Annotated in this window: 65 protein-coding genes and 2 tRNA genes (1 of these 67 only partly in view); 31 read left to right on the top strand and 36 right to left on the bottom strand. The window is 61.6% G+C overall.

Features of this window, described 5'->3' with window-relative positions:
* Positions 1 to 831, bottom strand: partial view of a GGDEF domain-containing protein gene (locus tag AC04SG_RS27630; protein ID WP_112567235.1) — the 5' portion only. It extends 240 nt beyond the left edge of the window; only the first 831 of its 1,071 coding nucleotides appear in the window; it begins with the start codon at positions 829 to 831; the stop codon falls past the left edge of the window.
* Between the two features lie 324 nt (positions 832 to 1,155).
* Here AC04SG_RS27630 and AC04SG_RS27625 point away from each other — a divergent pair, with 324 nt between their 5' ends.
* From AC04SG_RS27625 to AC04SG_RS27615, 3 genes are all read left to right on the top strand, one after another.
* Complete coding sequence (locus tag AC04SG_RS27625; RefSeq protein WP_436260152.1) at positions 1,156 to 1,575, top strand: GFA family protein; 420 nt, start codon at positions 1,156 to 1,158, stop codon at positions 1,573 to 1,575.
* Positions 1,576 to 1,655: 80 nt separating this feature from the next.
* Entirely contained in the window at positions 1,656 to 2,015 is a 360-nt protein-coding gene (locus AC04SG_RS27620; RefSeq protein ID WP_112392261.1) for a diacylglycerol kinase, read from the top strand.
* 102 nt (positions 2,016 to 2,117) lie between these two features.
* Complete coding sequence (locus tag AC04SG_RS27615; RefSeq protein WP_488553627.1) at positions 2,118 to 2,711, top strand: hemerythrin domain-containing protein; 594 nt, start codon at positions 2,118 to 2,120, stop codon at positions 2,709 to 2,711.
* Between the two features lie 3 nt (positions 2,712 to 2,714).
* On the opposite strand, the gene AC04SG_RS27610 is transcribed toward AC04SG_RS27615, so the two are convergent.
* Both AC04SG_RS27610 and AC04SG_RS27605 read right to left on the bottom strand, forming a co-directional pair.
* Positions 2,715 to 3,320: a DedA family protein gene (locus tag AC04SG_RS27610; RefSeq protein ID WP_488553626.1), complete on the bottom strand. Its 606-nt coding sequence runs from the start codon at positions 3,318 to 3,320 to the stop codon at positions 2,715 to 2,717.
* Positions 3,317 to 3,880: a DUF1003 domain-containing protein gene (locus AC04SG_RS27605; RefSeq protein ID WP_488553625.1), complete on the bottom strand. Its 564-nt coding sequence runs from the start codon at positions 3,878 to 3,880 to the stop codon at positions 3,317 to 3,319. The genes AC04SG_RS27610 and AC04SG_RS27605 overlap by 4 nt, the downstream gene beginning before the upstream one ends.
* 189 nt (positions 3,881 to 4,069) lie before the next feature.
* On the opposite strand from AC04SG_RS27605, the gene AC04SG_RS27600 reads away from it, so the two are divergent.
* The 3 genes from AC04SG_RS27600 (at position 4,070) to AC04SG_RS27590 (ending at position 8,930) form a co-directional block, all read left to right on the top strand.
* On the top strand, positions 4,070 to 4,783 hold the full coding sequence (locus tag AC04SG_RS27600; RefSeq protein WP_488553624.1) for a DNA-3-methyladenine glycosylase I: 714 nt from the start codon (positions 4,070 to 4,072) through the stop codon (positions 4,781 to 4,783).
* Between the two features lie 97 nt (positions 4,784 to 4,880).
* A complete protein-coding gene (locus tag AC04SG_RS27595; protein WP_488553623.1) occupies positions 4,881 to 6,596 on the top strand; it encodes an NAD+ synthase in 1,716 nt (571 codons plus the stop codon).
* A gap of 528 nt (positions 6,597 to 7,124) precedes the next feature.
* Entirely contained in the window at positions 7,125 to 8,930 is a 1,806-nt protein-coding gene (locus AC04SG_RS27590; protein WP_488553622.1) for an ABC transporter ATP-binding protein, read from the top strand.
* Between the two features lie 44 nt (positions 8,931 to 8,974).
* Here AC04SG_RS27590 and AC04SG_RS27585 read toward each other — a convergent pair whose 3' ends face one another.
* From AC04SG_RS27585 to AC04SG_RS27555, 7 genes are all read right to left on the bottom strand, one after another.
* Positions 8,975 to 9,388, bottom strand: coding sequence for a GFA family protein (locus AC04SG_RS27585; RefSeq protein WP_488553621.1), 414 nt, complete (start codon positions 9,386 to 9,388; stop codon positions 8,975 to 8,977).
* Between the two features lie 26 nt (positions 9,389 to 9,414).
* Complete coding sequence (locus AC04SG_RS27580) at positions 9,415 to 9,879, bottom strand: SRPBCC family protein (RefSeq protein ID WP_192251097.1); 465 nt, start codon at positions 9,877 to 9,879, stop codon at positions 9,415 to 9,417.
* Positions 9,876 to 10,196 carry an ArsR/SmtB family transcription factor gene (locus AC04SG_RS27575; protein WP_112567254.1) on the bottom strand — a complete coding sequence of 107 codons (321 nt, stop codon included), beginning with the start codon at positions 10,194 to 10,196 and terminating at the stop codon, positions 9,876 to 9,878. The genes AC04SG_RS27580 and AC04SG_RS27575 overlap by 4 nt, the downstream gene beginning before the upstream one ends.
* A gap of 206 nt (positions 10,197 to 10,402) precedes the next feature.
* Positions 10,403 to 10,900: an NUDIX hydrolase gene (locus tag AC04SG_RS27570; RefSeq protein ID WP_477351501.1), complete on the bottom strand. Its 498-nt coding sequence runs from the start codon at positions 10,898 to 10,900 to the stop codon at positions 10,403 to 10,405.
* 206 nt (positions 10,901 to 11,106) lie between these two features.
* Positions 11,107 to 11,607 (bottom strand): xanthine phosphoribosyltransferase, encoded by a 501-nt coding sequence (gene gpt, locus AC04SG_RS27565; RefSeq protein ID WP_112567259.1) that lies wholly within the window; start codon positions 11,605 to 11,607, stop codon positions 11,107 to 11,109.
* Between the two features lie 106 nt (positions 11,608 to 11,713).
* Complete coding sequence (locus AC04SG_RS27560; protein ID WP_488553620.1) at positions 11,714 to 12,547, bottom strand: universal stress protein; 834 nt, start codon at positions 12,545 to 12,547, stop codon at positions 11,714 to 11,716.
* A gap of 99 nt (positions 12,548 to 12,646) precedes the next feature.
* The gene (locus AC04SG_RS27555; protein WP_488553619.1) at positions 12,647 to 13,387 is read right to left on the bottom strand and encodes a competence/damage-inducible protein A; all 741 of its coding nucleotides are present in this window, start codon (positions 13,385 to 13,387) and stop codon (positions 12,647 to 12,649) included.
* 139 nt (positions 13,388 to 13,526) lie between these two features.
* On the opposite strand from AC04SG_RS27555, the gene AC04SG_RS27550 reads away from it, so the two are divergent.
* Positions 13,527 to 14,522, top strand: coding sequence for an alpha/beta fold hydrolase (locus tag AC04SG_RS27550; RefSeq protein ID WP_488553618.1), 996 nt, complete (start codon positions 13,527 to 13,529; stop codon positions 14,520 to 14,522).
* A gap of 97 nt (positions 14,523 to 14,619) precedes the next feature.
* On the top strand, positions 14,620 to 14,898 hold the full coding sequence (locus AC04SG_RS27545) for a hypothetical protein (protein ID WP_488553617.1): 279 nt from the start codon (positions 14,620 to 14,622) through the stop codon (positions 14,896 to 14,898).
* Between the two features lie 79 nt (positions 14,899 to 14,977).
* Here AC04SG_RS27545 and AC04SG_RS27540 read toward each other — a convergent pair whose 3' ends face one another.
* The 4 genes from AC04SG_RS27540 to AC04SG_RS27525 form a co-directional block, all read right to left on the bottom strand.
* Positions 14,978 to 15,217, bottom strand: a complete 240-nt coding sequence (locus AC04SG_RS27540) for a DUF2188 domain-containing protein (RefSeq protein WP_112567278.1) — start codon at positions 15,215 to 15,217, stop codon at positions 14,978 to 14,980.
* A gap of 42 nt (positions 15,218 to 15,259) precedes the next feature.
* Complete coding sequence (locus AC04SG_RS27535) at positions 15,260 to 15,538, bottom strand: DUF982 domain-containing protein (protein ID WP_032891817.1); 279 nt, start codon at positions 15,536 to 15,538, stop codon at positions 15,260 to 15,262.
* Positions 15,539 to 15,611: 73 nt separating this feature from the next.
* Positions 15,612 to 15,827, bottom strand: a complete 216-nt coding sequence (locus AC04SG_RS27530) for an SH3 domain-containing protein (RefSeq protein WP_488553616.1) — start codon at positions 15,825 to 15,827, stop codon at positions 15,612 to 15,614.
* A gap of 223 nt (positions 15,828 to 16,050) precedes the next feature.
* Positions 16,051 to 17,148, bottom strand: a complete 1,098-nt coding sequence (locus tag AC04SG_RS27525) for an NADH:flavin oxidoreductase/NADH oxidase (RefSeq protein WP_488553615.1) — start codon at positions 17,146 to 17,148, stop codon at positions 16,051 to 16,053.
* A 143-nt stretch (positions 17,149 to 17,291) separates the two neighbouring features.
* Here AC04SG_RS27525 and AC04SG_RS27520 point away from each other — a divergent pair, with 143 nt between their 5' ends.
* On the top strand, positions 17,292 to 17,870 hold the full coding sequence (locus AC04SG_RS27520) for an NUDIX domain-containing protein (protein WP_488553614.1): 579 nt from the start codon (positions 17,292 to 17,294) through the stop codon (positions 17,868 to 17,870).
* A gap of 21 nt (positions 17,871 to 17,891) precedes the next feature.
* Here AC04SG_RS27520 and AC04SG_RS27515 read toward each other — a convergent pair whose 3' ends face one another.
* The gene (locus AC04SG_RS27515) at positions 17,892 to 19,397 is read right to left on the bottom strand and encodes an HAL/PAL/TAL family ammonia-lyase (RefSeq protein WP_488553635.1); all 1,506 of its coding nucleotides are present in this window, start codon (positions 19,395 to 19,397) and stop codon (positions 17,892 to 17,894) included.
* A gap of 288 nt (positions 19,398 to 19,685) precedes the next feature.
* Between AC04SG_RS27515 and AC04SG_RS27510 the strand changes: the two genes are divergently transcribed.
* Positions 19,686 to 20,657, top strand: a complete 972-nt coding sequence (locus tag AC04SG_RS27510; RefSeq protein ID WP_488553613.1) for an ATP-grasp fold amidoligase family protein — start codon at positions 19,686 to 19,688, stop codon at positions 20,655 to 20,657.
* A gap of 203 nt (positions 20,658 to 20,860) precedes the next feature.
* On the opposite strand, the gene AC04SG_RS27505 is transcribed toward AC04SG_RS27510, so the two are convergent.
* Together AC04SG_RS27505 and AC04SG_RS27500 are read right to left on the bottom strand one after the other, a co-directional pair.
* Positions 20,861 to 21,067: a hypothetical protein gene (locus AC04SG_RS27505; protein ID WP_477306395.1), complete on the bottom strand. Its 207-nt coding sequence runs from the start codon at positions 21,065 to 21,067 to the stop codon at positions 20,861 to 20,863.
* A 134-nt stretch (positions 21,068 to 21,201) separates the two neighbouring features.
* Complete coding sequence (locus AC04SG_RS27500; protein WP_488553612.1) at positions 21,202 to 21,408, bottom strand: hypothetical protein; 207 nt, start codon at positions 21,406 to 21,408, stop codon at positions 21,202 to 21,204.
* 365 nt (positions 21,409 to 21,773) lie between these two features.
* Here AC04SG_RS27500 and AC04SG_RS27495 point away from each other — a divergent pair, with 365 nt between their 5' ends.
* The gene (locus tag AC04SG_RS27495; RefSeq protein WP_352560878.1) at positions 21,774 to 22,019 is read left to right on the top strand and encodes a hypothetical protein; all 246 of its coding nucleotides are present in this window, start codon (positions 21,774 to 21,776) and stop codon (positions 22,017 to 22,019) included.
* Between the two features lie 1,388 nt (positions 22,020 to 23,407).
* Here the strand turns inward: AC04SG_RS27495 and AC04SG_RS27490 are convergent.
* Positions 23,408 to 24,826 (bottom strand): coiled-coil domain-containing protein, encoded by a 1,419-nt coding sequence (locus AC04SG_RS27490; protein ID WP_488553611.1) that lies wholly within the window; start codon positions 24,824 to 24,826, stop codon positions 23,408 to 23,410.
* 318 nt (positions 24,827 to 25,144) lie between these two features.
* On the opposite strand from AC04SG_RS27490, the gene AC04SG_RS27485 reads away from it, so the two are divergent.
* Complete coding sequence (locus tag AC04SG_RS27485) at positions 25,145 to 25,366, top strand: hypothetical protein (RefSeq protein ID WP_488553610.1); 222 nt, start codon at positions 25,145 to 25,147, stop codon at positions 25,364 to 25,366.
* Between the two features lie 136 nt (positions 25,367 to 25,502).
* Here AC04SG_RS27485 and AC04SG_RS27480 read toward each other — a convergent pair whose 3' ends face one another.
* Together AC04SG_RS27480 and AC04SG_RS27475 are read right to left on the bottom strand one after the other, a co-directional pair.
* Complete coding sequence (locus AC04SG_RS27480) at positions 25,503 to 25,817, bottom strand: hypothetical protein (RefSeq protein ID WP_488553609.1); 315 nt, start codon at positions 25,815 to 25,817, stop codon at positions 25,503 to 25,505.
* A 120-nt stretch (positions 25,818 to 25,937) separates the two neighbouring features.
* Entirely contained in the window at positions 25,938 to 26,180 is a 243-nt protein-coding gene (locus tag AC04SG_RS27475) for a hypothetical protein (RefSeq protein WP_488553608.1), read from the bottom strand.
* A gap of 711 nt (positions 26,181 to 26,891) precedes the next feature.
* Here AC04SG_RS27475 and AC04SG_RS27470 point away from each other — a divergent pair.
* Positions 26,892 to 27,080: a hypothetical protein gene (locus tag AC04SG_RS27470; RefSeq protein WP_488553607.1), complete on the top strand. Its 189-nt coding sequence runs from the start codon at positions 26,892 to 26,894 to the stop codon at positions 27,078 to 27,080.
* A gap of 889 nt (positions 27,081 to 27,969) precedes the next feature.
* On the top strand, positions 27,970 to 28,140 hold the full coding sequence (locus AC04SG_RS27465; RefSeq protein WP_488553606.1) for a hypothetical protein: 171 nt from the start codon (positions 27,970 to 27,972) through the stop codon (positions 28,138 to 28,140).
* Positions 28,141 to 28,185: 45 nt separating this feature from the next.
* Here the strand turns inward: AC04SG_RS27465 and AC04SG_RS27460 are convergent.
* From AC04SG_RS27460 to AC04SG_RS27450, 3 genes are all read right to left on the bottom strand, one after another.
* Positions 28,186 to 28,271 (bottom strand) — tRNA-Leu (locus tag AC04SG_RS27460).
* 19 nt (positions 28,272 to 28,290) lie between these two features.
* Positions 28,291 to 28,578 (bottom strand): tyrosine-type recombinase/integrase, encoded by a 288-nt coding sequence (locus AC04SG_RS27455; RefSeq protein WP_488553605.1) that lies wholly within the window; start codon positions 28,576 to 28,578, stop codon positions 28,291 to 28,293.
* Between the two features lie 166 nt (positions 28,579 to 28,744).
* On the bottom strand, positions 28,745 to 29,038 hold the full coding sequence (locus tag AC04SG_RS27450) for a helix-turn-helix domain-containing protein (protein ID WP_488553604.1): 294 nt from the start codon (positions 29,036 to 29,038) through the stop codon (positions 28,745 to 28,747).
* A 189-nt stretch (positions 29,039 to 29,227) separates the two neighbouring features.
* On the opposite strand from AC04SG_RS27450, the gene AC04SG_RS27445 reads away from it, so the two are divergent.
* Positions 29,228 to 29,536 carry a hypothetical protein gene (locus AC04SG_RS27445; RefSeq protein WP_488553603.1) on the top strand — a complete coding sequence of 103 codons (309 nt, stop codon included), beginning with the start codon at positions 29,228 to 29,230 and terminating at the stop codon, positions 29,534 to 29,536.
* 204 nt (positions 29,537 to 29,740) lie between these two features.
* On the opposite strand, the gene AC04SG_RS27440 is transcribed toward AC04SG_RS27445, so the two are convergent.
* Positions 29,741 to 30,019: a hypothetical protein gene (locus AC04SG_RS27440; RefSeq protein WP_488553602.1), complete on the bottom strand. Its 279-nt coding sequence runs from the start codon at positions 30,017 to 30,019 to the stop codon at positions 29,741 to 29,743.
* A gap of 192 nt (positions 30,020 to 30,211) precedes the next feature.
* Between AC04SG_RS27440 and AC04SG_RS27435 the strand changes: the two genes are divergently transcribed.
* A complete protein-coding gene (locus AC04SG_RS27435; protein ID WP_488553601.1) occupies positions 30,212 to 30,847 on the top strand; it encodes a hypothetical protein in 636 nt (211 codons plus the stop codon).
* Positions 30,848 to 30,928: 81 nt separating this feature from the next.
* Here AC04SG_RS27435 and AC04SG_RS27430 read toward each other — a convergent pair.
* The 3 genes from AC04SG_RS27430 to AC04SG_RS27420 form a co-directional block, all read right to left on the bottom strand.
* A tRNA-Leu gene (locus tag AC04SG_RS27430) sits at positions 30,929 to 31,014 on the bottom strand.
* 134 nt (positions 31,015 to 31,148) lie between these two features.
* The gene (locus tag AC04SG_RS27425) at positions 31,149 to 31,811 is read right to left on the bottom strand and encodes an outer membrane protein (protein ID WP_488553600.1); all 663 of its coding nucleotides are present in this window, start codon (positions 31,809 to 31,811) and stop codon (positions 31,149 to 31,151) included.
* A 115-nt stretch (positions 31,812 to 31,926) separates the two neighbouring features.
* On the bottom strand, positions 31,927 to 32,778 hold the full coding sequence (locus tag AC04SG_RS27420; RefSeq protein ID WP_477352989.1) for an alpha/beta fold hydrolase: 852 nt from the start codon (positions 32,776 to 32,778) through the stop codon (positions 31,927 to 31,929).
* A 343-nt stretch (positions 32,779 to 33,121) separates the two neighbouring features.
* Between AC04SG_RS27420 and ade the strand changes: the two genes are divergently transcribed.
* Complete coding sequence (ade, locus tag AC04SG_RS27415; RefSeq protein WP_488553599.1) at positions 33,122 to 34,933, top strand: adenine deaminase; 1,812 nt, start codon at positions 33,122 to 33,124, stop codon at positions 34,931 to 34,933.
* Between the two features lie 12 nt (positions 34,934 to 34,945).
* Here ade and AC04SG_RS27410 read toward each other — a convergent pair whose 3' ends face one another.
* The 3 genes from AC04SG_RS27410 to AC04SG_RS27400 form a co-directional block, all read right to left on the bottom strand.
* Positions 34,946 to 36,103, bottom strand: coding sequence for an alpha/beta hydrolase (locus tag AC04SG_RS27410; RefSeq protein ID WP_488553598.1), 1,158 nt, complete (start codon positions 36,101 to 36,103; stop codon positions 34,946 to 34,948).
* A gap of 132 nt (positions 36,104 to 36,235) precedes the next feature.
* Complete coding sequence (locus AC04SG_RS27405; RefSeq protein ID WP_488553597.1) at positions 36,236 to 37,309, bottom strand: alpha/beta hydrolase; 1,074 nt, start codon at positions 37,307 to 37,309, stop codon at positions 36,236 to 36,238.
* 101 nt (positions 37,310 to 37,410) lie between these two features.
* Positions 37,411 to 38,814, bottom strand: coding sequence for an aminopeptidase P family N-terminal domain-containing protein (locus AC04SG_RS27400; RefSeq protein WP_488553596.1), 1,404 nt, complete (start codon positions 38,812 to 38,814; stop codon positions 37,411 to 37,413).
* A 116-nt stretch (positions 38,815 to 38,930) separates the two neighbouring features.
* Here AC04SG_RS27400 and ilvA point away from each other — a divergent pair, with 116 nt between their 5' ends.
* Together ilvA and AC04SG_RS27390 are read left to right on the top strand one after the other, a co-directional pair.
* Positions 38,931 to 40,187, top strand: coding sequence for a threonine ammonia-lyase IlvA (gene ilvA, locus AC04SG_RS27395; protein WP_488553595.1), 1,257 nt, complete (start codon positions 38,931 to 38,933; stop codon positions 40,185 to 40,187).
* Positions 40,184 to 40,738, top strand: coding sequence for a DUF1697 domain-containing protein (locus AC04SG_RS27390; RefSeq protein WP_488553594.1), 555 nt, complete (start codon positions 40,184 to 40,186; stop codon positions 40,736 to 40,738). Before ilvA ends, AC04SG_RS27390 begins: the two co-directional genes overlap by 4 nt.
* 2 nt (positions 40,739 to 40,740) lie before the next feature.
* On the opposite strand, the gene AC04SG_RS27385 is transcribed toward AC04SG_RS27390, so the two are convergent.
* Both AC04SG_RS27385 and AC04SG_RS27380 read right to left on the bottom strand, forming a co-directional pair.
* The gene (locus tag AC04SG_RS27385) at positions 40,741 to 41,031 is read right to left on the bottom strand and encodes a DUF2218 domain-containing protein (protein WP_192251546.1); all 291 of its coding nucleotides are present in this window, start codon (positions 41,029 to 41,031) and stop codon (positions 40,741 to 40,743) included.
* A gap of 132 nt (positions 41,032 to 41,163) precedes the next feature.
* Positions 41,164 to 41,604 (bottom strand): VOC family protein, encoded by a 441-nt coding sequence (locus AC04SG_RS27380; RefSeq protein WP_488553593.1) that lies wholly within the window; start codon positions 41,602 to 41,604, stop codon positions 41,164 to 41,166.
* A gap of 359 nt (positions 41,605 to 41,963) precedes the next feature.
* Between AC04SG_RS27380 and AC04SG_RS27375 the strand changes: the two genes are divergently transcribed.
* The 6 genes from AC04SG_RS27375 (at position 41,964) to AC04SG_RS27350 (ending at position 44,978) form a co-directional block, all read left to right on the top strand.
* Positions 41,964 to 42,560 (top strand): cold-shock protein, encoded by a 597-nt coding sequence (locus AC04SG_RS27375; RefSeq protein WP_352560906.1) that lies wholly within the window; start codon positions 41,964 to 41,966, stop codon positions 42,558 to 42,560.
* Positions 42,561 to 42,683: 123 nt separating this feature from the next.
* On the top strand, positions 42,684 to 43,259 hold the full coding sequence (locus AC04SG_RS27370) for a DUF192 domain-containing protein (RefSeq protein ID WP_488553592.1): 576 nt from the start codon (positions 42,684 to 42,686) through the stop codon (positions 43,257 to 43,259).
* A 9-nt stretch (positions 43,260 to 43,268) separates the two neighbouring features.
* Complete coding sequence (locus tag AC04SG_RS27365; protein WP_488553591.1) at positions 43,269 to 44,036, top strand: alpha/beta fold hydrolase; 768 nt, start codon at positions 43,269 to 43,271, stop codon at positions 44,034 to 44,036.
* Between the two features lie 66 nt (positions 44,037 to 44,102).
* Positions 44,103 to 44,429, top strand: coding sequence for a hypothetical protein (locus AC04SG_RS27360; protein ID WP_488553590.1), 327 nt, complete (start codon positions 44,103 to 44,105; stop codon positions 44,427 to 44,429).
* Positions 44,430 to 44,477: 48 nt separating this feature from the next.
* Complete coding sequence (locus AC04SG_RS27355) at positions 44,478 to 44,633, top strand: hypothetical protein (protein WP_488553589.1); 156 nt, start codon at positions 44,478 to 44,480, stop codon at positions 44,631 to 44,633.
* 15 nt (positions 44,634 to 44,648) lie between these two features.
* Positions 44,649 to 44,978, top strand: a complete 330-nt coding sequence (locus tag AC04SG_RS27350; RefSeq protein ID WP_488553588.1) for a GNAT family N-acetyltransferase — start codon at positions 44,649 to 44,651, stop codon at positions 44,976 to 44,978.
* 30 nt (positions 44,979 to 45,008) lie between these two features.
* Here AC04SG_RS27350 and AC04SG_RS27345 read toward each other — a convergent pair whose 3' ends face one another.
* Positions 45,009 to 45,617, bottom strand: coding sequence for an HD domain-containing protein (locus AC04SG_RS27345; protein ID WP_488553587.1), 609 nt, complete (start codon positions 45,615 to 45,617; stop codon positions 45,009 to 45,011).
* 111 nt (positions 45,618 to 45,728) lie between these two features.
* On the opposite strand from AC04SG_RS27345, the gene AC04SG_RS27340 reads away from it, so the two are divergent.
* The 3 genes from AC04SG_RS27340 (at position 45,729) to AC04SG_RS27330 (ending at position 47,753) form a co-directional block, all read left to right on the top strand.
* Entirely contained in the window at positions 45,729 to 46,355 is a 627-nt protein-coding gene (locus tag AC04SG_RS27340; protein ID WP_488553586.1) for a VOC family protein, read from the top strand.
* A 192-nt stretch (positions 46,356 to 46,547) separates the two neighbouring features.
* Positions 46,548 to 47,396, top strand: coding sequence for a serine O-acetyltransferase (gene cysE, locus AC04SG_RS27335; RefSeq protein ID WP_112563436.1), 849 nt, complete (start codon positions 46,548 to 46,550; stop codon positions 47,394 to 47,396).
* Between the two features lie 153 nt (positions 47,397 to 47,549).
* A complete protein-coding gene (locus AC04SG_RS27330; RefSeq protein ID WP_112563401.1) occupies positions 47,550 to 47,753 on the top strand; it encodes a DUF3126 family protein in 204 nt (67 codons plus the stop codon).
* 261 nt (positions 47,754 to 48,014) lie between these two features.
* On the opposite strand, the gene AC04SG_RS27325 is transcribed toward AC04SG_RS27330, so the two are convergent.
* Entirely contained in the window at positions 48,015 to 48,740 is a 726-nt protein-coding gene (locus AC04SG_RS27325) for a hypothetical protein (RefSeq protein WP_488553585.1), read from the bottom strand.
* Positions 48,741 to 48,858: 118 nt separating this feature from the next.
* Here AC04SG_RS27325 and AC04SG_RS27320 point away from each other — a divergent pair, with 118 nt between their 5' ends.
* Positions 48,859 to 49,227, top strand: a complete 369-nt coding sequence (locus tag AC04SG_RS27320) for a DUF6949 family protein (protein WP_488553584.1) — start codon at positions 48,859 to 48,861, stop codon at positions 49,225 to 49,227.
* 100 nt (positions 49,228 to 49,327) lie between these two features.
* Entirely contained in the window at positions 49,328 to 49,855 is a 528-nt protein-coding gene (locus tag AC04SG_RS27315; protein WP_488553583.1) for a gamma carbonic anhydrase family protein, read from the top strand.
* A gap of 45 nt (positions 49,856 to 49,900) precedes the next feature.
* Here AC04SG_RS27315 and AC04SG_RS27310 read toward each other — a convergent pair whose 3' ends face one another.
* Positions 49,901 to 50,491, bottom strand: coding sequence for an ankyrin repeat domain-containing protein (locus tag AC04SG_RS27310; protein WP_488553582.1), 591 nt, complete (start codon positions 50,489 to 50,491; stop codon positions 49,901 to 49,903).
* Entirely contained in the window at positions 50,488 to 50,856 is a 369-nt protein-coding gene (locus tag AC04SG_RS27305) for an HNH endonuclease (RefSeq protein WP_488553634.1), read from the bottom strand. The genes AC04SG_RS27310 and AC04SG_RS27305 overlap by 4 nt, the downstream gene beginning before the upstream one ends.
* A 384-nt stretch (positions 50,857 to 51,240) precedes the next feature.
* Here AC04SG_RS27305 and AC04SG_RS27300 point away from each other — a divergent pair, with 384 nt between their 5' ends.
* On the top strand, positions 51,241 to 51,891 hold the full coding sequence (locus AC04SG_RS27300; RefSeq protein WP_488553581.1) for a hypothetical protein: 651 nt from the start codon (positions 51,241 to 51,243) through the stop codon (positions 51,889 to 51,891).
* The last annotated feature ends 81 nt before the right edge of the window (positions 51,892 to 51,972 follow it).

Raw genomic sequence — 51,972 nt, 5'->3', positions numbered from 1 at the left:
GCGTTCGGCGATCTCGTAGGTGGTATCCTCGCTGGCGCCCTCGATGATCAGCGCGAATTCCTCGCCGCCGGTGCGGGCAACGAACATGTCTTCCCGGATGCTGGTCTGGAAGATTTCGGCGATGATCTGGATGATCTTGTCACCGACCGGGTGGCCGTAGCGGTCGTTGATGTCCTTGAAATGGTCGATGTCGGCAAGAATCAGCGCGTTGAACAGGATGCCCCTGTTGGAGGTGTAAATCCCGGTGATTTGCTTGTCGAAGGCGCGGCGGTTCCAGATATGGGTCAAGGGATCGGTGTCGGCGAGCCGCTTGTACTCCTCGAGCTTCGACTTGACGCTCTCCAGTTCCGCCGTCTTGTCGCTGAGCGTGGTGGCAACCTGCCTGCCATGGTCGAGGGTCGAATTGGTGGCGACCGCCATGGCGTTGGCGACCTTCTGCAGCAGATCCTGTGAAAGCAGGCTGCGGTTGGCGAGGCCGCTCGACGTCTCATCAAGGATCTTGCCGTATTTCTCGATATGACTGCGTTCGCTTCGCAGCAGCAAGGCGATATCCTCGAGTTCCCTGGCCAGCACATCGCGCGCCTGCTCGACAATGCCTGGACCATGGTGCTGGGCAAAGAAGGCACGGCCGATGCGGTCGAGATCGTCCTGCGTCGGCCGGTTGCCGAGCGCCACGACGGCAAGGCTGAGTTCGCGATTGGTGCCTTTCAGCGCTTCGTAGAAGATCTCGTAATTGCGCGGCAGACCAAGCACGCCGAGCTGGCGCATGGTCGTCACAACAGCTGTTGCAATGTCGCTGTTTCGGTCGGTCTGGGCGGCTGCCGGCTGCATGTTCTGTTCACTCTACCCCTGGGAACCATCGCAGACTTGCGCGTGCGAGATGTCGCCGACCGGGGGAGAACCAGCCGTATTTCGGATCATCTTACGAAGGACGCGTCCCCAATCGCGGCCTTCGCTTGGCAACGACCATAAATGCGCTGGCGCTAAAGTTTCCTTAATGTGCCGCTTGGTAACGCGACTATTCTACTTCAGGCTGCAGGGGAGAAGCGCGAACACGCCCATCTCGTGTCGCATTTGCTCGTACCTGGCCGCCGCAAAACTGAAATCCTCTCCGGTGGCGGTGAAGCCGTGAACGATGGCCGGTGGAGGGCAGGGATGAGTGATATCAGCAGCGGATCTTGCCTGTGCGGGGCGGTGCGTTTCCAGACGCGAGGGCCGCTGCGCGGCGTGATCTATTGCCACTGCTCGCAGTGCCGCAAGCAGAGCGGGCATTTTTACGCCGCAACCAACGTCGCCGATGACAACATCACCGTAACAGGGTCTGAGAATATCACCTGGTACGAAGCATCTTCGTTTGCCCGGCGCGGCTTTTGCAAGACATGTGGCTCGGTGCTGTTCTGGAAGCCGGGCCAGGATGCCTACGTCTCGGTTCTGGCCGGGTCGTTCGATGGGCCGACCGGGCTCGAGGGCGAATGCCATATCTTCGTCGGCGACAAGGGCGATTACTATACGATCGACGATGGGCTGCCGCAGTTCGAGAGGTCGACGCCGACCATCAAGGTTGCGGACGAATGATTTTTGGTATGGCTGCCTTATTCCCTTGATCCAGCCATTGCGATATCCCCTGCCGGTGATTCGAAGGGGATGCGCGGGCAATGCAGCGGCTGATCGATGCTTTCTTCAATTCGGTGCGGGCTTTTCGCAAGCTCGCCGCCAGCGAAAAGGCGTTCCAGCAGGAACTGATGCTGCTCGTGCTCGCCTTGCCGCTCGGCTGGTTCGTCTCAGTGTCGTGGCGGGGCTATGCGCTGCTGATCGGCGCCGTGCTGCTTTTGATCATGGTCGAGGTGCTGAACACCGGCATCGAAGCGGCCTGCGATGCCTTCAGCCGCGAGTTCAACGTCGACATCCAGCTTGCCAAGGATTGCGGCTCGCTGGCGGTGCTGATTTCGGTGATCATCGTCGCCGGCGTCTGGGGCATCGCCATCATCGAGCGCATCACGGGTCTACCGATCTGATCTAACCGTTCCCATATGTCGGTCACCCCGACCTGACCCTGACCATGATCTGTTCCGAAAACCGGTATCCACCTTTCGGGATCATGGTCTGAGGAGACCGACATGACCGCCCCCGCCAATTCTCTGCTGCTCGAGCGAGCCGGCCTGCCGGACGATTTGCGCTGGCTGGCGCAGAAATACCCGCGCGAAGACTGGCGGGGTCACACCAACGTCCATGGCCTCGCCAATATGTGGCTGCAGCGGCACGACATGTTTCGCGAGCTCGGCGGCATGCTCACCAACGGCATTGGCGACTATCGCGAGGGCAGGCTGACGGCGCCGGATTTCGCGCGCTGGTTCGCACCCCGGCTCAACCATTTCCTCGGCAATCTCGACGGCCACCACAATGTCGAGGACTATCAATATTTCCCGGCTTTCGCCAAGGCCGAGCCGCGCCTGAAGCGGGGCTTTGACATACTCGATGCCGATCACCACGCCATCCATGACGGGCTGGAGCGCAATGCCGAGACCGCGAACGCCTTCATCCGCACGCTCGAGGAGAGCGAGGACAAACAGCGCTTCGCCGCCGATGCCTATGCCGACGAGAACAGCCGGCTGATCGCCATGCTGAAACGGCATCTTGCCGACGAGGAGGATTTGATCATCCCGCTGATCCTCGACCGCGGCGACCGCGCTTTGGTCGAGGACGACGACTGAGCTTCAGCCGGCTTCGCTCTCGCGAGCGTCCTTGGCGCGCTCCTTGCCGGCGACGGTGCGGGCGATGAGCCAGGCAAGGATGGCGACGGCGAGCCCAATGCCGAGGGCGATCAGCAATCTTTCGTGATGGAGCAGCGCCTTGCCGACCATCTGCTCGGCGCCGAGGCCGAAGACATAGCCGATGCCGCAGAACAAGGCCGCCCAAACCAGCGACGAGATGGCGTTGAGGATGATGAAGCGCGGCACCGATATGCTGGCGAAGCCGGCCGCGATGCCGCCGACCAGGCGCAGGCCGTAGATGTAGCGGTTGGACAGCACGAAGATGTTGGGATGCGACGAGACGAGGCGATAGGCGTGGTTGAAGCCGGGACGCGCCTTCAGTTTCAGTACCCTGGGATGATCGGCGAAGCTGCGGCCGAGGACGAAGAAGAACGTGTCGCCGACGAAGGCGCCAATGGCGGCCGCGAGGAAAGCCTTCCAAGGGACGAAGACATGCTGGTGGGCGAAGAAGCCGCCAAGGATGGCCGCGCTTTCGCCTTCGGCGACACAGCCCAGGAAAACCGCGATAAGCCCGTATTGCTCGATGAGGTGATGGACGATCCCGGTCATTGAGACGTTTGCCGGTCCGATAGTTTTTCGTCGATGCGGCTCACCTGTTCGGCCAGGCGCGTCATGTCCTCGCGCATGCCGATGATCTGGCTGTGGCGCAGTTCGTCCAGTTTTTCATGCAGCGCCATGATCTCGATCTCGGCCTTGAGATTGACCTCGTAGTCGTGCGCGGCGTCGAGGCGATCGCGTGCGGCCTGGCGGTTCTGCGACATCATGATCACCGGCGCCTGCAGGGCGGCGATCATCGACAGCACGAGATTGAGGAAGATGAAGGGGTAGGGGTCGAACGAGTCTCGCCCCAGCAGCCACCAATTGGCGCCGATCCAGAGAACCAGGAAGGCGATGAAGGACAGGATGAACGTCCACGAGCCGCCGATGCGGGCAATGGCGTCGGCGATCCGGTCGCCGGCGCCCTGAAGACCAGTGAGGCTGTCGTTGATGTCCTGCGATATCGGCTTGCGGTCGACGGTGCTTTGCAAGACCCGCCGCTCAAGCTCGCTGAGGGCCTCAGGCGTTCGCCTCAGCCAGCGGTCGGCCAGTTCGGGCACGGTCTTATGCATGGTCGCCTCCATGATCAGCGTCTGGTCTAAAGCGCGTTCAAGCGACTCGCTTCAGGTCTTTGTTTTTATGCATGTCGCTCTCTCAAAACCGGGGCCACTATTGAGCGACATGCATTAGACCTAAAGGCTGCCGGCCCGAACGGGAAGTGGTAGATTGCCGCGTCTACCCGAAGTAAATCAGGGGAGCCAATGGCTGATTTCCACAGGATTCGTGCCCGTGCCGCAAAACGCAAAGGCGGCGACGCGGTGCTGACGGAGTTGCTCGGGCCTTTGCCCGACAACGCCGCCGTGGCCAAGATCACCGACGACCGCATCCTGTCGACGATGGCCGAGCGGGTGTTTGCCGCCGGCTTCGTCTGGCGCGTCATCGAGCAGAAATGGCCGGGTTTCGAGGAAGCGTTCCTGCATTTCGAGCCGAAGCGGCTGTTGTTCCAGCCCGACGATTTCTGGCACGATCTGACGGCCGACAAGCGCATCGTGCGCAACCCGCAGAAGATCAAGTCGGTGCGCGACAACGCCGCCTTCGTCGAGCGCGTGTCGAAGGAGCATGGCGGCTTCGGCAAGTTCCTGGCCGAGTGGCCTGCCGACGACCAGGTCGGGCTGATGGCATATCTCGGCAAGCACGGCAGCCGGCTCGGCGGCAACACCGGCCAATATTTCCTGCGCTGGCTGGAATGGGATGCTTTCGTCATCTCGGCCGATATGGCGGCCGCACTGCGTGACGCCGGCCTCGACATCGCCGAAAGCCCGACGTCGAAGAGGGATCTCGACAAGATCCAGGCGCAGATCAACCGATGGGCTGAAGAGACCGGCCTGCCGCGCCGGCACATTTCGCGCATCCTGGCGATGTCGATCGGCGAGAACCATTCACCGGAAGCGCTGCGCGAATATATGGGCGAGTAGGGCTGTCGCCCCTCAGGACACGATCGAACTCGATCGGTCTGGATTGGTCCAAACGAACGCCATTGCCGGGGCAATTTTGCCGCGCTAAACCGCAGGCATGACCAAGAAGACCGCTCCCGATATTCTGCGCATCGCTGTCGCCCAGCTCAACCCCACGGTCGGCGATGTCGCCGGCAATCTTGCCAAGGCGCGCGAGGCGAGGGCGGATGCGGCCCGCCAGGGCGCCGACATCGTGCTCTTCACCGAGCTTTTCCTTGCCGGTTATCCGCCCGAGGATCTGGTGCTGAAGCCGGCCTTCCTCAAGGTTTGCGAAAAGGCTGCGCAAGACTTCGCTGCGGACACCGCCGATGGCGGGCCGGGCGTCATTATCGGGACGCCGTTGAAGCGTAAGAGCGGCACCCACAATTCGATCATCTTCGCCGATGGCGGCAAGATCCTGGCCGAGCGCTACAAGCTCGATTTGCCCAACTATGGAGAGTTCGACGAGAAGCGCGTCTTCCAGGCCGGACCCGAGGCTCAGGGACCGGTCAACTTCCGTGGTGTGCGCATCGGAATTCCGATCTGCGAGGACATCTGGGGCGACGTCGGCATCTGTGAAACCCTGGCTGAAAGCGGAGCGGAAATCCTGCTGGTGCCGAACGGCTCGCCCTACTACCGCGCCAAGATGGACGTACGCCATCAGGTCGTTATCCGCCAGGTCATCGAAACCGGTTTGCCGATGATCTATGCCAATCAGATCGGCGGCCAGGATGAGTTGATCTTCGACGGCGCTTCTTTTGCGATCGGCGCCGACAAGACGCTGGCTTTCCAGATGAGTCAGTTTGAGGAGACTGTCGACGTCACCACTTGGAAGCGCAGCCGCGTCGCCGCAGGCGCGCAAAATGCAGATAACTCTGCCGGCTGGGTCTGCTCGGAAGGGCCGATGTCGAAGATCCCCGAGCGCGAGGAAGCGGACTACCGCGCCTGCATGCTGGGCCTGCGCGATTACGTCAACAAAAACGGCTTCAAGAACGTCGTCCTCGGCCTGTCCGGCGGTATCGATTCGGCAATCTGCGCCGCATTGGCCGTTGATGCGCTCGGCGAGGAGCGGCTACGCGCGGTGATGATGCCCTACCGCTATACCTCGAAGGATTCGCTGAAGGACGCCGAGGACTGCGCCCGCGCGCTTGGCTGCCGCTATGACATCGTGCCGATCTTCGAGCCGGTCGAAGGCTTTCTGCATGCGCTGACGCAGCTGTTCGAAGGCACCAAGGAAGGCATCACCGAAGAAAACCTGCAAAGCCGCGCGCGCGGCACCATCCTGATGGCGATCTCCAACAAGTTCGGCTCGATGGTGGTCACCACCGGCAACAAGAGCGAGATGTCGGTCGGCTATGCCACGCTCTATGGCGACATGAATGGCGGCTTCAATCCAATCAAGGACCTTTACAAGATGCAGGTCTATGCGCTGTCGCGCTGGCGCAACTCCCATGTGCCGCCGGGTGCGCTCGGGCCGTCCGGCGAAGTAATCCCGAAAAACATCATCGACAAGGCGCCGTCGGCGGAGCTGCGCGAGAACCAGACCGACCAGGATTCGCTGCCGCCCTATCCGGTGCTGGACGACATTCTGGAGTGCCTGGTCGAAAACGAGATGGGCGTCGACGACATTGTCGCGCGCGGCCACGACCGGGCGACGGTGACGCGCGTCGAACATTTGCTCTACATTGCCGAATACAAACGCCGGCAGGCGGCGCCGGGTGTGAAGATCACCCGGAAGAATTTTGGCCGCGACCGCCGTTATCCCATCACCAACCGTTTCAGGGATCGCGGCTAGAACTCTGATTTTGTTAGAGAACCCTGGGGGCGAGCAGGGGCGGCATCACTTCAGCGACCTGATGGAAGTCGATTTGGTCGACTTCTAATCCAGCACCGACGTTACGATCGCGACCGCCGACCAGAAGGCTTATTCGGTGGTGCCGTGACAGTCCTCCATATCTGTTGTTGCAAAATAACATCACTGGTTGGACCAGTTACGCTTTGGGCGTGCGCCCCGTCTTGGCGATCCGCCGGGGCGTCTCTATAAGGGCCGCTCCGCAATTGTCTTGCGGGAGGTCCGAATGGCAGTATTTCACATGGTAATGCGAGGCCGCGAAGCCTAGGTCTCACCCGGCGCCCGGCGAGGGTCAGTCCTTCGCGCCGATGCCGGGCCGAGTACAGGCTTCTGCCGATGCCGGTCGCCACCCGATATCCAGGGCGCGCCGCCACCTATGCCGAACCTCCGCAGCCCCCGGGCGAATTGCCCTGCGCGGTTTTCAATTTTCGACCTTACCGGGACCGGGCACGTTTGCGCCCGAATGACATCATGGCTCGTTTTCGAATCGATCTGCGCGCAAGCGCCTTTCGCAGTGTTCTTGGCTTCACGCTCAGCCACTGGCGGTGCCAGCCGTGGCGGCTTTCGCTGATCATGGGCGGCTTCCTGCTGTCGACTCTGGCCGACGTTTTGACGCCGCTCTATTCCGGCCGACTGGTCGATGCCGTCGCCAGCAGTGCGGCGGCCGACGATGTCGCGTGGAATGCCGCGATGGCAGCCTTCTTCGCGCTCATCGGCCTGGCGCTGACCGGCGTGGTGCTGCGCAACCTTGCTTTCATGGGCATTGTCGAGCTGACCCTCAAGATGATGGCCGACATCGCCGCCGACGCGTTCCATCGCGTGCAGCGCTTCTCCACCGACTGGCACGCCAACAGCTTTGCCGGATCGACGGTGCGCAAGATCACGCGCGGCATGTGGGCGCTCGACCTGCTCAACGACACGATCCTGATCGCGCTTTTGCCGTCTGTCGCCATGCTGATCGGCTCGACGCTGCTGCTTGGCTGGTTCTGGCCGCTGATGGGGTTGGTCGTAGCAGTCGGCTCGGTGCTGTTCATCATGGTGACGGCGCTGCTGTCGCTTGGCTATGTCGCGCCCGCGGCACGGCTCGCCAACACCTGGGACACACGCCTCGGTGGCTCGCTTGCCGATGCGGTGAGCTGCAACGCGGTGGTCAAGGGTTTTGGCGCCGAGACGCGCGAGGAAACGCGGCTTGCCAAGGTCGTTGCCAAATGGCGCGCGCGCACGCGCCGCACCTGGGTGCGCGGCACCATCAACGGCACCGCGCAAGGCGCCATGTTGCTGGTGCTGCGGACGGCGGTGATCGGTCTGTCCCTGATGCTGTGGACCTGGGGCCAGGCGAGCGCCGGCGATGTCGCCTTCGTGCTGACCTCGTTCTTCGTGCTGCAGGGGTATCTCAGGGATATCGGCACGCATATCCGCAATTTGCAGCGTTCGATCAACGACATGGAGGAACTGGTCGATTTCCAGTCGCAACCGCTTGGCATCGAGGACCGGCCGGGTGCCGGGGCGATCCGGATCACACAGGGGGCTATCGGCTTCGACAACGTCATCTTCCACTATGGCAGTCATCGGCTGCCGCTCTACCGCGACTTTTCGGTGGAGATCGCGGCCGGTGAACGCGTCGGGCTGGTCGGTCATTCGGGCTCCGGCAAGACGACCTTCGTCAAGCTGATCCAGCGCCTCTATGACGTCAGCGGCGGCAAGATCCTGATCGACGGCCAGGACATCTCTCAGGTGGCGCAGGCGTCGCTGCGCGCGCAGATCGCCATCGTCCAGCAGGAGCCGATCCTGTTCCACCGCTCGCTTGCCGAGAACATCGCCTATGCCCGGCCGAACGCCACGCAGGCCGAGATCGAGCATGCCGCGAAGCTCGCCAGCGCACATGACTTCATCACCAGCCTGCCGAAGGGGTACGGGACGCTGGTCGGTGAACGCGGCGTGAAACTGTCGGGCGGCGAGCGTCAGCGCGTGGCGATCGCGCGTGCCTTCCTGGCGGACGCACGCATCCTGATCCTGGACGAGGCGACATCGAGCCTCGATTCAGAATCGGAAGTGCTGATCCAGCAAGCGATGGAGAGGCTGATCGTCGGCCGCACGACGCTGGTCATCGCGCACCGGCTGTCGACGGTGCGAGCGTTGGACAGGCTGCTGGTGTTCGATCGCGGCAAGATCGTCGAGGAAGGCTCGCATGACGAGCTGATCCGGCTGAAGGGCGGCATCTACCGCCGCCTGTTCGAGCGCCAGGCACTGGAACTGACCAAGGGCTTGGTGGTCTGAGCTGAAAGCAGAGCCCTATCCGAGGGGATAGGGCTCTGCTTGGTTCATCCAGGCATTCTCTCGAATGGTTGGAGCACGGGATCGATCGTGTCCCAGGCGTGGCCCCGAACGGTGTAAGTGACGGCCTGCGGGTTGAACTGGCTGGGATCGTCGAGGCTGGTGGTGTTGATCGCCGTCACCTCCGGCATGGCGACGAAGGTCACGTATACCGGCGTCCCGCAGGTCGGGCAGAAGGCCTGGATCTTCTCGTTTCCGCTGTCGGCGATCATCCGCCAGGTGCTTGGCTCGCCCGTGACCTTTACGTCAGCGCGCCGGCCGAAGGTCACGTAGGAGCCATGGCCCGTGCCGCTGCGCTTCTGGCAGTCGAGGCATTGGCAGTGGTTCTGAAAGATCGGCTCGCCGTTCGCCTCGTAGCGGATCGCGCCGCAGGCGCAGCCGCCCGCAAAGTGTCTGGTCATTGTCGTTCTCCCACTGGAAGCTTGCTTCAGGCCGATTTCGGCTTGGCGAACAGGTCGATGCCGCTGCCGGTTTCGAGGAAGGACTTCATGCTGGACAGCACGGCCGGCCAGCCCTGGCTGATGCCCTTGGCCATGCCGCTGCCGGCTTCGAGCTCATCATGGGTGACGGTGAGCCGGACCATGGCGTCATATTCCTCGATGGCGAAGGTCACCCGGCTTTGTTTGGTCGGGTCATCGGCTTGGGACGCGTTGGCCCAGGTCATGACCAGACGGGTCGGCGGCGAGATCTCGACCACCTTGCCGACGAGTTCGACGGTGCGCTCGTCATTGGCGCGGATGTGTTCCCATTTCGAACCCGGCTTCCAGTCGGAGACGTTCTCGTGGGCCCAGTAGCGCTTGGCGATATCGGGCTTGGTGATGGCCTCGAACACCTTTTGCGGCGTCGAGCGGATGTAGGTCACATAGACAAAACTGGTGGTTTCCCGGGTCATTGGTTGTCTCCTTCGAGTTCCTGTTTCAAGTCGTGCAGCAGGCTCAGCCGCTGCCGTTCGAATTTGCGCACCCACCGCTCGTAGACTTCGTGCAGCGGCACGGGGTTGATGAAATGCAGCTTTTCGCGGCCACGCTTGACCGTGCTGATCAGATTGGCCGCCTCCAACAAGTCGATGTGCTGCGTCGCGGATTGCCTCGCCATGTCGAGGTTCTCGCAAAGCTGGCCCAGCGTCTGTCCGTTCTTCTCGCACAGAAGATCGAGCAGCTTCCTGCGTGTCGGGTCGCCCAGCGCTTTGAAAACCTTGTCGGCGTCCATCGGTCTCACTCATCTTGCAATCACAATATGCAGGTAAATACCTGCATGTCAACTCGCAACCAATCGTAACCCGGAAGGGGGGAGGGGATCTGTCGATGTCAGTTGGAGTCGGATCGGTGCCGCCACAGGCGAAACATCGAATGGAATCAATGGGCAAGATCCCATACTGGCGCATGGGAATACGGCACGGCCGCTGTGGAGTCGTGCTAGGTTTTAACGACGAATTTGTCCGGATCGGCACAGAAATGTGCGATGATCTGGCAAAGATCGGGCTCGTTGATCATGCGCACGGCCTCGGCCGCGTTGACCCATTTGCGGGTGCGCGCACGCTTTTCCTTCCAACGGTCGGAGACGCGCTCGACCTGCATTGGAAACACCAGCACTTCGCAAGGCACTTCCTCGCCGGACGCCAATGCCTTGGCGTAGAAGTAACGGCCAGCCTCGAAATGAGAGATCTTGCCGCGCAATCCGGCTTCCTCGCCGGCCTCGCGCGCGGCGGCCTCGCAGAGCGGTTCCCTGGCCTCGGGCCAGCCCTTGGGCAGCACCCAGCGGCCGGTGTCGCGGCTGGTGATCAGCATGATTTCGATGCCGTTTTCGGTGGTGCGCCAGGGTAGCGCGGCAACCTGAAGACGGCACGGCGCGGTGCCGAAGAGTCGCCGGACCCTTTCGGCCATATGGCTGTGCGTCGTTGGTCTCGTCAGCATCGGAGAAGCTACCCCAGCCCTCAGAATCGTTTGCCGTCACACGAGTCTTACGGCGAAGTGTAAGTCATAAAAGTAAAAAACGTCACACCAACCCGTCAAAATCCGCCAACAGGTGTCGATTCAACAGAATATTGTGTCTTGCGGCGCTAGTTTCCACAACAAACTGCGCGGGCCTTGCCACTTGGGCGGATAAAGGGTGCTGCGAATCAGCCGGCGTGATCGTCGGCGATCGGCTTCTGGTAGGTAAAACCCATATCCCAGGGAAAGTAGATCCAGGTGTCCTGGCTGACTTCGGTGACGAAGGTGTCGACCAAAGGCCGGCCTTTCGGCTTGGCATAAACCGTGGCGAAATGCGCCTTGGGCATCATGGCGCGCACGATGCCGGCCGTCTTGCCGGTGTCGGTGAGGTCATCGATGATCAGCACGCCCACGCCGTCATCGGTGAGGAGCGCCGGTGTGATCTCCTTCAGCACCTGCAACTGCCCCTGGCTGGTGTAGTCGTGATAGGAGGCCACGCAGACCGTCTCGATGACGCGGATGCCAAGTTCGCGCGAGATGATGGCCGCGGGAACAAGCCCGCCGCGGGTGATGCAGACAATGGCTTTCCACTGACCCTTGTTGGCGCCGGCTAGCCGCCAGGCGAGCGCCCGGGCATCACGATGGAACTGGTCCCAGGAGACCGGAAAGGCTTTTTCAGGAAGAGACATGGTCGCGCACTCCGCAGGGCGCGCAAGCCGCGCGCAGTCACGATGGAATGCGGGCGGAATTAGCTGGAAAGCCTTGGTCTTGGCAAGGGCCGCATCGATTGTAGGCTTAGCGCGACAGGAAAGCCGCCACCGGCACGGTGCGCAACACGGTTCGCGTGACGCCGCCGAACAAAAGCTGGCGCAGCCAGGAATGGCTGTAGGCGCCGAGCACCAGAAGGTCGGCGCCGGTTTCTGCGATCCGGGTCTGGATGACGTCATCGATCGAGGCATTGCCCGACTGCTGCACCGAAACACTGACGGTGGCGCCATGCCGGGAGAGCGCCGCGGCGATCTCCGCGCCGGCGGCCTCCGAATTGTCGTCCAGTGTATCCGGCGGATCGATAACCAGAATATCGGTCTTCTCGGCTTCGATGATGAAGGGCAGGGCGTCGAAGGCGGCGCGTGCCGCTTCCTTGCTGCCGTTCCAAGCCAGCAGCACATGCTTGAATGTGGTGACCAGCGGCCCCTCATGCGGCACCACCAGCACCGGCCGGCCGGCATCATAGACCAGCGTGTCGACATCGGCGCTCGGATCGCCGCCGGTCTCGCGCTGCGCGGCGATGATCAAATCGGCGGCGCGTACGCTGGAAATGCCGGTCAGCGCACTGTCGCCCGAAAAGCTCTCGAGGCTGCGCCATTCGAAGGAAAGGCCCGTTTTTTCGATCCGCCCGAGGAAAAGCGCCTGCAGTTTTTCGGCGCGCTCGCGATTCATGTCGGCGGAGACCTGCAGGAACTCGGTGTCGGGAAAGCCGGTGGCGGAAGTGTAGGGCACGGGCAGCGCTTCGGCATGAATGCCGATGAGATGGCTTTCAAACCGGTCGGCAAGCGGGATGGCGCAGTCGAGCACGCGCTCGGCATCCTGTTCGTTCTGCAATATGGCGACGATGGTCTTGAAGCGCATCGGAAATCCCTCAAATCTGCCGGCGCTTGCTGCGCCCCAGGGAAAACGTCAGAGTACGGCGCTTGGTTCCGGTTCGGCGATGGGCCGTGAAGCCCAAGTTCAATTGGCGGCAGTGAGGCCGGCCACCATCGCCTCGACATCGGCACGTGCCGAATCCAGCGCCTCCTGGCTGCGGGCGCGCACGACCAGCTCCGTCCAGAATTTGCCGTCGCCATATTTCGGGTAGGAACCGATGATCGTGTCAGGATGCGCCTTCTGGATGTCGCCCAAGGGACCGCCGATCAGGCCTTCGCCGAACGGGCAATGGACCGTGGCCGACAGCATTTTGGTGCCGGCCTTCAGCGTCGGCACGACATTGTCGAGCATGGCTTGGAAGATCGCCGGCACGCCGGCCATGACATGGACATTGCCGATGCGAAAGCCGGGCGCGACGGAGACCGGGTTGTCGATATGGTCGGCGCCGCGCGGCATGCGTGCCATGCGCTTGCGCGCCTCGGTGTATTCGATGCCGCGCGCGGCATAGCTCTCGCCCAGCATGGCATAGGCCTTGGCGTCGTATTCGCATGGAACACCAAAGGCCTTGGAGATCGAATCGGCGGTGATGTCGTCATGCGTCGGGCCGATCCCGCCGGTGGTGAAGACATAGGTGTATCGAGCGCGCACGGCATTCACCGCCGCGACAATCTCGTCCTCCTCGTCGGGGACGATGCGCACTTCCTTCAGGTCGATGCCGATGGCCGTCATGATGTCGGCGAGGTGGCCGATGTTCCTGTCCTTGGTGCGGCCGGACAGAATCTCGTCGCCGATGACGAGCATGGCGGCAGTGACGATTTCGGGCATGGAAGGCTCCGGTGGAAGGTGCCTCAGGGCAGACGGATCGCCTGGGCAGACAAGATCGCCTGAGATAGCGCGACATGGGACGGGCGGCAATGCCGTCAGAAGCCGGCAGGCTGCCTTGCCGTGCGTCCGGCGGTGGGTGATGGTACGCGCCGGTCCGCTCCCGGGTGAAACATGCTGGATTCTGCTGTGGCTGCTTGGCGGTTTGCTTCTGCTGGCTCTCGTCATCGTCGCCTGCCTGGTGGCGGCGACGCTCTGGATTGCGGCCAAGGCCGAAAGACTGGTGTCGGCCAGCGGACAGTTCGTCGAGATCGACGGCAACCGCATCCACTATGTCGAAACGGGCGAGGGGCGGCCGATCGTGTTCGTGCACGGACTTGGCGCGCAGCTCCACCAGTTCCGGCACACGCTGTTTAGCCGCTTTGGCCCCGGCTACCGGCTGATCGCGCTCGACCGGCCGGGATCGGGCTATTCGGTGCGGGCGAGAGGAGCCACCGGCCGATTGCCGGAACAGGCCGAGATCGTCAGGCGCTTCATCGAAACGCTCGGACTGGAAAGGCCGCTCGTGGTCGGCCATTCGCTGGGCGGCGCCGTCACGCTGACCCTGGCGGTGGAACATCCCGGGGCGATTTCCGGCATCGCCTTGCTGGCGCCGCTGACGCATCTGGAAGCCGGCGTGCGCGAGAAGGCGGGCCTGCTCTATATCCGCTCGCGGCTTTGGCGCCGGATCATGGCCTATACCGTCGCTGTACCGACGAGCCTCCGATATGCGCGGCAGACCCTGGAGTTCATCTTCGCGCCGCAGGCCGTTCCCGCCGACTACATGGCCAATGGCGGCGGATGGCTCGGGCTGAGGCCAAGCCATTTCCATGCGACCTCCACCGATTTCGTGGCGGTCGAAGAGGATCTTGGCCGCATTGAGCAGCGTTACGGCGAGATCGCCATGCCGGCCGGCATTTTCTTCGGTACAGCCGATCGCGTCATCGACATGCGCATCCACGGAGAGCCAATGAAGGGCAGGATCGGCGGGCTCGATTCCGAGACGGTCGATGGCCTCGGCCACATGCCGCAATTCGCCGAGCCGGACCGCGTCATCGCCTTCATCAAGCGCATCGCCGAGCGGGCATTTTTGCCATAGGCATCACCGCGACCTCACGACAATTTCACTGAACCATTCGGCGGATATCCGGATTTACTCCGTGTCGCACCCAAGGCGGCAGATACGGAGTAATTCAATGTACAGGAAACTTTTCGCAGCATCTGTTCTGACGATCGGTCTCGCCACGTCGGCGATGGCTCAATCATCTGACGGAACCTCCTCCAACCATCGCAGCTGGTGGCCGTTCGGTAACGAGAAGTCCTCGACCGTCGACCAGAGCACCACCGGCAGCATCAATGCCGACGGCTCAGGCAGCCGGGACTATACCGGTCCTGCCGGGCCGTGCGCCTCTGACCCGTCAGGACCCTACGGAAATGTGAGGCCCAACGTGAACGATCAGTATTGCGGCAAATAATCGACGCAGACTCTCGACTGACCGGCAGGATGCCTGAAACAGGCATCCACGGCCGGCAGCGATATCAAACAACCAAGGATTAGTCGGAAACTTCGGTCTGTGGCCGATCGCGGCCGTCGGCCAGTTCGTCGTGCCACTTGCCGTCGGCATCCTCATACTGGATGCCGTCTGTCGCGCCGGCGACCTGCTGCTCGGCCGAGGCGATCTCGGCGGCGCGCAGAGCGTCCTGGTGGGTGGGGAATGTCTCCGAGAATGTCGAACCGACCTTGTAGGCCCAGCCCCCGTCATGCTCGACGATCTTGTAAGTCAGCTTCGCCATGAAATCCTCCGGTTCGTCCGTTCGTTCAATGCGGCCGGTTTTTCAATGCAATTTGGCGTCGGGCAACCGGTCTTCGGGAACCAGCACTTCCGATTCCTTGGCCGCTTCGATCAAAGCCCTGCGCGCATCGGCCGTCGAACGATAACCTTCCAGCACTTTGAGGCAAGTGTCGAGAGCATCACGATGGCGCGGGCCGCGATTGAGTGGCCAGACAGTCATCAGACACTCCGCCGCTTCCTGGGTGCTGCGGATCTGGCGATATTTGCCGACGTGGCCGAGTTCGACCACGACGGGCGTTTCAAAAGGTTTGTTATCCATGATGGCCGCAACGCAAAGCAGCCAATTTGGTTGCAAAAGTGGCAGTCAGCCTGCGCCCAAACGTCTCAGAGGCCTCTCAGTAGCCGCAGTCGTTGCGCAGCCAGCGCTCGTTGGCCCAGCCGGTCCGGCCCTTGAAATCGATCTGGTACCAGTTGCCGCGACGGTCGAAGATTTCGGTGTGGTCGCCGTTGAACAGTTGGCCGATCATGCGCGACGACGAGTTCGGCCGCGCGCGTACGGCAAGAAACCCGCTGCCTGAGTCCAGATCGTAGTGCCTGGACAGGCCATGCACCGTACCTTCGCAATATTGCGCGCCAACCGGAGAGACCCGGCGAAGGACAGCGCGACCACCAGAGCGGCGGCCGCGGGATAGAGTGCCCTTGATACCATGACTTTGCTCCCAACTCGGCCGCAAAGGCGACCTTACCCAACGGAAACAGTGTGGGTGGATTAAAGCGAAGCTGCGGCTGCCTGTCCAGCAAATGCGCTTTTGCGCATCCGTCGGTGCAGCCTGCTTAGACCTTCATCCAGTGCTGCATCGTCGTTACCGAGCGGGCAAGCTGCGGCGCCGGATGGATTTTCTCGTCAAAGGTGGCGGCAGCGCGCCAGCCCCAGCGCGGATCGGCGAGGAAGGCGCGGGCCAGCGCCACCATATCGGCGCGGCCATCGGCGACGATCGCCTCGGCTTGGCCGGGATCGTCGATCAGGCCGACGGCCCGCGTTGGAATGCCGGCGCCCTTGCGCACCGCTTCGGCCAGATGCACCTGATAGCCGGGGCCGGTCGGCAGCTTCTGCAAGGGAGAATTGCCGCCACTCGAGCAGCAGAGATAGGCAATGCCCAGCGCTTTCAACGCCTTGGCCACCTCGATCGCGTCCGCGACGTCGAAGCCGCCATCGACCCAGTCCGTTACCGACAGGCGTGCGCCAAGCATCAGGTTTGGAACGGCCTTCCTCACCGATTTGGCGATCTCGAGGAGGAAACGCATGCGGTTTTCCAGCGAGCCACCCCAGCGGTCGGTGCGCTGGTTGGAAAGTGGCGACAGAAACTGGAAGATCAGATAGCCGTGCGCGGCGTGCAATTCGAGGAAGTCGAAGCCGGCGCGTTCGGCCCGCTTTGCGGCCTCGGTGAACCGTTCGATGAGCTGCAGGATTTCCTCATCCTCCAGCGCATGCGGCACATTCCAGCCGGTGTCATAGGCGATGGCCGAGGCCGAGACGGTCTGCCAGGGATCCTCGCCCGGCCGCAGCGGCCCGCCGCCTTCCCAGGGCTTTCGGTTCGAGGCCTTGCGGCCGGCATGGGCAAGCTGAATGCCGAATTTCGTTCCCGGCGCGGCAACGCGCCTGGCCGCATCCAGCGTGCGCCGGGCGGCGGCCTCGTTGTCGTCCGAGTAGAGACCAAGGCAGCCATGGGTGATGCGGCCGCGCCGCTCGACATCCGTCATCTCGACGGTGACCATGCCGGCGCCCGACATGGCCAGATTCATCCAGTGGTAGAGATGCCAATCGCTGGCCGAGCCGTCATCGGCGGAATACTGGCACATCGGCGCCACCGCGATGCGGTTCGGGAAGGTCAGGCCATCGAGGGTGATCGGCTGGAAAAGCGCTGCGGTCATCAGGAAACTCCGGGGACGGGGCTTGAGCTATGTAGGCGATGGCAGTTGCCGGCACCAGACACGACGCGGTGAACTTTCGCTGTTTCGGTTGCGCGCAAAACGGTTCGCGGCTACGCCATGGCGCCGACAGCATGGAGTTCATCATGGAAGATCGCATCCGTATCCGCTCGGAGGAAGTCCTGTCCGATGACTGGGCGGTCCTGAAGAAGACCGTCCTCGATTATCGCCGGCGCGACGGGCAGTGGGAGACGCAGATTCGCCAGACCTACGATCGCGGCGACGGCGCGGTGATCCTGCCCTTCGATCCCGAGCGCCAGACGGTTCTTCTGGTGCGGCAGTTCCGCTATCCCGCCTATGTCACCGGCCACCGCGAACCGCTGATCGAGGCCTGCGCCGGCCTGCTCGACGAAAACGATCCGGAAACCGCCATCCTCAAGGAGGCCGAGGAAGAGCTCGGCTATCACTTTAAGAACATCGAGCGGCTGTTTGCGCCCTATATGAGCCCGGGCAGCGTGACCGAACGGCTGTGGTTCTTTGTGGCGCGCTACTCACCCGCCGACCGCATCTCGGCCGGCGGCGGCGCACCGGAAGAGGGCGAGGACATCGAGGTGCTCGAAATGCCGCTCGACGAGGCGCTGGCCGGCATAGCCGACGGCCGCATCATCGACGCCAAGACGATCATCCTGATCCAGCACCTGAAACTGTACCCGCTGAAGGCTTAGCTCCGCGAAGCTCGGCGGGCCTCACTCGGTGGGCTGCGGACAGGGTGGCACGTCCACTTCGCGGATGAAGTTGCGCAATTCCTCCATGTCCCCGGACAGGGGCCGATCGTCGGAATAGTGCGCTATGTTCTCCCGGACCATGCGGTAGATGGTATCGGTGCCGGGCGCGCGTGCACCGCGCTCGGCCAGAAAATCATGGGCCTGCGCGGCGGCCATGAGTTCGATGGCCAAAATGTATTCCGCGTTGTCGATAACGGCGAGCAGCTTGTTGGCCGCGACTGTCGGGTGAGCAAGAAAGTCCTCTTGCAGGCCGGATGTGACGCCACCGTCGGTCGCGGCCGGCGCGGCCAGGCGCCGGTTGACGTTGCTGAGCGACGTGGCGGTGTATTGGGCAATCATGAAGCCGGAATTGGCTCCGTCTTCATCGGCAAGGAAGGGCGGCAAATTGTTGACCAGGGGATTAACGAGACGGTCGATGCGACGCTCGCTCATTCCGGCCACCTGCGCCAAGGCGATCGTCAGGCCATCGGCGGCCTGTCCGAGCGCCGGCGCCACCGCATGCGCCTCCGAGACAACCCGAGGATCGTTCAACGACCCGAACACAGCCGGATTGTCGGTGACGGCAGCCAATTCACGGTCGACCAGCTCAGCGGACCGGTCCAATACCTCGCGGGCGGCGCCATGAACATGCGGCACGGCGCGAAGACTGAGCGCGTCCTGCGTGCGACAGCCGTGAGCAAGCGCGATGAGCTCGCTGCCGTGAAGCCAGCCGCGCAGCGCTTTGCCCACATCCTGAATGCCGGGCGAGGGCCGCATCGCCAGGATTTGCTCTCCGAAGGCCGGCATTTGTGCGCCCGCGGCTTCAAGCGTCAAAGCGGCTGCGGCGTCAGCCCATCCCAGCAAGCGCTCCGCGCGCTGCACGGCGATGCTGGTCAGGCCGGTCGCGCACGCCGTGCCATTGACCAGACTCAAGCCTTCCTTCGCGCCAAGCTCCAGGGGCGCCAGACCCATTTCGGCAAGCGCTTCCAGTCCGCTCATCGAGCGACCTGCCACGGTTGCACTGCCTTCACCGATCAAGACCAGTGCCACATGCGCGTTGTGCGTCAAATACCCGGCCGATCCCCTGGACGGCACGTCGGGAACGCAGTCGCGCTCGATAAAGGTGAGCAAATTACGGACGATTGCGGGGCTTACACCGGAATGGCCATGCGCGAAATTCGCCACTTGAGCGGCAATGATGGCGCGCACGCCGCGTCTCGGCACCAGGTCACCGACGCCGCATGCGTGGCTGCGAATGATATTGCGCGACAGTTTCTTTTGCAGCGCAGGCGCCACCACCTTGCTTGCCAATGCGCCGACCCCGGTGTTGACGCCATAGGCGCGAATGCCTTTTTCGACGATGGAAGCGACGATCTGGTTCGCAAAGGCGATCCTCTCCCAGGCAGCCGGACTGAGCGCCAGGGATTCGCCTTCGCTCACTTGCGCGATGTCGCGCCAGCTGGCGTTGCCATCTATCGTTATTGTCATTGGTCGTTCCGAATTAGCGCTGCGGATGGGCAAACGCTGTTGGGTCGCACGAAAGGCTGGTCAGAACCTTGTCCTTGGCTCCGTAGCGCAGAACCGCCATGCATAGTGACGATGGAATCGGCGATTGATGCGACTGGAGCGACGTTGTGGGTCATAAAACTCTGATCCAGCACCCGAAGCTCAATCCGCTTTCGGGCTGAACCACGGCTCCATTTCGGCGCGCGCATTATCGCGCTTGACCCGCGAATTCCGGTCGCCTAGTCGTCCGGAAGTTGCAAGGACACCGGAATGGCGCGTGGCGCAAAGGCATGGCTGAAGCGAAGCAGCGCGCGAGCATCTCTCCTGTTGCTGAACGCCGCGCTGCTTGTCCGCTACCGCCGGTTGACCCAGCGTTTCCTCGAGCGGATGCGGCATCTGCCGAATTTCGCAGCCCCTGTGACCTTCACGGAGAAGATCCACTGGCGCAAGATTTTCGATGACGATCCTCGCTTTGCCGGTCTTCTCGACAAGCTCAAGTCCAAGGAACTCGTCCGGGAGCGGCTCCCCTGGCTCTCCATTCCCGAGATTCTGTGGCAGGGCGACGACCCCCGCCAAATCCCCTTCGATGACTTGAAAATTCCCTACGCCGTCAAATGCAACCACGGTTGCGCCATGAACGTCATCGTTCGCGATCCGGCAAACGCCGACCGGGCGGCAATCATTGCCGAGATGACGGGACACCTTGCGCAGACCTATGGTACCCGCAAGCTGGAGCGCAGCTATGCGCATATCAGGCGGCGGGTTTTCGTCGAAGCGCTGGTCGGCAAGGACCAGGACTATAATCCGGTCGACTATAAGCTCTGCGTGCTGGCCGGCCGCGTCGAATACATCGTCGTCGTCGCTTTCCGTTCCACGGTCAAAAATACGGGCCACCTGGACCGTGATTGGCGCCCGTTGAACATCGTCCAGGGCGCGATCGACTCTAGTCTGAAAATCCCTCCTCCCAAGAGCCTCGCCCGGATGATCGAGGCAGCCGAGGCGCTTGGCGGCGAATTCGACATGGTGCGTGTCGATTTCTACGAGGAGGATGGAGACCCGATCTTCGGAGAATTCACGGTCTATCCCCGCAGCGGGCTGCTGCAATTCGACCCGGCCAGCTTCGATGGCGAACTGGGCGCGCATTGGGATATTGGCGCCTCCGGCTACCTCAGCCGCGTGCCCAGCCGATTTGCCCGACGATACAAGGCTATGCTTGTCGCTGCCGGCTATCTCGACATTTGAGGCAACTGCTTCGGGTAACCTGCCCGTTGCCGATCCATAGCGGTTGCTTTGGACAGCTTGGCCAACTCGTCCTCGACCTGCCTGGCTGCAGAGTCGGTGCTTTCGAAGTGTTGCATCAACCGAAGCCGGAGTAGCGCGAGTTGCGCCGGGCGATAGATGGGGCCACTTCTCGCGATTTCGGGGTTCAGGGTCGCGATCATCGGTCAATTTGCCTTGATGGGATCGATCTTCGTGAGCCGCTGCCGAGCCTCGACCACGCGCCGTTGTGCAGAGCGAATTCGGCAACACAAGGCGAGGTTCACGGCGACGCCGCCCTCTTCATCGAGCAAGTTTTCAGCGCGTTCGAGATCCAACTTTGCCCGGCCGACGCTCTGTCGGGCTCTGGCCAATTCCAAGTTCATCAGGTCCATTGTTCCGCGTCCTTTGGGTTGATATCCCTTCGGAACACCAACCCCTGCCGAACGCTTTGGTTCCTGCGACGTATTGGCCGATCACCGCCGAGGCTGCCAACAACCTCTCCCACATTATCCGCAGTGGAGTGCTATTATTGTGCGAACTGTTTCAGGGCTGTTGGGTCGATTGTCGTCAGACGCCCTCCGGATTTCACGACCCGCCGCCTCGCAGATCGTATCCTGCTGGACAAAGCGAGGTTCTCAGCCACCATTTTCTCGCTGAGTACAAGCGCGAGTTCGGTCTGCTTGATGCGCTGCTCGGCATCGGCGACTCGCATGGTCAGAAGATCAGCTGCCATTCTGGGTCCGGGGTCCGCAAAGTCCATAAGCGCCTAACACATGGCGGGCGAAATCGTTCCCTATTGTCGGGCGAAACCGATGCGGCATCAAGGGGGACTGAGGTTGAACCGACGAGATATCCCAACATCGACGTCGTGGGCGCGCACCTATCGGCACGCCAGAAGGGTGCGACGAACGCAGGCGTTTGGCCGAGCGCCAGGGCATCGAGAGGCGACGACGAGCGGTAGCAACCCGATCACTTCTGATCAAGTTGCCAAGTTGGCGACTTGAAGCCCGCCGCCTCACGGTGGCGGGCTGTTTAGAATGGTCAGGCTCGCTACAGCTTTGACAGATACGGTCACGGCCTGACCAAGCGGAGGTATCAATGGTCTCGGCGATTGGAAATCAACATCGGCAGGTGCCGGAAACTCAACCGAAACCCGCAAAAACAGAACCGGGCGAAGTGTTTGTGCCAGGCAAAAGCGCAGACAGCGTGGGACATCGCGCCAAGGCTATGGTGGCAGAAAGTGGCGACACAGATCCTGGTGCGCAGGGGCGCGCCGCGTCGACAATCGCCAGAATGGATATTACCGTTTTGACTCCACCGAGCGAAGAGCCGCCTTTGGAGTAGCTCGGGCGGCCGCGCCGGCTGCCTCACGGTGGCGGGCTTCAGTCTTTGTGCGGCACGATGTAGCGACTGCTCACCGCATTCGCGCCCATGCCCCGCGTGACGACAACCGTCCTGTATCCCGCGGGAAGGGAACCTGTAGCGGATGGGTCGACCGGACTGCATCGCCCGACGATCTCCCCGTTGGGGGCGCCTGCGAGCCTGTTGGCCAAAGCGACCCGGCATTCGTCAAGGGATACGAACATCTTGGCCGGTGACGGATCGAGCGGTTTGCAGACAGCCTGGCCTGGACTGCACGACAGCAGAACCATCATTGCTGCAGTTGCCGGATCCAATTGCGTTTCTCCCCTTTGTGGACGAAATCTCAACGCGGGAACGGGGACTTTGTTTCGCTGCTGCTAAAATATCAGAGCGTGCGTGGGAACAAGAAGCGGCTATGTCGGTTCTTTGAGCATGCGAGGCAAAATCGAAGATCCGCCGCCGAAACCCAGCCCGAAGAAGACGCCTGTCCGTCCAGACCAGGACGCATCGCCGGAGCCTCAACATGTCGACCCGCCACCGCGAGATGTGCGCGAGGCGCCGGCGCCAAATCCAAACGGCGATAAAAAGTGCTGACGGCCAGCCACCGACCAAGAAGCCGTTTCTGAGGCGGCCGCCAGCGAAGACGTAGGCAGCGTGTTCGAAGTCATCTTGGAGGCGATGAAGAACCGCGCCGGCGGGCCTAGAATCTTCACGGCGCGCCGAAGGGCAGCGGTAAGGTGCGCTCACGTGCAGCACGATTTGCGGATTAAGCAGGACCCATGACCAGCGTATGGGTCGCATACTGTTTGGTCGGTATCGTGGTGGCACTGGTGGTGTTATGGTCAATGAGGCTATAGCGGCTCCTCCAATTCTCTGATTGACGCGCAGATGTGAGCCTGTGCCATTTCGAATGATCTTTGTCGGCATCAATCTTGCAGCGCAGGTTTGCCGGCTGACCCCGGTCCTGATCGCGTACTCTGATCAGGTTTGTGAGGCTCGCCGGGCTTGAGGTCGTGGGGGTCTTCGCCCGGCGAGTTTGCCACTTGCCGCCCTGCCAGGATGCGTGATGCCGTTTTGTACGTTTCCGTACCATCTGGTTGTGGCGAAGGTGGTGGCGACGGCGGCGGTGACGACAGACACACGCGGCTTAGCCGGACACCCGAAGGACCGGTTGCCCAGATGTAAGCTTCGGCTAAATTATCTTGCGACGAGAATTCAAACCCTCACCCTCGTCAATCTCTGACGCCCCGCTGGCCCCCTGGCGGGCTTTTTCTTGTGAGGAACCTATACCGGTTCCGTGGTTGAGTGTTCCGATCGCGTTACCACTGATCTCTTTATACCCGCCAACATCAGTAACGCCGCCGCCACGTCTATGACGCCGCACGCAGGCTTGTGCGGGAACGTCGCCTGGTCCTGGGTCGGGCCGGTTCCGCTGCCACGCTGCCAACACCAATGGCGCCCTCACGTTCCCTTGCACTCGTTACTTTGTGCAAGCGCTCATATGGCAACAACCCTTTGACGCGCGCATTGAGCGCAGCGATTTCTCCCCGCATGTCCTCGCATTCCTGCCTCTGGACATCGGACTGCATCTGTTCGGAGGCGTATTGGACAGAGAGCTGCGAGAGGTCCGCAGTCAACCTCGAAAGGCTCAGCTTATCAGCTTCGCTCTCTTTCATGAGATCAGAGTACCTTTCATCTGCAACCTGCTTTTCGGCCATGGTATCGCTCCATTGAGCCGTCAGCCTGGCGATCTCGCCGGATGCTTCGCTTGCCTTGCTCAGCGCCACATCCAGTCGCGATTGAAGGCTTTGAATTTCAGAACGCAAGCCGCGTATCTCCGCAAGAGTGCGTGCGCGTTCGGTTTCCCTGTCATCATCCGCGATGCGTGCGGCTTCTGTCATTTCCGACAATTTCGCCTGCATGATCTCAAGCGACTTCTGCAGCCGCGTTTCCTCTTTCTCGCTCTTGCCAAGCGCAGCCAGCAGTTCGGAATGCCGCGCCGCATCGTTGGCATGGATGGTCGATAGCTCATCGAGCCTGCGCCGCGCCTCAGCTTCGCGCTTTTGTGCCTTGTCGAGGTCGATCGAAAGCCTCACATGCTTTTCCCGCAAAGTGTCGTTTTCCCGTGAGCGCCTATCGGCCTCGGCCGTTCTCTCCGAAAGAGCTTTGGCAACCTCGCTGAATTCCGCTTCCCGCTTTGCGCTGGCATTGGCTGCCTCCACCAGTTCCAGCCTTACTGCGGCCAGTGCGCCGCGAAGAGCGTCCCTGTCCTGAACCAGGCTCGCCTCACGCTGCTGCATGGCACCGAACGCGCTCTCGTGCTCACGCTGCTTCCTCGTCACATCGTGCAGTTGTTCGGACAGGACCTTCTGTTCCGCAGTCAGGTTGGCGTTTGCCATTTCCAGTTCGTTGGCGCGAAAGAAGTCTGCTTGAAGGATGTGGAAGAATTCGCGTGTGTAGTGGTGTGAGGTTGCAACCTCCAGAAGCTTCGCCTTGACTTCCTCCAAATGCTCCTCAGCATCGTGGAACAGCCTCTCAAAAGAGCCCAAAGCATCGAGCCGGCTCTGCGTGTGCGAAGTCAGCTGTCGTGGAGCTTCAATGGAAACGCCCTCAAGTTGAGGGGCATCGGTCTCTATCGCGAGGTCGTCTTTCGGGACACTATCGTCCTGCGACGGGACCATATCGTCGAGGCTCAGGGAGTTGTTCAAAGCCTCGGCTAGCTCTATCTGGAGTTCCTCGGCAGCCTTTTCCACTTTGTCATAACGTTTGATAAAGTTCGGCAAATTCATATCCAGCACTCCCTACGCAACATAACCTTTTTCGACGCCACTTTAAGCCACCTTTTAGGCGAGAGGTTCATGCATTTGAAGGGCAAGATGCTAGAGTGATTACAACGCTATCCGTGGATATCTAAGAGCTTCGGATATATCCGTCACCTGACCTCAAGACACGCTGACCGCAACAGGCACCAGCGGGGTCTTCTGCGGTCAGGACAGGTCGCGGGACTTCCGCCAACTCGCAGCGCGTGCTTGTGTATCCAAATTTGGAAACGCAACCGCAGGTTTCGCGCCTTCCATCGGATACGTGCCTTAGGCATCTATTCGTTCATGAGCGATCGCGGCATTCTCTTCCTGGACGAATGGATGGCAGAACACCTTCTGCACGTCACCAACGATGATCCAGCCACGGCCGTCGACCTGGCTGACCAGGTGATTGAAGCGGCGAAAGAGCAGGGTATAAGCGCCGAGGAGATTAGCGAGGAAGTTGGCAGCGTATTCAAAGTCATTCTCGATATGATGCAGCGTCGCGGAAGCGATTGGGCAGAGTAGAACCTTCCTGCAGCGAGAGATGCGATTGTGCCCTACACCGCTCCTCCTTCGTGACAAGACATTGTCCCCCGCGGATCGGCTGGCTCGGCGCCATGTCTCTTGCCGGGGGCAGGTGGCACGAGATCAGAGAGCTTGGTCATTTTCGGGAAGGGTTGCCGATAAGCGGAGTTTTTCGCTTCGGCGGGACGTAGCTTTCCACCAGGCGGACATGCTCGGCGTCGACCGTCACCAAGGGCCGGAGGTTGATGGTTACCTTATCGCCATCGATGCGAGTGACATGGCCGGTTAGCTCCATATGCTGGCCGATCACGGCGTTTGAAGTGGAATCGACAACCGAATGCGGGAAGGCATAGGAGGGGATCGTCACACTGATGCGGTCGCGTGTCACCCGACCGCGCACAACCGCCGTGACGGCGACTTCATCGCCTACCTTGATATTGCCCCGAGCCATGCCGATGATTCTGGCGCTGTTCGCCGCTTAGTCAAGAAGCTGCTAATATACCGCTGCCGGTGGGGGCGAAACTGGCTGGTTCGGGCGTGATGCTTTGGCCGTCAAGCCGCCCCTTGAACGCTATCCAGCCCTAGGGGGCTTCACCGGCCCTGTGCCGTTCGGCTGGATGAATGGCGCCCTCTTGCCGGTAATGGTCTCAATCGACTTCAACAACGGTCCGTGGACCTCACGAAGCGCGCGATAGTGCTCGCTGTGGTAATCTAAAAGCGGACCGATGATGCTCTTGTGCAGCGCCTCTGCTGCCACGAGGAAGCGCTCGATTTCGTCCTGCGAAAGCTGTTTTGAAGGTTTGGTTCTGGCCATTGGCGAACTCGGTTTGAGGAGATCGCCGCAACGAGGATTATAATCCTACATGACAGACCAGCTGACAAGCGTTTTGAGCGGAGGCCGACCTTCGAGAGGGGGCTTAGGGACTTCAGTCTTAGTTGAGCGAACGCTAATATGCCTGTAGCTTGGGCAGTGCGGGAAACCCGAATACCAAATGTCCCATGGGTAGCAATCGGGCCAGTTCGCCGCATCATCAGAAGGCTGTCCTAAGTGCTCTCAACTGTATTGCGGGAAAAGCTGGTTTGCGAATGCGGTCGCACCGGGTATTTGAAACTACGAGAAGACGCTCAGCCCCTTAGCGGCACCTGGGAATCCTACAGCTTGGAGGGTTTCGAGGGCAGCAGCCTGACGATCACTAGTTCGGGAAATATTTCAGGCGACAAGTTGGCCTATCTCCATCCTTTGTGTCCTCAATGCAGTCAGTCGGGCAAGGTGAAGTATGCCAGCCGTGCCTGAGCCGCAAGACATGCTCGAATGGATCGTGCGCAAGTAGGCGCTATCCAGCCATAGATGAGTGGCCGGCAGGGTTGGGTTGCCTTATGGGGCTATGTCATGCCGGCCACTGCGGGTGAGTTTGGTCCCCCGCGCGGATGACCCTATGGGTATATTAGCAATCGCGCAATTAAGCCGTATGGACTAGCCCGCCGTAGGGGGCCGCACCGGCCCCGCCCTATGGTGCCCCACTGGATGAACGGCGCCCTACCGGTGATGGTCTCGATCGACTTCAAGCGGCTCATGGACCTCACGAAGGGCGCGGTAGTGGTCGCTGTGGTCTTCCAGGAGCGGCCGGACGATGCTCTTGTGCAGCGCCTCTGCTGCGACCAGGACGCGGTCGATCTGATCTTGCGTGCGAAGTGTTTCGAAAAGAGACGCTAATGCGGCATGCAGCTTGCTTCCTGCGAACCGGCAGGAGGTAAACCACATGATACTTTCACGAGATCGGGATGATGACGATATGATCGTCCAATGCCCTAACTGCAAGCGAATGATGATCCGAAAAGGTCGCCTGATCAAAAGCGCCAAGTCTCTGACATGTGAGGGTTGCGGCAATGAGATCCGACTGACTTATTCGTACAAAATGGCAATCTTTGAAAACCGCAGGCCACCATCATGATTTGTCCGGGCCGAATTGCCAAATGCTCGACGGTTTTGGCTGGCACAGGAAAGTGGCCGACGCCAGGGGTTGGGGAACCTCGGGTGGGGCAGGCGCCGGGCCAAAAAATGCAGGGAGCAACCCCACCCGGCGCTCCTTAGTGACGGCAGGCCGCGCCCCCAAACCCATGACCCAGCGCAGCCTACCGTCCCATAAGGTACGCGGAGTCAAAACAAGTAGTTGCAGAGAAATGGCCGGCAGACGCCGGCGCCCGCCTTCGGTCGCGATTCCTACAGGCCGACGCTTTGTGGCCATAGGGCACAAGCCATTGCTGGAAAACCGACCGGCCTAGCCAGCCTACGCGGCTTTCCGAACTCGCCGCAATGGGCCGACGCGATGCAGGGGCTACATTCTCCTCATGCAGCGCGCCGGCCATTTGCTGGTCGTGCTCGTCTGGATGCGTGGCCTTTGCCCGGGTAATACTTGGTAAAGCTCTAGCCCGCGCGCCGCAAATCACGCTGTGATTGCGCTCCTCGCTCCAGCCGCTTCGATGCAAATTTGGGCGACAATCCCTGGGTTCGAGAAGTCAGCGCGACGGATCCGAGGCGCCTTCGGATGCGACGCTTGGAACCTCCGACGTACCCGATGGATTATCTATCGAGGCGAATTACCATGGAAGATAAACCGGCGACCAAATTTTCAGGAGAAGCGCTCGTCACGGTGCTGGTGATTTGCCTGCTCATCATAGGCCTGTTTTTTATTGGCTTCCGATACTCGGAGCGCGATCAAGGGGCGCTGATCATACCTGGCTCCGTGCAGCAAGGAGGCGGTGAACGACCGTAACGCGTGTCTCGGTGGCCTGCCAGCCGAAGCTCGAAGAGCGAAGGCTGGTGCGGACGACGGGAATCGAACCCGTACGATCAGAGATCGAGGGATTTTAAGTCCCTTGCGTCTACCAATTTCGCCACGTCCGCTTGCTGCGATTACAAGCACTTAAGAAAATGCCGGTCTAGCCATTTCCCTGCACTTGGCACCGGGTTGGCACCGAAGGCCAGTTATTGTTCTGCGCCCGTTCTCATCGCAGCCTTTATCGCCGCTGCCGCGCCGTCGTCCGACCTCTTGAAAAAGGTGGGCGTAGACCGACAGCGTGACCACGGGTGACGCATGCCCTAGGCGACGGCTAATTGCAACCACGTCGAGCCCGCCAGCGATGAGGGCGAAAGCATGGGTGTGCCTGAGGTCGTGGAACCTAACCTTGGGAAGTTCGATGGTCGCTGGCATCTTCTGCCGGGTTCCTCAATCGATCGCATCGCGCCAAGCTCCAGACACGCGAGACGGCGCTATGGCCTCGCCATCCGGCCCGAGACGAGCGCATGCTTTCCGGTCTTCCCCGAGCCCCAAGGAGAGGCGCTGTTCAAGCTGACCGGTTCCTAGCCGGCGATTGCCATCATGCTTTTCTCTGCCGGCGGCGCCACATTCTATTGTCGGTGGCGAGACCGCTATCAACCTCAGAGCGGGCTAGCGATGGATGGCCTTCGCCGGTGAAGACAACTCCGGCGTCCTCAAAGGCTTGGCGCATGGCCGCTATGTTGTGGGGACGCGATTTCCTAACCCCGTTCTCAAAATCGCTGATCGTGGCCTCGCTAAGATTGGCCTTTGCGGCAAGTCGCACTCGCGACCAGTTCAGCAGGGATCGTGCTGCTCTTAATTGATCTGCTGAGAGTAGATTTCGGCTTTCCATAGGCCCTCAAACATTCAATATGGCTAATATGTTCCCATTGACCTTTCTGCGACGATCTGAGGCGTGCGGAAGATCAGGCGGCCGCCCCTGGAGCGCTCGCGGCCTGCGCGCTAAACAATCAACGGATGGGAACTGATCCTTCGCGCCCATGTTATCGGATCGAAGGGGCATTTGCTCAGGAGATGAAGGATGAAACGTCTTCTTATCGGTACTGCCATGATGGCTCTTTCCACCGGTCTTGCTCTCGCTGGGACGACGGGAACATCGTCGAGTGGTTCCTCCACCACGAGTGGCAGCTCCACCACAACCACAACGATGCCGACAACCGATAGCAACACGGATTCGACGACAACGAAGTCGACCAACTCCAACTCAGCGAAAGATTGTGCGCCGGGCCAGCAGAGTGGCAGTGCGAAGCAGGCGGCTCCCGGCCAGCAAGATACCAGCGCCAAGTCCGCAGCCCCGGGGCAGGTGAAAACAACCACCGAAGGCTGTTAGCTGGAGGGCTGGCTTTGCGGTTTACAATCAGCATTCAAATTCCCCGCTACTCCGGTCGGCGGGGATTTTGATTTAGGGCCTGGAACATTTTCGCCCCGACGAGCCGATGAATTAGCGAGCGCGCCATGGGCGCGCTCGCTGAATACGGCAACATTTCTCGGCGCGAGAAGCCCGCCGACGGGTCGGCGAGCTTTTGCTGAAAGGCTATTTGCCCATCATCATTGCCATTTTGCAAAAGTTTTCGTGCGCCTTGGCGATAGTTGCATCGGCGCAGTCCTTCATAATGGCATCACGGTCTTCCTGGGACATTGCCGCCCAAGCCGCTTTCGCTTCGGCTTCGGACTTCATGGTCTTCATGCCGGCATCCGTGAAGAAGGGGGACATCTTCGCCGGATCGTCGAGTGCAGACGTGCTTCCTGCGACCGCGGAGCCGGAAACCATTGCAAGGGTCATGGTAGCGAAAACCACTTTCTTGAGGTTCATGTCAAATTCCTCCCAAAAGGGGCGGCCTTTGTGGCAACCCGTGCTTCACAACGCGGGTTTTTGGGAAAGGTTTCTCGCAAACGCAAAGTTGCCCAATTCGGGATGGGTTCTAAGGATGGGGGTGCTTTGCAGGCGAGTGCCAGCGGTGTGTGGCTACATGGCACTTTCGCATGAGGGTCCTATCTAACGGCCATGCCTCAACGGCGAAAAATCGACGAAACTGCGAAGCTGGTTGGCGAGTGGCCTCTTACGCCTGCCGCCACGCTGGGGTCCTCAGTGCGGGCGAGGGGTATTTTCCTGGAGGTGCGGTCACGCCTTCCGATGGCAGCGAGAAAGTTGCTGAATATCGAATCCCGGGTGCTGACCTTGCGCGTACCGGAAGGTGTTGAGGCTGACGTCTCCGATGCATGCGCGATCATTTCGAACTCGATGAAAGACATTGAGGACCTGCCGGTGATCCCTCGCGAAGCCGAGGACATCTTAACGATCAAGGCCGGCGAACGGCACCGCTGGCTGAAGGATGGCCGCCTTGAAAGCGCCGGGACACGGACGGTGAAATTGCGCGGCCGCGCCAGGAAGATCACCTTTCACGTGTTCGACCCACGGCATATTGAGGATGTGCTTGACCGTGACCTGGTTTCGCTGTGGCGAGAGCAGGACATTGCGACAGCCGCCGAAAACAGGCGGCGTGCTGCAGGTCAAGCGGCCATGAAGCGCGCCCTCAAGAGAGCCCGTCAATCAGACCATTCAGACGGCAGCCGAGATGAGGAAAGTGGCTCTGACCTACGCGATTGGGATGAGTTCGACATAGCTGGGCTTCTGCGCTGATGAACGGCCCGCCGCCGGGACCGTTTCCTCAAGGGTATCCGATCACGCCGGTAGACAACGAATAAGGCAACGAAATAAAAGTGGTGCGGACGACGGGAATCGAACCCGTACGATCAGAGATCGAGGGATTTTAAGTCCCTTGCGTCTACCAATTCCGCCACGTCCGCAGGCCAGCCCTTTTCAGACGCCAGCGAAACCCGTCAAGCCATCTTTTGCCGAGTGTCGCCACCCGAATTCATGAAAGGGGGTTCGTGATTTTAAAACAATCGGTTGTCGCGAAAGTTTCAGTCGCCGAGGACAATCAGAACTTGTAGCTCAGGTTGATGCCGACCGCGTTCAGCTTCACATCCTGATCGCGGTCGTTGAAGGGTTGCGCCACGTCATAGTGCTCGGAGCCGAAATCATAGTAGCGATACTGCGCGCCGACGATGAACTTGTCGGTCAGCGCGTAGTCGACGCCGGCACCCACGGTCCAGCCGACGTTCGTGCGCGTGCTGGCGAACGACGCCCCCGCGACTTGCGACGTTTCGATGCCGGCAAAGGCGACGCCGCCGACGCCATAGACCAGCACGCGGTCCATGGCGAAGCCCGCCTTGGCGTTGACTGATCCGAACCACTTGATGTCGGTGCCAAATATGCTTCCAAGGCCAGATTCCGCCGTGCCATCGATCGAGGAATAGTTGAGCTCCGCCTCGGCGCCGATAACCGCCTGATCGAACTGCCAGAGGCCAGCGACATGGCCGCCGACGAAACCGCCGTCAATGTCGGGCGAGATGGAAAACGGCGCGCCTTCTGTTCCTGATATGTCGGACTGGCCCCAGCCGTAGCCGGCCTGCAGGCCGGCATAGTAGCCGGTCCAGTCGAAGCCCGGTTCGGTCATCGGCACCGCCATCGGGTCGGCGGCAAAAGCCGGCGCGGCCAGAGCGGTCAGAAATCCGGCACTTGCGAGCGTCAGACAACGCATCGAGCTCTCCGAAATGGCGGTTCAGAAGACGTCTTGCCGGAAGGTAACCCTATTCGCTGCAAAACGGAACCCATTGTTCAACAATCGAAATACGCCTGTTGCTGCGCGCTATTCTCTATTTGGCGTCGATAAAGTCCAGCGCCGCCTGACTGTATTCGTCCGGCGCCTGCAGCATGGCGAAATGACTGGCGTTGGGCAGGATGATGAGCTTGGCGCCCGGAATGACGGAGGCCATGTATTCGGTGTGTTCGCGCTTGATCGCCTCGTCATGATCGCCGGCGACGATCGCCGTCGGCGTGGTGATCTTGGCGAGCTGTTCCTTGGTCCAGGCAGGTTCCGACTCCCACATGTGGCTGATCTGCGAAACGAAGGCATCGTACTGGTCCGGCGTCTTCGACATCTTCTTGTAGTCGCGGCCGGAGCGCTCGATGTAGGCGGCAAAGGTCTTGTTGGTCATCACGCCGGGATCGACGCCATCGGTGGTGACATTGGCGGCCTGCGCAAAAAGCCTGGTCAGCCGCTCCGGATGATGCAGCGCGATGTCGATGCCGATAATGCCGCCGTCGCTCCAGCCGACAAGAGCGGTCTTGTCGATCTTGAGGTAGTCGAGCAGGGCCAGATAGTCGGACGCCATGAGGTCATAGCCGTAAGGTTGCTCGGTGCGCGTGGAGCGACCATGGCCGCGGCTGTCGGCGACGATCACCTTGTGGGTCTTGGACATAGTCGCCACCTGGCTCGCCCAGATATCGGCGTGGCCAAGACCGCCATGGATCAACAGGATCGGATCCCCGGCGCCGAAAACGGCATAGTACATCTGGATGCCGTTGACCGGCGCATAGCCGCTCTGATCCGGTTTGGGCATCGCCGCCGGCTCCGGCAGCGTCAGCCAGCGCTCCTCGGCGGATGCAAAGCCGGCCGAGATCAGGAACAGGGTGACGAAGACGAACGCTTTCAGGAACCGGGTCATGACTTCACCTCAGGAGGTTCGTCCTCGGGTCGTTTCGGTCTCGGACGTTGCGAAGGTCGATTTAACAGTCTTCCCGTGGGCGGAGTCAACGAACGGAGGGGCGGGCTGGCGGCGTGAATTGAAATTTCAATCCGTGCCGCCCGCCGCAACGCGTCCGGTTCCGCTGTGACGGCAATCGCAACAAAAAACCCGCCTCGCGGCGGGTCGTTGGCGCAAATCAGCACCATCTACAAAACAATAGCATAAGTGCCGGCACAAATAAACCTGGCCGAGCGGATTTCGCCCGCAATCGCTGGTCAAAGCCATGCCGGCTTGGCACAGTCGGGGCAAACAGGAGTCTCCCATGGCAAAGACCGCGCACGCGACGAAACCCAGGCCTTGGATCGAGATGGCGACCCATCTGGTCGATGTCGCGACCGGGCGCAAGCCGGCCGATCTAGTCATTCGCAACGGCCGCTGGGTGAATGTGCATTCTGGCGAGATCATCGCCGGCACCGACATCGCCATTGCCGGCGGTCGCTTTGCCTATTGCGGGCCGAATGCCAGCCACGCCATCGGCCAGGGCACCAAGGTGGTCGACGCCGGCGGCCGCTATCTCGTGCCCGGCCTTTGCGATGCGCACATGCATGTCGAGAGCGGCATGGTGACGGTGACCGAATTCTGCCGCGCCGTCATCCCGCACGGCACCACCTCGATGTTCATCGACCCGCACGAAATCGCCAATGTGCTGGGGCTCCCCGGCGTGCGGCTGATGCACGACGAAGCTGTCGCCATGCCCATCAACGTCCACGTCCAGATGCCGTCCTGCGTGCCTTCGGCGCCGGGGCTGGAGCATGCCGGTGCCGAACTGACGGTTGCCGATGTCACCGAAGCGATGACCTGGGAGAACATCATCGGCCTCGGCGAGGTGATGAATTTCCCGGGTGTCGCCGCCAACGATCCGGTGATGTCGGGCGAGATAGCCGCCACGGTGAGGGCCGGCAAGACCGTTGGCGGCCACTATGCCTCGCGCGATCTCGGCCTGCCGTTCCACGGCTATGTCGCCGGCGGTCCGGAGGACGACCATGAGGGCACGCGCGCCGAGGATGCGATCGCGCGCGTGCGCCAGGGCATGAAGGCGATGCTCAGGCTCGGCTCGGCCTGGTACGATGTCGCCTCGCAGATCAAGGCGGTGACGGAGAGCGGGCTCGACCCGCGCAATTTCATCCTGTGCACCGACGACAGCCATTCCGGTACGCTGGTGCATGAAGGCCATATGGACCGGGTGGTGCGCCACGCAATCCAACAGGGCCTGAAGCCGGTGACGGCGATCCAGATGGCGACGCTCAACACCGCCCAGCATTTCAAGCTTGAGCGCGAGATCGGTTCGATCGCGCCGGGACGGCTGGCCGACCTGCTGATCGTTTCCGATCTCGCCGCCATGACCATCGACGAGGTCTATGGCCGCGGCGTCAGGCTGGCCAAGGCCGGCAAGCTCGAGATCGACATTCCGGCCTATGACTATCCGAAGACGGCCAAGAACACGGTCAAGCTCGGCAAGAAGCTCAAGGCAGGCGACTTCGATATTGCAGCGCCGAAGGGCGCCAATGAGGTGCGGGTGCGGGTCATCGGCGTCATCGAGAACCAGGCGCCGACGCGGGCGCTTGAGGCCGATTTGCCGGTCGAGGACGGGCTGGTCGCCATGGATCGCCGCAACGACATCTGCCAGATCGCGCTGGTCGAGCGCCATCGCGGTACGGGCGGCGTCGCCAACGCCTTCGTCTCCGGCTTCGGCTATATGGGCGACTGCGCCCTGGCCTCCAGCGTGGCGCATGACGCCCACCACATCATCTGCGTCGGCACCAACAAGGAAGACATGGCGCTGGCCGTCAACCGGCTGGGCGAGGTCGGCGGCGGCGTGGTGCTGTTTTCAAAGGGCAAGGAACTGGCGCTGGTCGAAATGCCGATCGCCGGGCTGATGTCCGACGAGCGCGCCGAGATCGTCGCGGCCAAAGCCGAGAAGCTGACCGAGGCGATGCGCAAGATGGGCTGTTCCCTGAACAACGCCTATATGCAGCACTCGCTCTTGGCGCTGGTCGTCATCCCGGAGCTGAGGATCTCCGATGTCGGGCTGATCGACGTGACGACGTTCCAGAAGGTCGACCTTTTTATCTGACAGACCCGGCTGTCAACCCCCGGTGGCGATGGTCAGCACCTTGAACGGGGTGGTGATGACGACTTCGGCCATGGAGCCGACCGCCTTGCCGATCCCTTGGCCGATATCGTCAAACTCGCCCGGATCGTTCGATCGCAGGGCGGCTGGTGTGCGCAGCCGGTCGCCGAGCAATTGCACCAGGATCGGATTGTCCGCGAACTTGGCGTGGTTCAAACGGTCACCGCCCTTGGTCTTGGTGAGATCCGCCACGACCACGCCATAGCTGGCGAGGTCGGCCGCATTGCCGTAGTCGCCGACGCGCGGCTTGTCGCCGGAGATAATGGACGACAGCTTCAGCGCACGGTCGTCTCCCGAGAGCAGGATCGCGAACGGTTTGTCGGGTTTGCCGTAGCGGATCATCTGTTTCTTGAAGACGTCGACATCGATGTCGGGCGAGGCGAGGACGACATAGCCGAGCTTGCCGCCGAGATCGCGGTCGCCGGTGATGGCGAGCTGGCGCAGCGCCTCCATCGTCACCCAGGTTCCCATCGAATGGGCGATGACGTCGATGCTCTTGACCTTTGTCTTGGCCAGCATCCTGAGCGTCGCCTCGAGATCGTCGCGCGCGGCGTTGGCGCTTTCCTTGTCGTAGATATAACCGGTGGTCTTGCCGCTCGAAGCCCAGGAAAACAGCACCGGCGTGCCCGGATATTTGGTGTCGTGGGCGATCTGCGTCAGCCGGTAGACGCCATCGTCGAAACCGTTGTTGAAACCGTGCACGAAGACCAGGGCGCGGTCGCCATTCATGGCGATGTTGGCGCCGACAGCCTTGGCGAATTGCGGGGCGTCGCCATAGTGGACGACGTCGGTGGCGGTGAATTGCTTGGCTGGGTTGGAGTCGGCCGAACCCTTGGCGCGCTCGATGGCGCCGAGCTGGTGAACCTTCGGCACTGTGACGTCGACGCGGGCGTAGCTGGTGGTCAGCGAACGGTCGCCGTCGAACACCTGGCGCGGATCCTTTGTCGCCGGCTGGCGGGTGGTGGCGACGAAGATTTCGTGGGTGGCCGCGATGTCGGAGGCAGGCACCGACACCGTCGTCTTGTTCAGGAGGTCATGCGTGTTCTGGCCGGCGCAGCCGGCGACAGCGAGCGCGAACGCAAGGACGAGGACGGTCTTCCAACGCACGTTCACGCGGGCTCCCGCTGGCGCATGGCGCCGATTTTATTGTCGATAGAGGCAGAGACCGGCCCGGTCCAGTTGAAAATGAGCGGGCCGCGCGGCATTTGCGAACTCACGCGGCGACAGTAGCCGCAGGGCAACAGCCTATTGTCCGAGCGCGCTGATGCGGTCGGTCACCGTCTGGTCGCTGGCAAAGCCGTCATCCTCGCGCAGCCGCTGGCCGATCATCTTCACCAGTTCGGGATTGTCGGCGAATTTGGTGTGGTTGAAGCTGTCGGTTCCCTTCACCTTGGAGAGATCGACCACGGTGACGCCATAGGCAGCGAGGTCGGCGGCATCCTTGTAGTCGCCGACGCGCGGCCGCGAGCCTGCGATCAGGCCGGAGAGCCTGAGCGCACGGTCATCGTCGGAGAGCAGCAGGATGAACGGCTTGTCGGGCTTGCCGTAGCGGCGCATCTGGCTCTTGAATACGTCGACATCGATGTCGGGCGAGGCCAGCACGACATCGCCGAGCTTGCCGCCGAGATCGCGGTCGCCGGTGATGGCGAGCTGGCGCAGCGTTTCCATGGTGACCCAGGTTCCGAGCGAATGGGCGACGATGTCGATGCGCCGCGCGCCGGACTGCTGCAGCATGCGCAAGGTCACTTCGAGCTGGTCGCGGGCAGCACTCGCACTTTCCTTGTCATAGACATAGTCGGTGGTCTTGGCGCCCGATGCCCAGGAAAACAGCACCGGGGTGCCGGGATAGCCGGAATCATGGACGATCTGGGTCAGGCGGTAGACGGCATCGTCGAAGCCGGTGTTGTAGCCATGCACGAAGACCATGACGCGGCCGCCGCGGGCGGCGATATCGGCGTTGAGCGCGGCGGAAAATTTCGGCTGCGCATCGTAGCCGACGACCTCGGACGCCATGAAGTATTTCGCCGGGTCGTTGGACTTGCCGCGCGAGCGGCGCTCGATCTGGCCGGTCTGGTGGATGCCGGGAACGGTGACGTTGACGCGGGCATAGCTCAGCGTCGCCGAGCGTTCGCCGTCGAAAACCTTGTTGGGATCGTCGGATTTCTTGCGCGTCGTGGCGATGAAGATCGAGTGATTGCCCGAGATTTCGGTCACCGGCGTGGACATGACGGCGCTGCCGAGCAGTTCCTCGGTTTTGCGGCCGCCGCAGCCCGCCACAAGCAAGGCAAGCGCAAGAATGCAAATCGTCTTCAAACGCACGTCAAAATTCCACTTAAGCCCAAAAGGGCCATCCACCCTCCGCGACACCTCCCGGACAGGCCAAGTGCGGCAGAAGTAAGTCGTGTCCAGCCGAAATGCGTTCAGCGCCGAGCCACGGTCATCGCACTGTTGCGCGAAAGCCAAAATGGCGGCAGGAACGCCGGAATGTTGGAGAAGGGCAGCACCTCGGGCTTCAGCCTTATGCCGAGCACGTCCACCATGAAGGCGCGGCGCGCCTCGATGCGGCGCCAGGCCTCGGGATGGCGGGCGGCGATCTCCTCGCGCAACGCCTCATCGGCGAGCGCGATGCCGTCCTCGATGTTGGTGGTGAAATAGCTGGTTCCGGTCGCCGGGATGATGTCGACCTGCAGCGCCATGCCCGGCCGCAGCTTGATGTCCGAACCGGAAAACACCGGCGAATGCATCCATTCGTCGATATGGACGAGATGGCCGGGATTGAGCGAGACGCCGAAGAATGGATCGCCGATGCGGTCATGCACGGCTTTCCATAGGGCACCGGCGGCAACGCCAATGCCGACGGTCTCGTACCAATCGACGACGGCGGCGAAATAGGGCGCGACCAGTTTGTCGACATAGTCGCTTATTTCGTTGGGAAGCTCGGCCGCACTCTCGACCAGGAAGCCGGCGCGGGCATTGAGCGAGCCCTGGATGCCATAGGCCATGGTGATCGGATCGCCGCGCTTGATGATGTCCAGGCGCGGGCTTGGCAGGCCGTAGGGCGCACGCTTGCCGGCGGACAGCATCGGGTGGCAGCACAGAGGCAGGCCATTCATGCCCATCAGCCGCGCCGCCTGCAATTCGCTCATGCCGGGCTCGATATCCCTGAGCACGTTGCGCAGGCCTTGCGAGGAAAAGGTCGCGGCGAACTCGAAGGAAGCCAGCTGGTCGGCCTCGTTGATGGCGCGCAGGCCATCCGTTGGGTTCATCAGAAGGTTGGCGGCATTGACCACCGCGCCCTTGTCGCCGGCCAGTGTGCGCAGCGTATCGGCGATGAAGGACGGCAGGTCGAGCGTCGCCTCGGCAAACCCGCCATCGCCGGGGCCGAACGGCTTCCAGCCGATGGCGCCGATCTTCTGGCCGGTCGTCAGGCCGCAGGTGGCAAGCGTGTCGGACAGGGAGGCGGAGCGGTCGCGTGGCTGTGCCGGCAGCGAGAAGGTCTGGTAGAGAACGCGCTCATAGGGTCCGTCGCAGATTTCGGCATAGCCCCAGCCCTCATTGCCGACGAGAAGTTTTGGCTGGTTGCCTGGAATGATGATCAGCAGCGTCTCCTCGAAACGCGGGTCGTAACCACTGAGGTAGGCGACATTGGCGGCATGCTCGCGGTCGCCATAGACGGCGAAGGCGTCGAGCCCCGCCTCGGCGCCGCGCGCCAGCAGAGCCTCGATGCGCGCTTCATAGGTCCGGCGCGAAAGCAGCGGCATAGTGGTCGGCTCGCCGAATTCAGGAAGCGCGACGGTCTTCAGGGCGACAGCCGAAACAGGCATGAAGATGGCTCCAATGAATTTTTTTCGGCGCACCAAAGCGGCCGCGCGGCATCGGTGGCCGCAAACGGCGAATTGTGCAATAGGCTTGGCATTCCAACCACGTGATCACGGGCGCCATGAACAGTTTCTCCTCCCGCGTCGCCATTGCTGCCGCAGCGATCCGCGAAATCTTTCCCGAAACGCCGCTGCAGGAAAACGACTATCTGTCGAAGAAGACCGGGGCGCGGGTGCTGTTGAAGCGCGAGGATCTTTCACCCGTGCGCTCCTACAAGATCCGCGGTGCCTTCAATTTCTTCCGCAAGGCGCTGGCCGCCGGCAACGAGGCTGAGCTTTTCGTCTGTGCTTCGGCCGGAAACCATGCGCAAGGCTTTGCCTTCGTGTGCCGCCATTTCGGCAAGAAAGGCGTGGTGTTCATGCCGGTGACGACGCCGCAACAGAAGATCGACAAGACGCGGCTGTTCGGCGGCGAGTTCGTCGAAATCAGGCTGGTCGGCGACTTCTTCGACGACTGCTACCGCGCCGCCTTCGAATTCACCGAGAGTTCGGGCGCGCATATGGTGCCGCCCTTCGACCACAAGGATATTATCGAGGGGCAGGCCACCGTTGCCTATGAGATCGCGGACCAGATGCCCGGCGCGCGCATGCCCGACATCATCATGCTGCCGGTCGGCGGCGGCGGCCTGGCGGCCGGGGTGACGCACTATTTCGCCGACCAGCAGCGCGAAGCCCGCTACGTCTTCTGCGAGCCTGCCGGGGCGCCGAGCCTGCATGAGAGCCTGGCCAGCGGAAAGCGTATCAAGCTCGCCAATGTCGACAACTTCGTCGACGGCGCGGCGGTGGCCGAGATCGGCCGCGAGCCGCTGCGTTACCTCAAGGAGTTCGCCGCTGACGCCGTGCGTCTGATCCCCGAGAACCGGCTCTGCGCCACCATGATCGAAATGCTCAACATCGAAGGCGTGGTGCTGGAGCCGGCTGGCGCGTTGGCGATCGATGCGCTGAAGGATTTTTCGCGGAAGGAGATCCGCGGCAAGACCATCGTCGCCGTGGTGTCGGGCGGCAATTTCGATTTCGAGCGGCTGCCCGATGTGAAGGAGCGGGCGCTGCGCTTCGAGGGCCTGAAGAAATACTTCATCATCCGTTTCCCGCAACGGCCGGGCGCGCTGCGGGACTTCCTGGAAATGCTCGGTCCCGACGACGACATTGCCCGCTTCGAATATCTGAAGAAATCGGCGCGCAATTTCGGTTCGGTGCTGATCGGCATCGAAACAAAGGACCGGCGCAATTTCGACCTGCTGAAGGCGAATTTCGAGGCCGAGGGCGTTCACTATCAGGACATCACCGACAACGAGACCCTGGCGGGGTTCATCATATGAGCGCCACGGTCTTTGTTGCGCTGTTTTCCGGCATCAATGTCGGCGGCAACCGGATCGTCAAGATGGCGGAGTTGCGGGCGTTTTTCGAGGAACTCGGCTTCACCGATGTCGCCAGTTATGTGCAGAGCGGCAACGTCGTGTTCCGCGCCAAGAAGGGAGATGCGGTCACGCTGACCAAACAGTTTGAGGCAGCGTTCGAGAAGAAATGGGGCTTTCATTCGCGCATCATGGTGCGCGATCTCGGCTGGTTCGAACGGCTGGTGAGTGAAAATCCCTATCCGGAAGTGGCCGGCGACCCGACCAAGCTTCACGCGTATACGCTGGAGCGCCAGCCGACAGCGGACGAAATTGCCAGGCTTGCCGAAAAGTGCACCGGCCCCGAAAGCTTTGAGGTCAAGGGCGATGTGCTCTACCTCAAGGCACCCGATGGGCTTGGCAAATCGGTGTTCGCCAATCTTATTCCACGTGTGCTCAAAGTACCGGGCACCGCGCGCAACTGGCGTTCGGTGCTGGCGCTGCTGGAGATGGCCGGTCAGGCCGGCGCCAAATAGAGTTATGCCGGCGCGTGCTTCCAATCGAAGATGAGCTCTTCGCGGAAAGCAAAACGTTTGATGTGATCGGCAACCACACTTTCCAGGCGCTCCAGCGATCCGCCTTCATCCGTCGACACCGTTATATGCAGCGCTGCCGCATCGGCATCGAGAACCGTGCGGCCGAGCGACAGATCGATGGTGCCATGGTTTGGATCGAACTCGACGGGAAATTTGTGTGCCCAGTGCTTGCAAAGCTGCTGCAGATAGCGGCTGGCATAAGCGGTGGTGACATCGACACGGCTGGTCGGCATGAATGAATTCTCCTGGCGGAGCGCTGGCTTTGACTGGCTCGCGCGTCAGGCAGGTAAATAGGTGCGGTCGCCCGAAATGGCAAAGGCGGCCGGCTTGGTCGCGCGGCCGCCTCGCTCAAGATGGCGTGATCGCTACCAGGTGCCGGTGTTGGGCATCGACGCCCACGGCTCGGCCTTGGGCTTGGCCGGTCCCTTCTGTAGCAGCTCGAACGAGATGCCGTCCGGCGACTTGACGAAGGCCATGTTGCCGTCGCGCGGCGGCCGGTTGATGGTGACGCCATTGTCCATCAGATGCTGGCAGGTGGCGTAGATGTCGTCGACCTCATAGGCGAGGTGGCCGAAATTGCGGCCGCCCTTGTAGTCCTCCGGATCCCAATTGTAGGTCAGTTCGATCAGCGGTGCCTTTTCGGCGATGCCGCTGTCGACGTCCTCGGAGGCGGCGAGGAAGATCAGCGTGAAGCGGCCCTGCTCGTTTTCGTAGCGGCGCACTTCCTTCAGGCCGAGCTTGTTGACATAGAAATCGAGCGAGACATCGACGTCGGCGACACGGACCATTGTGTGGAGGTAGCGCATAGGATTTCCTCGGGGATGTTTGGGTTGCGAGGCAACATAGGGTCCACCCCGCCGAAGGGCAACGAGCATCGGACCGAAAAAGCGGTGGCCGGTTTTGGAAAAGTCAGATTGCTCTGACAAAAGCGTCGGACGCCAAGTGGTTGCCGATTCCGGCAAAATCCTGCGCAAATTGCCGACCGGTTGACGGCCTGGACAGATCGTCATTGCGGCCGGCAGCAACGCCGGCAAACAACATATCAGTTATTCTTGTATCCAACCGTGAAAAAAGGCACGGCAGGTCTTGCACACCCGGGAAGCGGCGGTGTTAATCTGATGTCAAGAATCACTTGCGGTTTTGTTGAAAAAAAGGGGGCGTTCTTATGGGGGATAGGGCCTCTTTCACGAGGCGGGATGAGAACCTTGACGACGCCCCGCAGCGCGACAGTAGCGGTGATACCGCCGATCTGGTCGAAATCGCCGGCGCCATCAAATGGTTCGACGTGGCCAAGGGCTACGGCTTCATCCTTCCCGATGACGGTTCTTCGGGCGACATCCTCCTCCATGTGACCTGTCTGCGAAAGGACGGTTTCCAGACTGCGTTGGAGGGCGCGCGTGTCGTGTGCCTCGTCAAGCACGGCGACCGCGGCTTGCAGGCGTTCCGGGTGCTGTCCATGGACACCACCACCGCGATCCATCCGGCCGAGATGCAGGAACAGCGCACCCATGTGTCGGTGACGCCGGAAAGCGGTCTCGAACGGGCGCTGGTGAAGTGGTTCAACCGCACCAAGGGCTTCGGCTTCCTGACCAGGGGCGAGGGCACCGAGGATATCTTCGTCCATATGGAGACGCTGCGCCGCTACGGCATCACCGAACTCAGGCCCGGGCAGGTTGTTCTGGTGCGTTTCGGACGCGGTGACAAAGGCCTTATGGCTGCCGAGATTCACCCCGATATGGGCACCTTGCCGGTCGCGCATTAGGACGCGAGCCATCCCGACGAATTCGGGACGGCTCTCTTTCCTTGTTTTCTTGGTTTCACCACGATCTTATCCGAATACCTGAGACCACTTTTCGGGATCATGGTTTCCGGTCGAGGATTTCAGATGGCGCACAGGAACTGGCTGACAGCAGGCGCGCTCTGCGTCATCGTTGCCGTGGCCGCCGGCGCCTACTTCTATTCGGGGCGGCCGACCGCATCCCAGCAGGCTCCCGCCGGCGACAGCCAGGCGATGATCCTTCCCGTCGATCCGACACCGCTGGTGGTGGCGACGAAAGGCGGAGACAAATCCTTCACCATCGAAGTCGCGAACACCGAAGCGGAGCGCGAGGCCGGCCTGATGTATCGCCAGGACATGGCGGACGATCATGGCATGCTGTTCGTCTTCGAGATGCAGAAGCAGGTCGGCTTCTGGATGCGCAACACGCCGATGCGGCTCGACCTGATCTTTGTCGGCCAGGACGGCAAGATCCGGGCGGTCAAGCATGGCGAGCCTCAATCGGACGCGATCATTTCACCAGGTGTACCGGTGCGCTTCGTGCTTGAGCTCAAGGCCGGTACCGCCGCCAAAAACGGCATCGAATATGGCGATCAGCTGCGCCATCCGGCCGTTGGCACGGTGCCCGGGCCTGGCATGCCGCCGGCGGACAAGGGCGATTCGCCCACGCCCGGCGCCGGCTGAGCGGCGTCGATGCAGTTCTTTTCGCATGACGGGTTCGATCTCGCCTTCCTCGACCGCCAGCCGGCGTCGGGTAAGGGCGATCCGGTGCTGATGATCCACGGCTTTGCCTCCAGCCATTATGTCAACTGGGTATCGCCGGGCTGGTTCAAGACGCTGAACGACGCCGGCTACCGCGCCATCGCCTTCGACAATCGCGGCCATGGCTCGTCGTCGAAGAGCTATGACGAGGCCGACTACACGCCGGCCAAAATGGCCTCGGATGCGGCAGCGCTGCTCGACCATCTCGGCATCGATCGTGCGCATGTCATGGGCTATTCGATGGGCGCGCGCATCTCGGCGTTCCTGGCACTGTCCGATCCGGACAAGGTGGCGACGCTGGTCTTCGGCGGCCTCGGCATCGGCATGGTCGACGGCGTCGGCGACTGGGACCCGATCGCCGAAGCGCTGCTGGCCGATGATCCGGCCGCCACCAGCCATCCGCGCGGCCGCTCGTTTCGCGCCTTCGCCGATCAGACACGCAGCGACCGCCGGGCGCTGGCGGCCTGCATCGCAAAGTCGCGTGAACTGCTCAGCGAAGATGACATGACGCGCATCGCCCAACCGACGCTGATTGCCGTCGGAACGACAGACGATATAGGCGGTTCGCCCGATGAACTTGCCGCGCTGATGCCGAACGCCAGGGCGTTTCACATCGATGGCCGCGACCATATGCTGGCCGTCGGCGACAAGACCTTCAAGCAGCGCGTGCTGGAGTTTTATGCCGAAAATCCGCTCTGAGGCGGACGGCAAGGGGGCAATGTGGCGCAATGGGGAAGGGGCGCGGCCGCCGTTCCAGGCGAGGTCGTGCCGACAAAGCTCGGCAAACGTTCCGTTATGCTGGCGCTGGCCGCCTTCGTCGCCGGAGCGGTTGCGATCGCCATCATGGTGGCGATGCCGAGCGACGCATCGCAGCTTGCGCAGGGCGTTGCGACGGGCTTCTTCATGCTGGTGTTTCTGCTGGCAGCTCCGGTGGCGCATGTCGCCGGCGTGGTCTTCGGCGTGATGGCGCTGGCGCGCTCCAACGACAATCGCGGGCTTGGTCTGCTGGGGATTGTGCTGAACGGGCTGTCGGTGGCGGCTGGGCTGGCGCTGCTGGCGGCAATGGCATCGACGATCGGCGCTTTCACGTGATTGCGCGGGAGCTGCCGCCCTGCTGCTTTTCGCGGTCTTGGTGCCGCTTTGGTTGATCTTCTCGTCACCTACATGGAAATGCGCCAGGCCAATCCGGCGCCTGCCCGCGTCCAGCCGGCAGCCAGCGCCTCGGTTGCGCTGGAGAGGCTGAACAGCGCCAGTTACATCAGCCTCTACCGCGCCGTCGGCGAGCCTGTGCAGTAGGACCAGCGGCTGCGCATGGCGGCTGACGACCTCGAGCGCCTGCTGGCGCTGCCGTCGACACACATTCACGTGCTGCGCGTTGGAGGCGAGGCAGCCGGCCTGTGCGAATTCAACGGCGTCGGTCAGCCCGACGTCGAGCTGGTCCATTTCGGACTGGTTCCCGCTTTCCAGGGCCGCAGGCTCGGGCCGTTCCTGCTCGACCGGGCGCTTCGCGCCGTCTGGTCGCATGCGCCGCAAAGGGTCTGGCTTCATACGGACACCTATGACCATCCGTCCGCGCAATCGGTCTATGGGCGCGCAGGTTTCAAGCCGTATGAGCAGCGCATGGAAACTTTTCCAGACTAGCCGGGCTTCCCTCCGGGAGTTTCTGGTCAGTCAACCGCTCAGAGCCTCGATCGAGCGCGCGATGTTTTGCCTCGCCTGCGGTTCGAACCGCTGCCGGAATTCATCTGTGTGGAAGATGTGGCCGCGGGCGAGAAAACTCTTCAGGACGGTGCCGCGGCCGGCGCGCCACATCGGCTCCTCGACCCAGGCATATTCCCGTCGGACCGCGCGCTCATAGGCGTCGAACGCATCCGGCTCGGCGCCCAGGATCGACAGATCCATGTCGAGGAAGAGGCTGGCGTCGCGTATTGCCGCTGCATCGTCGAAGGACGGCAGCTGGTGCGTTGACGTGGCGAGGATCATCGCAGCGATGCGGCTCAAGCGTTCCGAATCGGTGCGTCCAGCCAGGTCTTTCTCGGCAAGGGCCGCACTTTGCGCCTCATTGTCCTTGGCCTTGCTGTCATAGATGGCGTCGTGGAACCAGATTGCGGCTTCGACGGCATCGGGGTCATCCAGCAATGCGCGATAGTCCTCGGCCAGCGCCAGCATCGCCTCGATATGTCTAAGGTTATGGTAGTGGCGGTCTTCGGCCCGATAGAGCTCCGAGAGTTGCCGCTTCAGCGGTTCGTCGATCAAGGGCTGGTCTTTCAAGTTTGTCATGCGTCCAGTTAACCGATCTCAACCCCTCGGAGTCAAAACCAATCATTTCAAACCTTGCGCGGGCCGGGGCTCTGGGGAATGTTGCCATTCCATTCAACTGAGGAGGCTGACATGACGAATACCGTGCCGGGACCGATCGACATGAAGCTGGAGGCTGTCATCATTGCGGTTGCGGATGCCGAGCGCTCCAAGCGGTTTTATGGTGGTCTCGGTTGGCGGCTCGATGCCGACTTCGTCGTCGGCGATGCGTTTCGGGTGGTGCAGTTCACGCCACCGGGTTCGCCATGCTCGATCCATTTCGGCAAGGGCCTGACGACAGCCGCGCCAGGCTCGGCAAAGGGACTTTATCTTGTCGTATCCGATATCGTGGCGGCGCATGCCGAACTCGTGGCGCGCGGCGTCGAGGCGAGCGAGGTGTTCCACCGTACGGGCCCTGGGCAGCCGCCGGTCAGCGGCAGACATCCGGAAGGGCGCAGCTATTCCTCCTATGTCACGTTCAGCGATCCGGACGGCAACAGCTTCATCGTGCAGGAGATCACCCAGCGTCTGCCGGGCCGCGTGGACGCCAGCGACACGATATTCACCTCGTCGGGCGAACTTGCCGCGGCACTGCGACGCGCGGCGGCGGCACATGGCGAGCACGAGAAGCGGACCGGCGGACAGTACGATGTGAACTGGCCCGACTGGTATGCGGAATATATGGCAGCGGAACAGGCCGGAAAGCCGCTGCCGACCTGAATGGCCCGGCATCGCGCGGGTCCGCCGGCCCGTTTCCTGGGCGGCGGTGATCAAGGGTTCGTTTTCCATGGAGGCTTGAATCTGCGTGAACCAAATCCATTTGATCAGTGACTAAGGAAAATTGAGTTCAATCGTGCTATGATCTGGCCTATATGTGCGGCCGGACAACAAGCCGGCAGGCCGGAGACGTCGATGAACAGCATTACGATTGCCCGCCCGACAATGGTGCAGCCGGTCGATCCGATCTGGCGCTCGATCCGCGACGAGGCGATGGAAGCGGTCAACCGCGACCCGCTTCTGGCGGCGTTCCTCTATTCGACCATCCTCAACCAGGAGAGCCTGGAAGAGGCGGTCATCCACCGGCTGGCCGAGCGGCTTGCGCACCAGGACATCGGTTCCGACCTCATCCGCCAGACCTTCAAGTCGATGCTGGCCGACGACAAGGAATGGTCGTCGATCGTGCGTGTCGACATCCAGGCCTATTACGACCGCGACCCGGCCTGCGACCGCTTCATCATGCCGGTGCTCTATTTCAAGGGTTTCCACGCCATCCAGACGCACAGGCTGGCGCATTGGCTGTGGAACCAGGGCCGCAAGGACTTCGCACTCTATCTGCAGAGCCGCTCGTCCTCGGTGTTCCAGACCGACATCAACCCGGCCGCCCGTATCGGCAAGGGCATCTTCATCGACCACGCCACCGGCCTCGTCGTCGGCGAGACGGCGGTGATCGAGGACGACGTGTCGATCCTGCACGGCGTGACGCTGGGCGGCACCGGCAAGGCCGGCGGCGACCGTCACCCCAAGATCCGTTACGGCGTGCTGATCGGCGCCGGCGCCAAGATCCTCGGCAACATCGAGGTCGGCCATTGCTCGAAGATCGCGGCAGGCTCTGTGGTGCTGTCGCCGGTGCCGCACAACAAGACGGTTGCCGGCGTACCGGCCCGCGTCGTCGGCGAGACCGGCTGCGACCAGCCTTCGCGCCAGATGGACCAGCTTTTGCCGTCGCAGTCGATGGACCAAGTCGTCAGCTTCGACATCTGATTTGCACGATCCGGTGTGCCGGGCTGAAGTCCGGCTACCGGCGCTGTTGCCCCTTAACTTCGCGTTCTATCCAGCCGGCTTGCCTTTACATCGCCATTGTCGACGTGCCAGAAGCGCGTTCCAACGAGCAAGCCCGACGATCGGAGAAGACTTTTGAAGCCGGACGAAATCAGAAAGCTGGACGCCTATTTCAAGCGCGTCTTCCACAATCCCAAACTCGAAGTGAAGGCGCGGCCGCGCAAGGAAGATTCGGCCGAGGTCTATGTCGGCGACGAGTTCCTCGGCATCGTCTTCAAGGACGAGGACGACGGCGACTACAATTTCTCGATGGCGATCCTCGACATCGATCTGGCCTGAGCCAGACAGCCACAGACCTTTGCGATTGCCGACAGCCCGTCGCGCCATCGTCATCCCAGGGCAAAGCAGCCGCGCAGCGGCGTCGCGGAGACCCTGGGATCCATGCCGCGGCATCGCCCAGCAACGCGGCGGTCCAGAACTGCCTTCTCTGCTCTTCCAACAGCGAATTCTGCACCGCTTCGCCGCCTGAAGGGCACGGAATGGATCCTCGGGTCTGCGCGATCGCTTCGCGCCCGCTCCGCCCGTGGATGACGAATGGGGCTATCTCGCTGCCTTGAGGACACGCGTGGCCTCGGCGACGATTGCCGCGTCAAGCGTCGGCCAGTTGCCCAGAAGTTCCCGGGGAAAGCGGTAGGTCAGGCTGAGGCTGTCGCCGACCTGGATGTCGCGCTCGCAGGGCGCCAGCGATTCCTCGGCACTCGGTCCGCTCAGGCAGCGGGCGACGAACGGATCCTTGCCGGCGCGGCCGGCAACCGCAAGCACCTCGCTGAGATAACCTGATTTTTCGCTGAAGCCGTAAATCATCGTGCCGCCGGGGCCGGGCGTTCCGGGCTGGCTGATCAGCGCGCTGTAGATCGGTGCGAAACGGCCGCTCATGTCGCGCGACATCATCTGCGGTTCGAACGACAGGAAGATGATGTTTTTGGCCGTTCCCGTGTGGTTGAAGTCGTCGCGGGCGGCTTCGCTGTAACCTTCCATCTGGGGATAGCGCAGATAGAGGTCGAGGCGCGAAGCGATGCCGTCGCGGCGCGCCTGCAGGAAGCGGATGGCGTTGGCCGGCACGGCAATGACATTGTTGCCGATCACCACACGATGGACCGTGGTGTCGTCGGTATAGCCGGCCATGGCGATCGAGCGGCCGAACCATTTGCCGCCAAGGCTGATCGCCAGCGACAACAGAGCCAGTGCCGCAAAGGCATAAAACACCCGCTTCATCAGCACGGAATCGACGACGTTGAATTCTTCGGCGGTCGCTGCCTGCTTCATCGCAATCCCCACAATGGCCGCCGCTCCTGTCCTTGGACGGCACACATGCCGCGGCATGGCTCTTGCTGCGCGGCTGTCGGATGCGACTGTGCGATTTCATGGTAAACGGAAGGTAAAGATGAGCCTGCTGCTGCCCGTTCTCTTCGCTTTTGCTGTCGGGCTCACCGCCTGCGGGCTCACCGGCTCCGTGATGGAACTGGTCGCGGGCCGCCGGCTGGCCTTTGTCGAACCCTATGTATCGCCGTCGCACATCCTGCGCTCGCTGGCTGCGACCGCTTGCGCCGGGCCGTTCATGCTGGCCAACGATGCGCTGGATGCGCGGCGCGAGGGCCGCATTTCGACGCTGATGCTGATGTCCTGCGGCTGCACCGTGATGGCCTGGGCGCTGGCGCTGGGCATCGTGCTGATCGCCATTGCCTCGTGGGGCGTCGGCTCACCTGGAGCAGTTCAGCTCCTGGTGGAATCGCTGGCCCGATATTTGTCTTGAACGGAAAACCGCTACGCGATTTTCCCTAGGAAAAACCGCCACGCGGTTTTCCTTGGATTGTTTTAGGGTTCGTTCCGCCTGAGACGAATCGGAGACTAAAATGCCGACCTATGCGATCGACGGAAAGGCGCCCCGTTTCGAGGATGCCGACAGCAACTGGATCGCGCCCGACGCGACGTTGATCGGCGACATCAAGGTCGGCCGCAATGCCGGATTCTGGTTTGGCGTGGTCATCCGCGGTGATAATGAGCCGATCGTTATCGGCGCCGACAGCAATGTCCAGGAGCACACGGTGATGCACACCGACCCCGGCTTTCCCCTGACAATCGGCCAGGGCTGCACCATTGGCCACCGCGCTCTGCTGCATGGCTGCACGATCGGCGACAACAGCCTGATCGGCATGGGCGCCATCGTCCTCAATGGCGCCAGGATCGGCAAGAACTCACTGGTCGGCGCCGGCGCGCTGGTCACCGAAGGCAAGGAGTTCCCCGATAATTGCCTGATCGTCGGCTCGCCCGCGCGGGTGATCAGGCCGCTGGACGACGCCGCAATCGCCAGGTTGCGCGTCTCGGCCGCGCACTATGTCGCCAACGGCAAGCGGTTCAAGGCCGGGCTGAAAGAGACGTAAGGCCAGCCGGCCAAGCCTTGTCGCCGGCGGTAGATTGCGCCCAACTCACCGTCTGTCGGAGCCGCGCCCGGCCATTGCATCGCGCAGCAATGAAGCGCCGGCTTCAAAGCCGGCATTGTCGGCTTCCTCAAGGGGCGTCGTATTGTCATCAATCCGCGTTTCGAGCGCCGGGTCGGCGCCTGCGGCCAAAAGAAGGCGGATCGCATCGACACTGCGGATGGCCACCGCATAGTGAAGCGGCGTCCAGTCGTTCACGCCCCGCATGTCAGGGTCGGCGCCACCGTCGATCAGCACCCTGACAATTTCCAGCCTATCGGTTCGGTCGGTGGACAGCGCGGCAATGATTGCCGGAAACCCACCGTGGTCCTGATAATTCGGATCCGAGCCGGCATCCAGCAAGGTCGAGATAAAGCCGACGGGGCTCCAATAGATCGCATATTCCAGCGGATGCCCGAGGCCGAGTTCGAATGGCATGCGCTCGTCGAACCAGCGGGGCGAGCCGCCCAATGCCACGCCGAGCCCCTCGAAATCGCCGGCCTTGAAGGCATCGTCGATCGTCTTGAACAGGCGATGGCGCTCGCATCGATCTTCCGGGATTTCCAACATCGCCGTGATCCAGGGGGGGTGATCGCTCATACTGCAGCGATCAATTGCCATTTGGAAGCTGGAAGGCACTGGCTCTGTCCGAGGTTCGCAGCGGCCACGAGCTTCCGACGGATCGCCTGGGTGCCATGCAACAAGTGATGGCACTCAGGCGGATGCCATTTCCCGGCCGCTATTCGCCTTCGGACGTGCTGCCGGTAGGCAGTAGGCGACAAGACAGTTCGCATCTTATGGCGGGTCTGATTGCAAAATTCGCAAGCTGCAACGAGGTTTTCCTTTGTGTCTTTGCCGCCGTCCATTCGAGGCTCCAGATGTTCTGCGGTGCAGCGGAATCGATCGAGCAATCCGACAGGGAGATGATAACGCTTAGAAAACGGCGCCGGATCTCCATCCCACATCGGAAAGTTGCAGTAGAAGCATAGCCAATTCTGCTTGTTGGCTTGCGCAATCCTGAAGCTTGCTAGTCTGTTTGATTTGCACATTGCACACATCCTTGCTTCATCAACATGAAGCGGATGTGCAGCAACCGGTCAGCGATTGCCCCTTATTCGGAAGGGATATCCCTCGCACGAGACGACACTCTGTAGAGCGCCACTCCGCAGTATTTAGTGGTAGATGCCGAGCTTAAGAACAGCATCCATTAGGTCACCCACAACGGCTCCCAGACGAACTTTAGAACGTCTCCACACAGTTATGATATTCTGGAATTCAGCGACGATCAAGTCGATCTGTGCTCCTGGTGCATGGGGAGCGGTTGTCCGAGCGGTCTAAGTGGAAATCCCATGGGTCGGGTAAAGCAAAGGTACAACCGACGTGAAGCTGAAGTGCGTTTCGAGCGCGTATATGAAGTCGTCAACGGCGATCGGTGCATTTATTGCGGGATTCCGAATGACGGCAAATCTGACCATCAACCCCCAGTGTACGTCCTTCACAGGTTTGCAGAAGGCGGGCTGGTCACGAAGAGGGCAATCCGGGAGCATTTCGGCCAATGCAAGCTGGTCCCTTGCTGTACCATATGCAACATGGGTCTTGGTGCCTATCAAGGCTCCGACGACAATCGCCGGCGGCAGGAGATTGTGAACTGGTTCCTGGTGGACGACCGATACCCGGAAGACAAGATCGTCTTGGAGATCGGATACCGGCTGATCCAAGACCGTCTTCAAGGCAGACGAGGAGAGGAAATTTACAAGTTTCCCGGCGTTGGCCGCATCATCTACATCCACGCCTTGACTGGATTGATCGAAGGAGAGTTCAGCGGTCCCGCCGAATTTCCAGAATGGTTGCAGGTGACGCAATCCGAACTGGCCGAGTGGCTACGGGGAGCACCAAGACGCAAGTCGCGCTACTTTCTGGATATGGCAAATCTGGAGAGCTACGAACTGGTGCCCGACGCCCGCGACGATCCTCGCGGTCAGTTCAAAGCTCAACAATAGCAAGATTTCAAAGGGTTACCGCAGAAATGGTGGAGCCGGCCCGGGGACGGGGCCGGCTCCTAAAACCCGGTCGTTGGGGAC

It is taken from the genome of Mesorhizobium sp. CNPSo 4684 (assembly GCF_057784315.1).
Note: the sequence above shows the minus strand (reverse complement) of the source record. Positions and strands in the feature narration are given on the sequence as shown.

What these genes read in the sequence shown, in the direction of transcription:
- AC04SG_RS27385 (WP_192251546.1), bottom strand. Translation starts at nt 41,031, where the DNA reads ATGCCGACCAGCCGTGTCGATGTCACCACCGCTTATGCCAGCCGCTAT.
- AC04SG_RS27580 (WP_192251097.1), bottom strand. Translation starts at nt 9,879, where the DNA reads ATGACCCGGGAAACCACCAGTTTTGTCTATGTGACCTACATCCGCTCG.
- AC04SG_RS27495 (WP_352560878.1), top strand. Translation starts at nt 21,774, where the DNA reads ATGGTCTCGGCGATTGGAAATCAACATCGGCAGGTGCCGGAAACTCAA.
- AC04SG_RS27325 (WP_488553585.1), bottom strand. Translation starts at nt 48,740, where the DNA reads ATGAAGCAGGCAGCGACCGCCGAAGAATTCAACGTCGTCGATTCCGTG.
- AC04SG_RS27515 (WP_488553635.1), bottom strand. Translation starts at nt 19,397, where the DNA reads ATGACAATAACGATAGATGGCAACGCCAGCTGGCGCGACATCGCGCAA.
- AC04SG_RS27485 (WP_488553610.1), top strand. Translation starts at nt 25,145, where the DNA reads ATGAGCGATCGCGGCATTCTCTTCCTGGACGAATGGATGGCAGAACAC.
- ade (WP_488553599.1), top strand. Translation starts at nt 33,122, where the DNA reads ATGGCAAAGACCGCGCACGCGACGAAACCCAGGCCTTGGATCGAGATG.
- AC04SG_RS27570 (WP_477351501.1), bottom strand. Translation starts at nt 10,900, where the DNA reads ATGCTGACGAGACCAACGACGCACAGCCATATGGCCGAAAGGGTCCGG.
- AC04SG_RS27420 (WP_477352989.1), bottom strand. Translation starts at nt 32,778, where the DNA reads ATGACCCGGTTCCTGAAAGCGTTCGTCTTCGTCACCCTGTTCCTGATC.
- AC04SG_RS27550 (WP_488553618.1), top strand. Translation starts at nt 13,527, where the DNA reads ATGGTACGCGCCGGTCCGCTCCCGGGTGAAACATGCTGGATTCTGCTG.
- AC04SG_RS27625 (WP_436260152.1), top strand. Translation starts at nt 1,156, where the DNA reads ATGAGTGATATCAGCAGCGGATCTTGCCTGTGCGGGGCGGTGCGTTTC.
- AC04SG_RS27425 (WP_488553600.1), bottom strand. Translation starts at nt 31,811, where the DNA reads ATGCGTTGTCTGACGCTCGCAAGTGCCGGATTTCTGACCGCTCTGGCC.
- AC04SG_RS27440 (WP_488553602.1), bottom strand. Translation starts at nt 30,019, where the DNA reads ATGAACCTCAAGAAAGTGGTTTTCGCTACCATGACCCTTGCAATGGTT.
- AC04SG_RS27300 (WP_488553581.1), top strand. Translation starts at nt 51,241, where the DNA reads ATGGGTCGGGTAAAGCAAAGGTACAACCGACGTGAAGCTGAAGTGCGT.
- AC04SG_RS27575 (WP_112567254.1), bottom strand. Translation starts at nt 10,196, where the DNA reads ATGGACGCCGACAAGGTTTTCAAAGCGCTGGGCGACCCGACACGCAGG.
- AC04SG_RS27560 (WP_488553620.1), bottom strand. Translation starts at nt 12,547, where the DNA reads ATGCGCTTCAAGACCATCGTCGCCATATTGCAGAACGAACAGGATGCC.
- AC04SG_RS27615 (WP_488553627.1), top strand. Translation starts at nt 2,118, where the DNA reads ATGACCGCCCCCGCCAATTCTCTGCTGCTCGAGCGAGCCGGCCTGCCG.
- AC04SG_RS27345 (WP_488553587.1), bottom strand. Translation starts at nt 45,617, where the DNA reads ATGACAAACTTGAAAGACCAGCCCTTGATCGACGAACCGCTGAAGCGG.
- AC04SG_RS27305 (WP_488553634.1), bottom strand. Translation starts at nt 50,856, where the DNA reads ATGTGGGATGGAGATCCGGCGCCGTTTTCTAAGCGTTATCATCTCCCT.
- AC04SG_RS27370 (WP_488553592.1), top strand. Translation starts at nt 42,684, where the DNA reads ATGGCGCACAGGAACTGGCTGACAGCAGGCGCGCTCTGCGTCATCGTT.
- AC04SG_RS27315 (WP_488553583.1), top strand. Translation starts at nt 49,328, where the DNA reads ATGCCGACCTATGCGATCGACGGAAAGGCGCCCCGTTTCGAGGATGCC.
- AC04SG_RS27450 (WP_488553604.1), bottom strand. Translation starts at nt 29,038, where the DNA reads ATGGAAAGCCGAAATCTACTCTCAGCAGATCAATTAAGAGCAGCACGA.
- AC04SG_RS27475 (WP_488553608.1), bottom strand. Translation starts at nt 26,180, where the DNA reads ATGGCCAGAACCAAACCTTCAAAACAGCTTTCGCAGGACGAAATCGAG.
- AC04SG_RS27480 (WP_488553609.1), bottom strand. Translation starts at nt 25,817, where the DNA reads ATGGCTCGGGGCAATATCAAGGTAGGCGATGAAGTCGCCGTCACGGCG.
- AC04SG_RS27340 (WP_488553586.1), top strand. Translation starts at nt 45,729, where the DNA reads ATGACGAATACCGTGCCGGGACCGATCGACATGAAGCTGGAGGCTGTC.
- AC04SG_RS27350 (WP_488553588.1), top strand. Translation starts at nt 44,649, where the DNA reads ATGGCGGCTGACGACCTCGAGCGCCTGCTGGCGCTGCCGTCGACACAC.
- AC04SG_RS27465 (WP_488553606.1), top strand. Translation starts at nt 27,970, where the DNA reads ATGGAAGATAAACCGGCGACCAAATTTTCAGGAGAAGCGCTCGTCACG.
- AC04SG_RS27590 (WP_488553622.1), top strand. Translation starts at nt 7,125, where the DNA reads ATGGCTCGTTTTCGAATCGATCTGCGCGCAAGCGCCTTTCGCAGTGTT.
- AC04SG_RS27375 (WP_352560906.1), top strand. Translation starts at nt 41,964, where the DNA reads ATGGGGGATAGGGCCTCTTTCACGAGGCGGGATGAGAACCTTGACGAC.
- AC04SG_RS27505 (WP_477306395.1), bottom strand. Translation starts at nt 21,067, where the DNA reads ATGGACCTGATGAACTTGGAATTGGCCAGAGCCCGACAGAGCGTCGGC.
- AC04SG_RS27365 (WP_488553591.1), top strand. Translation starts at nt 43,269, where the DNA reads ATGCAGTTCTTTTCGCATGACGGGTTCGATCTCGCCTTCCTCGACCGC.
- AC04SG_RS27595 (WP_488553623.1), top strand. Translation starts at nt 4,881, where the DNA reads ATGACCAAGAAGACCGCTCCCGATATTCTGCGCATCGCTGTCGCCCAG.
- AC04SG_RS27500 (WP_488553612.1), bottom strand. Translation starts at nt 21,408, where the DNA reads ATGGCAGCTGATCTTCTGACCATGCGAGTCGCCGATGCCGAGCAGCGC.
- AC04SG_RS27600 (WP_488553624.1), top strand. Translation starts at nt 4,070, where the DNA reads ATGGCTGATTTCCACAGGATTCGTGCCCGTGCCGCAAAACGCAAAGGC.
- AC04SG_RS27400 (WP_488553596.1), bottom strand. Translation starts at nt 38,814, where the DNA reads ATGCCTGTTTCGGCTGTCGCCCTGAAGACCGTCGCGCTTCCTGAATTC.
- AC04SG_RS27620 (WP_112392261.1), top strand. Translation starts at nt 1,656, where the DNA reads ATGCAGCGGCTGATCGATGCTTTCTTCAATTCGGTGCGGGCTTTTCGC.
- AC04SG_RS27455 (WP_488553605.1), bottom strand. Translation starts at nt 28,578, where the DNA reads ATGCCAGCGACCATCGAACTTCCCAAGGTTAGGTTCCACGACCTCAGG.
- AC04SG_RS27320 (WP_488553584.1), top strand. Translation starts at nt 48,859, where the DNA reads ATGAGCCTGCTGCTGCCCGTTCTCTTCGCTTTTGCTGTCGGGCTCACC.
- AC04SG_RS27610 (WP_488553626.1), bottom strand. Translation starts at nt 3,320, where the DNA reads ATGACCGGGATCGTCCATCACCTCATCGAGCAATACGGGCTTATCGCG.
- AC04SG_RS27380 (WP_488553593.1), bottom strand. Translation starts at nt 41,604, where the DNA reads ATGCGCTACCTCCACACAATGGTCCGTGTCGCCGACGTCGATGTCTCG.
- AC04SG_RS27545 (WP_488553617.1), top strand. Translation starts at nt 14,620, where the DNA reads ATGTACAGGAAACTTTTCGCAGCATCTGTTCTGACGATCGGTCTCGCC.
- AC04SG_RS27585 (WP_488553621.1), bottom strand. Translation starts at nt 9,388, where the DNA reads ATGACCAGACACTTTGCGGGCGGCTGCGCCTGCGGCGCGATCCGCTAC.
- AC04SG_RS27470 (WP_488553607.1), top strand. Translation starts at nt 26,892, where the DNA reads ATGAACGGCGCCCTACCGGTGATGGTCTCGATCGACTTCAAGCGGCTC.
- ilvA (WP_488553595.1), top strand. Translation starts at nt 38,931, where the DNA reads ATGAACAGTTTCTCCTCCCGCGTCGCCATTGCTGCCGCAGCGATCCGC.
- AC04SG_RS27540 (WP_112567278.1), bottom strand. Translation starts at nt 15,217, where the DNA reads ATGGCGAAGCTGACTTACAAGATCGTCGAGCATGACGGGGGCTGGGCC.
- AC04SG_RS27310 (WP_488553582.1), bottom strand. Translation starts at nt 50,491, where the DNA reads ATGAGCGATCACCCCCCCTGGATCACGGCGATGTTGGAAATCCCGGAA.
- AC04SG_RS27390 (WP_488553594.1), top strand. Translation starts at nt 40,184, where the DNA reads ATGAGCGCCACGGTCTTTGTTGCGCTGTTTTCCGGCATCAATGTCGGC.
- AC04SG_RS27525 (WP_488553615.1), bottom strand. Translation starts at nt 17,148, where the DNA reads ATGACCGCAGCGCTTTTCCAGCCGATCACCCTCGATGGCCTGACCTTC.
- AC04SG_RS27555 (WP_488553619.1), bottom strand. Translation starts at nt 13,387, where the DNA reads ATGCCCGAAATCGTCACTGCCGCCATGCTCGTCATCGGCGACGAGATT.
- AC04SG_RS27435 (WP_488553601.1), top strand. Translation starts at nt 30,212, where the DNA reads ATGCCTCAACGGCGAAAAATCGACGAAACTGCGAAGCTGGTTGGCGAG.
- AC04SG_RS27520 (WP_488553614.1), top strand. Translation starts at nt 17,292, where the DNA reads ATGGAAGATCGCATCCGTATCCGCTCGGAGGAAGTCCTGTCCGATGAC.
- cysE (WP_112563436.1), top strand. Translation starts at nt 46,548, where the DNA reads ATGAACAGCATTACGATTGCCCGCCCGACAATGGTGCAGCCGGTCGAT.
- AC04SG_RS27605 (WP_488553625.1), bottom strand. Translation starts at nt 3,880, where the DNA reads ATGCATAAGACCGTGCCCGAACTGGCCGACCGCTGGCTGAGGCGAACG.
- gpt (WP_112567259.1), bottom strand. Translation starts at nt 11,607, where the DNA reads ATGTCTCTTCCTGAAAAAGCCTTTCCGGTCTCCTGGGACCAGTTCCAT.
- AC04SG_RS27490 (WP_488553611.1), bottom strand. Translation starts at nt 24,826, where the DNA reads ATGAATTTGCCGAACTTTATCAAACGTTATGACAAAGTGGAAAAGGCT.
- AC04SG_RS27445 (WP_488553603.1), top strand. Translation starts at nt 29,228, where the DNA reads ATGAAACGTCTTCTTATCGGTACTGCCATGATGGCTCTTTCCACCGGT.
- AC04SG_RS27510 (WP_488553613.1), top strand. Translation starts at nt 19,686, where the DNA reads ATGGCGCGTGGCGCAAAGGCATGGCTGAAGCGAAGCAGCGCGCGAGCA.